Genomic DNA, 54,649 nt, shown 5'->3' with positions numbered 1-54,649 from the left:
GCGCCGTCCGCCGAAGCACCCGCCACCCGCTCCGAGGTGTCGCCGCATACTTGATCGTACCTCCACCATCGCGCCGAGCTCCTCGCCTTCGCAGCGCCGCCGGCCTGGGGAGAAATGGACCAAATCCGGAGCCGCGCGGTTCGGATATCTCTGCGGGCTCGGGATGCCGGAGCCGCAGATTGCGGAGATCATGGGCTTCACCAGCGCCGGCGCCGTAGCGAACGCCTGCAAACGGCTCGGCGTGCAGCTCGCCCACCGGCGTGACGGCGATTTCGCCGTTCCGGTTGTCATTGCGAAGGAAGCGCGCCCTGGCCTCGACGAGGAGGCGGCGATACGCCGGATCGACCGCAAGGAACTGGCCGCGCGGCTGCTCAACACGATCGGCGCGCTTGGCGCCGACCATGTCGATGATGTCCTCGACGATATGGACTGATCACCTTGTTGCCTCAAGCTGCCCTATATCCTCCCGCACGGCCCTTCTGAGCATCCGCCGGCGGCTCGGCCTTCAACCGCTTGATCTCGGCCGCCGTGACAGTCTCGCTCTTGGTGGCGTGTGCCTCGACCTCCTGCCGGACACGTTCCGGGGTCGAAGGGACGGCGAGTTCATAAAGGGCGGCGGCAGGCAAAAGCAGAAAGGTTCCTTTTTTGCCGTAGACGTCCGCTGCTCGCATGAAGTTTCGCGCGGTGTCGACGCTCATCCCGAACTCGGCCCTGATCCAGGGCAGGAACATGCCGTGCGGGAGGCGGTCCTCCCGGCGCTTCAGCGCAAGTCCGATCGATGACCACTGATGCTCGATGCCATTGTCCCTTTGGAAGCATCTACTTCTTGATGCGGCCGTCCTCGAACTCCACGATGCGGTCGAACAGATCAACGGAACGGGGATCATGGGTCACAACGGCGACGGCTGTTCCTCGCGTGGTGGCGATACGACGAAACAACTGCATCACCTGACGGCTGCGTGCACTGTCGAGTGCGGCCGTCGGCTCGTCTGCGAGGATCAGCGGCGGGCCGTTCGCTAGGGCGCGCGCCACTGCCACCCGCTGCTGCTCACCCCCGGAAAGCCGCGCGGGCAGGCTGTCGGCACGATGGGCGAGGTCGAGCGCCTCCAGAAGCCGACGAGCGTGATGTCTAGCGTCGGGTGGTGCCACGTCGGCGATTTCGAGGCTGAGGGCGACATTCTCGATCGCCGACAGGAAGGGAATGAGATTGGCGCGCTGGAATACGAAGCCGATCCGTCGGCGGCGCGTCGCGCGCAAGCCGTCGAGATGCACTCCGGCATGGGACACGCGCTGGCCGCCGAGCCATACTTCGCCAGCGCTCGGGCGCTCCAAAAGGCCGGCCAGCATCAGAAAGGTGCTCTTGCCCGAGCCGCTCGGCCCGAAAATGCCGACGAGCTCGCCGGCGGCAATGTCGAAAGACACGCCGTCGAGCGCCCGCACCACCCCGGCGCCGCTGGCATAGTGGCGCGTGAGACCGCGCGCCGAGAGCACCGGCGCGCCGCTCACGACAGCACCTCGCGCGCCTGCACTCGCGAGGCGCGGGCAATGCCGACAAAGGCCGCCACCGCGCATATGACCGCCAGCAGCAGCGCCAGCAGCGCGAGATCGGAGGGCAGCAGGACCACCCGCCGCGGAAACAGCGGGAAGATCAACCTGGACACCCCGATCGCGGCGAGGAAGCCGCCGAAGCCGATCAGCGCCGCCTGCTGGCCGATCATGCCGGCCACCACGCGCTCGCGGGCGCCGATAAGCTTGAGCAGGGCGATCTGGTGCAGCTTCTCGATCGTCATGGTGTAGACGATCAGCGAGACCACCAGCGCGGTGATCAGCAGGATCAGCAGCGTGAAGGCGAGGATCTGCAGGCGCAGCTTCCACAGCCGGGCGTTCAGCATGAGATCGCGCTGTTCGGCGGTGGACAGCACCGCCACGTCGCCCCAGCGCGCGATGGCGGCCCGCACCCGCGCGTGATCGGCCGCCGGATCGAGGCGCACCAGTACGGCGGCGATCTTGCTGTCCTGCGCCACCGAACTGGTGTCGGCAGAGGCCGCGCCGGAGCTCCCATGCGCCGCACGGGCGAGATGGATCTCCTCCGAGGTGCGCCGCTGGGCGATGACGGTTGCATCGTTGATGACGACGAACAGCAGCCCGTCACCGGCCGAATCCACCATGCCCCGGGTGAGCCCGACGATCTCGTAGACGTCTCGGGCGAGCGTCACCCGGTCGCCGATCCTCAACCCGGTGACGGCGTCGGCCACCGCCTCATAGCGTCCGGCGCCGAGCCAACGCCCGGCGATGAGCGTCAGCCAACGTCCATCGTCGGCCGGCACGTCGACGCCGGTGACGGTGGCGCGCCGCATCCGGCCCGCGAAGTCGAATTGCTGGCTGAACTGGCTGAAGCGCCGCACATCGGCGACGCCTGGCACGCCGGCCACCCGCCGGTCGACATCTGCGGCAACGGCGGAGGCCTCCGCGAAGGGACCGGCGCGCTCCCCCTGCACCACCCACAGATCGGCATCGATGCGCTCGATGATCAGCAAGGCGTCCTCGACCACGCCGCGATAGAGCCCGACCATGCCGATCACCGCCGTTAACAGGAAGGCGACGCCGAATGAGGTCAGGGCGAAGCGCGCCGGCGCATGGCAGGCATCCTTGAAGGCGAGATTCATGACGCGTCCCCGACCAGTCGCAGCCGCACCGGCATAAGGGAATAGATGCCGTCGGGCGCCAGCACGACATCGCCCGGCGCGAGCCCCTGGCGGATCTCCACCCGGCCGCCTCCCGTAGCGCCGAGGCCGACCTCGCGCCAGCGCGCCCGCCCGGCGACCGCCAGCCACACACCGGGCCGGCCGTCGTGCCGGGCGATGAAGGCGCTCGAAACCGCAAGCACCTGCCGGTGCGCATCGATCGCGACCGTCGCCATGCCGCGCTGACCGAGCGCCCAGTAATCCGGCAGGGCGTCGAGCGCGATGTCGAGGGTGAATTCCCGCGTCTCCTCGTCGACCTCGCGGCCGAGACGCAGCACGTGACCGGGAATCGGCCGGCTGGCCTGTGCGAAGACCACGGCGGCGGCCTGACCAGGCCGAACCGCCGGAATGGCGCTTTCGTCGAGCCGCGTCGACAGGATGAGGCTCGCCGGATCGACGATGCGCAGCAGTTCCGTCCCCGGCGTCAGCACCTCGCCGGGATGATGCGCGCGGGAGACGACGACGCCGTCGATCGGGGCCCGCAACATGCTGTCCTGCCATTGCGCTTCGGCAACGACGACACGGGCGCGGGCGGCATCGCGCTCAGCCTCGGCCTGCTCGATCGTGCGGTCGGCATGGACGACATCCGCCTCCGCCTGCCGACGCGCCGCCAGGGCATCTTCCAGACCGGCCACGCTCGCCACGCCCTTGGCGATGAGCGCGACCTGCCGCTGATGCGTCGCCCGCGTCTTATCGAGCTGGGCGACGGCGCGGCTGCGGTCGGCCTGCACCGCGCTCACCGCTCGCTCGGAGGCAGCGGCGCTGGCGCGTGCCGCGGCGAGCTCGCCGGACAGATCGTCGAAGGAGACCCGCGCCAGCAGGTCGCCCTTGGCGACATGGTCGTTGCGATCGACGCGGAGCTCTTCGATCCGCCCCTGGATGCGGCTGGCGATGCTCGCCTGCGACAGCGCGTCGAGGGTTCCCGGTCCGCGCAGTTCGATGACGAGGTCGGCGGTACGCACGGTCTCGCCTTGCACCAGGCGAGCGGGGCCGTAGCGCATCGCCGCAAGGGTGGCGACCAGCAGTGCCGCCGCCAGAAGCGCGAGCCGCAGCCGGGCGGGGGAGCGGCGACGCGGCGCCGGCGGCTCCAGCGAGAGGAACTGCTCGGCCTGCGGCTGCGTGTTCATGGCGGCGATGTGGTGGCTGGATCGATGAGCGGTTCGACTACTGCGCCCGCGCGGCCTGGATGCTCGCCAGCGCCTCCTTGCAGGGCTGCGACACCTTCTCCGGATTGGCCTGGATGCATTGCAGCAGCCGGCCGCCGCCGGGCTGCACACCGGGACAGACGGCGCGGATATCCGCCTCGCAGGCAGTGCGCAGAGCCTGCATCTGGCTGCGCGACAGGTTTTGCGCGCCGGCGGCGCTGGTCAGGCCGGCGAAGGCCAGCACGAGGAGGACGCGGGAGACGGGAACGGCGTTCATCATGTGGATCCATGGCTTGGAAGGGAATGGGCTTCGCGATGGAGCCCGCCCTGCTTGGAGGCGGGTGGGTCGGACAGGCCCCATCGCGTGACAGCGGCTGCTGCCGCACCTGAGAAGCCCGAAGCGCTCCCGGTGCACTGCACAACATGCCGGCTGCACTTTGCGCGGGTATCTCGGCGCCGGGGCAATTTGTTTCAGTTTGTTGCAACCGGGCGCCGGCGGCTTGCACGACGGGCGCGAGACTGTCATGCGGAAGAGATGACGACCGACCGATTGCTCCTGGTGGAGGACGACCGCGACATACGCGGCCTGCTGGTCGATTTCCTCGGTGCGGAAGGTTATGGCATCGAGGCGGTCGAGAGCGGGGCGAGCATGGACCGCGCGTTGACGCGCGGCATGCCCGACCTCATCGTCCTCGACATCATGCTGCCGGGCGAGGACGGGCTGTCGATCTGCCGTCGGCTACGCGCCCGCTCGCGGGTACCAATCCTGATGCTGACCGCCAAGCGCGACGACATCGACCGCATCATCGGGCTGGAGATCGGCGCCGACGACTATCTCGGCAAGCCCTTCAATCCGCGCGAATTGCTCGCCCGCATCCGCGCGCTGCTGCGCCGTTCCTCCGGCGCGCTTGCCACCAGCATCCCCGAACGCCGGCGCAAGCGCTTCGGCCGGCTGACCGCCGATCTCGACGCGCGGACCGTCGAGGACGATACCGGCCGGCGCCTTCCCGTTACCACCGCCGAATTCGATCTCCTGAGCTGCTTCCTTGAGCGGCCGGGCCGGGTGCTCTCGCGCGACCAGTTGCTCGACTGGACGCGCGGGCGGGCCGGCGACCCGTTCGACCGCACCATCGATGTCACCATCTCGCGGCTGCGCGGCAAGCTCGCGCAATGCCTGCCAGAGGGGGAACAACCCATCACCACCGTGCGGAATGTGGGTTATCTCTTCTCGGCCGACGTACGCGACGCCTGAGGAGCCGTCCCGCCATGCGCCTCGGCCTCATCGCGCGCATCGTCCTGATCGTCGCCGTGGCACTGTTCGCCATTCAACTCGCCGTGCTGGCCCTCTCCTTCGGCCTCGGCGGCGGGCGCGAGACGGTCGGCCCCGGCTCGCCCGGCCTGCCCTTGCGAATAGCTTCGCTGGTACGGCTGATCGACGGGGCGCCGGCCGGGCTGCGGCCGGCGATCATCGAGGCGTTCAGCGATAATGCCCAGGCCATTTCGATCCTGCCTGCGCTGCCGCCCGACACGGGACGTTCGGCCGATCTCGCGCGCATCGCCCAGGCCATCCGGGCCGCGCTGGCGCTCGGCGGCACGCCGGGCCGCGAGGTAGTCGCCCAGTTCGACGGCAGCGGTGACGGGGAGCCGGGCGACCGGCTCCGCCTCATTGTCCAGCTCGCCTCCGGCGACTATCTGTCGCTCAACGCCGAGGACCGGGTGACGGTGCGCCTGCTTGGCATCCCCATTGGCTTCTTCGCCGGGCTTTTCGGCCTGCTGGTGGCGATCGCCGCCCTCATCGCCGTGGCGCGCGAGATGCGCCCGCTCATCCGCCTCGCCCGCGACGTCGACCGCATCGGCGAGCAGTTCGAGCCGCTGGCGCTCAACGAACGCGGCGCGCCGGAGGTGCGCAGCCTGATCCGCGCCGTCAACGCCATGCAACAGCGCATCGCCAATCTGGTTAAGAATCGCAGCCTGACTCTCGGCGCCATCTCGCACGATTTGCGCACTTATCTCACCCGCTTGCGGCTGCGGGTCGAGATGATGCCGGAGGGGCGCCATCGCGCCGGCGCCATCGCCGATGTCGAGGCGATGCAGGCGTTCGTCGAGGACGCGCTGGACTTCGCCGAGGCGAGCTTCGCCGCCGTGCCGCCGGCCGATTGCGATCTTGCCGGGCTGCTGCGCCGCTACCGCACCGGCAATGGTGAGGCCGGGCGCATCGCGCTCGACCTGCCGGAGGGGCCGGTGACGGTCGCGGTCGACGGCAAGGCGCTGGAGCGCGTCTGCACCAATCTGGTGGAGAACGCCCTCCGCTATGGCGGCGCGGCCTTTCTGCACGTCGAACAGCGGGCGGCATGGGTGGTCCTGACCATCGACGACCCCGGCCCCGGCATTCCCGCCGAGGAGCGCACCCGCGTCTTCGAGCCGTTCTTCCGGCTGGAGGCGTCGCGCAGCCGCGAGAGCGGCGGCGCCGGGCTTGGTCTCACCATCGTCAAGCGGATCGTTGAGCGGCATGGCGGACGCATCGAACTCGGCGATTCCGTCCGCGGCGGCCTGTGCGTGCGGGTCGAGTTGCCCGCGGGCGGCCCAGCCGCCTGAAACAAATCGACACGCCGCCGAGCGATCCGAGAGACAAGCGCCACCTAGCCTCGATGTCTCCTCAACGGCAAGGTATGAATCCTATGAGACGACTTTTCCAGCTGCACGCCGGCCGGCGGATCGCCGCCGCGGTGATTGCCGGCGGCGCCCTGCTCCATCCGGCGACCGGCCGGGCCCAGCCGCTCGACGGCGGCATCGCGATCGAGCCCTATGTCTGCGGCCCGGCGCCGGAGATCGACATCGATGATGGCGCGCTGATGCCCGACCCGCTGGTCGCCCGGCTCATCGCCGGCGCCCTCTTGTCGGCGCAGGAAACCGCGCTCGGCATCCGCCCTGACCAGCTAACGGCCTGGCGCGACTACACCGGCGCGCTGATCGCCATGATCCCCTCCGGCGAGCGCGCCGCCCGCTGGAAGCAGCGCGCGACGCGCGAGGCGGCCGGGGCCTTCGACCTCGCCGGAGACGTGGCGGCCGCCGCCATCGAACGGGCCGAAGCCGCGAAGCGGCTGCAGGCGGCCATCGTGGCGCTCAAGACGGCGCTGACGCCGGAGCAACTGCGCGCCGCGCAGCAGATACAGGCGCGGCTCGTTGAGCGCCTGATCGGCTTCCTGGAATGGCGGCACGGGGCGGGCGCGGACGGCCACGCGCTCTAGCGTGACGGCGCGTTAAAAAAGAAGGGCCGGGAGCTGTCTCCCGGCCCTTCCGCTTGTGTGGAGCATGCTCAGAAAGGATCGTACGGCGTCAGCGGTGAAAGCTTCGGGTTGCCGAGCAGCCCTGCCCGGCCGTGCAGCTGCGCGTGCGGGTGGCGCCGGCGCCATAGGGCCCGGTCGTGTTGCGGGTGGCTGTACAGGAACCGTCAGCGCAGCTGCGGGTCTGCGTGGTCGAGCCGCCATACACGCCGGTGGCGCTGCGCGTGCCGGTACAACTGCCATCGGCACAGTTCACCGACCGGCTGTGCGAAGTGACGACCGGCGTCGCATAAGGCCGGTAGACCGGCGGCGGGTAGGCCGCCCAGCGGCCATACCAGGGATAGGCGGTGTAGTAGCGGTCCCAATAGGCTCGGTTGAAGGTGACGACGGTGACGCCCACGGCCGGAGCGATCGGTGGGGCAAGCACCACCGGGGCGCCGCGATAGACCACCTGGACATAGCTTGCCGCGACCCAGCCGCGATACGGCCCGAAGCCGATGTCGCACCATGTATAGCCAGCGAGACAGCCGAAGGCGGTGATGGCACCGCCGGCTGGCACCACGGTGATGGCGGGATAGGCCGTCGAGGGGCCGGCCCGCAAATTGACATTGGTCACCGCAACGGCCGCCGTGGCCGCGACGCTGACGGAGCTGCCGGCAAGGAGTAGCGCGCCGGCCAAAAGCATATTCTTCAACATGGCAAGTCCCCATGAACCGCGCGGGCTGCGCGGAACTATGCTCCGGGCGACGTTGGGGACCGCTCCTCGCACCAATATTGCCGAGATGTGTCGTTTTGTGTCGGGCCTCAATACGATCGTTGTGCCGACGGCGACGGCAATCAGTCCGTCCGCCTGTTCCTCAGTTGCTCCCTCCAGTCTCATAAAACGAGTATTTCGAGTGTTAGCTGTTTATCTGCCCGAATCCTCATGGCTGGAGAGAGCATCCGAAACGGTTGCCGGAGGCCACCACCATGAGCAACACCAAGCAGACGCCCAGATCTGAGCCAGTCGACGCGACGATGTCAGACGGCTGGATTCTCCACGACGGATCGGGCTGCCCGGTCGATGCCGATGCGTTCGTCGTCGTGCGGTTCCGCAGCGGCCGGGAAGACCTTGGCTTGGCGCGCGCCAGATCTTGGGCGGATCATGAACAGGACCGCTGGGTTGAAGACGAAAGCGACACGGTGATCGTCGCGTATCGGATCGTCCGGCCCGAGGGCCGCTGAGATGGCCCGCCCGCATGCGCCTCGTCCCAGAAGAGACGTCCGCCAACCGCTTCCACTTCCCTACCGGCGGCGACTGGCGCGATGTGCCGAAGCCGTCCTCCCGCGCCGAACAGGTGCTTCGCGCTGTGGTTGGGCTGGTCGCTGCCGGAAGCGGATTGCGCCTGGTGCGGGCGCACCCACTATCTCCTTCGCGATGAGCAGAAGTTCTGCAGCCAGCGATGCTGCGCGGCCGCCAAGAGCGCGCGGGCCACGAAGAAATTCAGGGCCGAGCTCGCCGCCACGCTTCGTTGCGTCGATTGCGGCGGCTCGATCCCGAATCTGACGATGCGGCGCTGCAACCGCTGTCCCGCCTGCAATCGAGTGCATTGGCGGCAATACCGCATGGCCTATAATCGAAACCACACGGTCCTGTGGAGGATGCTCCGTAGACTGCGCCGGGCCTATCCCCGGTGCAGCCCGCAATGACGCTTGATCGAGTTCACTAGCGCCAGAGACGTTGAGGCAAATTCTGTACTCCGTCGAGCAACAACGATGTTGTAATCGCGAACATGCTTTTCTGTTAACTGTACGATGATTTGTTGAAATTCACTACCTGCGAACGCCAATACAATATTTGGATGGATAGGTAGCCATGCCTCAACCATAGGATCATTGAGCTCTTTAGAGGCACCCGTTGGAATTATTTTCAGCACTGGATGACTGGCAACAATAAAGGCTTTATTGGGCGGCGTTAAGCCAAAATACAGGCCCTTGCCGAGTAGTGCCCCCACGACTTTCTTGCTTGCAGAAGACAGAGAACGAACGCGAGCGGACTGTCGAAATCGCCTTACCGCCTGAACGTTAAAAAAATGACCCCTCTCTTTTTGCGTCAATGGTCGGAAATCGGCCTCAAACTGTGAGATTTCTCCTTTGATTGCGGCAAAACTTTCCTCGATTCCCATGATCTGTTCGTGAAAATCTGGAACACGTCGCCATTGCTGATAGAGAAAAATGCAAGTGCCTCACGTTCCCGTTGGCGGAGATTGGGGTAATTTCGCGATAATATTGACGGCACAAGTAAATCAAGGAATGGAGAAATAATTCCTTCCATCTCCCCAAACGCCTTTTCAAGAGTAATATCCCGTTCATCGTCTGATTTCTGTAGGGCATACAGGTGGTTTTGGCAGAATACGTTCCCAATATGCATAGGAGCTACATCGACACGATGACGACTGAAATGATGGAATTTCTCATCACTGTCAGCAAAGCGCCTCAGCAACATTTGCGGTACAAAATGGTGCTTTTTCGGACCCCCGTCCGCCATGAATCAGTCTCACGAAACTTCACTGGAGGGTCGAAATTACCAAACAGATCTAAGCGAAGAAACTATGCGCCGCTCTGAGGGGTGTTGCGGGGATACTGGGGGAACACACTATTTGAACACTGCCGCAACCACGAGGCTGACGACGCTGATGATGATCGCGATCCATGATAGCCAGGGCTTCGCGAAGGTCTCCACCTCGACGGCGGTTTCCCTCCGGAGGTGCTTGTGTCCTTCGTCGGTGAGAACCCATTCGCCGTACCGAGAGCGTTCCCAGTAATGGTCTCCTTCGTGCCCATAGGGACGCGGGGGTATGGGAACGCCCCAGCGACGCGCTGTCCGAATGCGCTGTCGCGTCTCGATACCGAAAAGCTCTTCCAGATAGGGCTCGCTCTCTGCCTGGAGACCCGCCGCAAGCGATTCATAGGCATCGGAACCCGGCCGGCCTGCGGCCTTCAAATCGGGCTCATAGAGCGCATCGAGCCGATCCAGTTCGTCGAGCAGTTGCTCTCGCCTCGTCCGATCGTCCCGCCACTGATCGATTAATTTCCAGAGCCGTCCCATTCGTCAGGCTTCTTTGCGGAGCCGAACACCCGGCCCGCCCTGGACGACCTCCCCGTCGCCCTGGAACACAACACCCGCGGCCTCAAGGGCTGCGATCAGCTTATCGCGGGTCGCCGCGTACCCTCCGATCTCGCCGTCGCGTAGCTCCAGCCGGGCAATAGTGGGCTTTGACACTCCGGATTGCTCCGCAAGCTTGTCTTGCGACCAGCCCAGCAAGGCGCGAGCGGCACGAAGTTGGGATGCATCGAGCATGAGTTGATAACTTTGATATTGACTTAGCCGACGATTAAGTCGATATCATTGATATCATCTTAACGCTCTCGGAGCAAAGCACATGTCGCGCCGGCAAACGCCGGTGGCATGCCTATCCTCCCCCTTGAACAGCGGATCCATGCCGCGGTTGCCGAGATCAAGGCGGCTCCCGCGGAGCTCTACCCGGTCGATCGATTCCCATCGATCTCGATCACAAGCGATGTTCGCTTGAGACCGGAGACAGGCGGCGTCGCCGTCGGCGCTATCTTCGCGCCCACGCTTCGGGCGCGGCTGGTCTATGAGGATTGCCGATTTCCGAAGGAAGACACGGTGCTTCTGCCTTGAGCGCCAGACGATTCCCGTGTCGCGTCATGTTGCATTTCATGTCGCGTGGACTCGCCGCATGCCATCGGAAACCGTTGGAAATCAAGGAAAGCGATTTGCAACAAGACGCGACATGAAGGCACCAATTTGCGGCGCCTCGCCTCGATCAACTTATTGATTTTGCTTGATTAATCGGTTGGCTGGGGGACCTGGATTCGAACCAGGACTAACGGAGTCAGAGTCCGCAGTTCTACCGTTAAACTATCCCCCACCAAGCTCCTGAGGACAAACGCCTTTTCGGCACCGTCCCAAGATCGGCAGTCGGCTGTGCAAGCCGTCCGGCGAACGGAGGGGCATATAGCGCTTCCCGCCGCGCCGGTCTACCCCCTCTCGAACAAAGTCGCCAATTGTCCCGGAAACAGTGAGAGGCACCCTCCCGTTCCGGGCGGATGACAATCGAGCCTTGTGCTCGCCTTTCAATTCCGGCCCGCAATGGCCGCGCCTGACGCATGACAAATCCTCATGCGGCATACGCGAAAGATGCATGACTCCAAGATTAGACGGTTTTAAATTACCTTTTTATGGCTTCCGTCACCTATTCGGCGGCTTTCGACGTGGTTTGTAGCCCGTCCACATCACGCAGCGGCATGCGCCCTGCTCAGTGCTGTCATGCAGCATGCCGCCTTCTGCATCGCACCAAAGCCTCTATATTCCCTGGCATACAGAATGCCTTTAACAGGAGGCTCCCATGAGCACCGTGTCGCTTTCCCGTCATACCTCTCCGGACTTCTTCTCTCGCGTCGTCGAGTCGGTTGCTGCCTTCTTCGAGGCGGTTGGCGAAGGTCGTCGTATAGCGCAGCGTTATGAAGCCCTGTCGCGCCTGTCCGACGTCGCTCTCGCCCGCCGCGGCCTGACCCGTCAGGACATCGCCCGCGCCGCCGTTGCCGGTCGCTGAACTACTAGCGGCTCACACGCAGGCGAATGGATACGCTGTCGGATAAACCGGCAGCGTCCATAACCGTCAGCCGGACAAAGCCCTCGCGGGCCGGCTGCCACAGGAAGACCCCGGCGGCATCAGTTATGCCGGCAGGTACGCCGTCGATCAACACACTCAGCACCTCCCCGCCGCGCGCCTTCAGGGCGACCGGATCCGATGGCTCGATATCGAGCGTCGCTCCCGGTGGTGGGAAGGCGATACGTGGTCCGCTTGCCGTCCCGGTAGGGGCGTCACCGTCGCGGAAACGGCGCAATGGCGGCGGCAGCTCGTTGTTCTTAGCCATCAGCGCATCTCGCGGAGGCGGCAACAGCGGCGCAGGACGCGACGCCAGCCGGGCGAAAGCGTCGAACAGCAATGGCGCCGCCCTCTCCCGTCCGATCATGCCCGGCACCGGCTGGCCATCCGGCCGACCGATCCACACGGCTACCGTGCGGCGCCCGTCGAACCCGACCGACCAGGCATCGCGATAGCCGAAAGACGTACCGGTCTTGAAGGCGATCAGGCCACCGCGCACATTGCGGGGCGGCGGGGCGCCAGAGAGTGCCTGAGCCAGGTACCAGCTGGCAACCGGCGACAAAATCCTTCTTCTTTCAATACCTTGCTGCACCACCGCGTCGTCCAGTCGCCGGCTAGGGGGATGCGCGACGCCGCCATTGCCGATGGCGGCATAAAGGGCGGCGAGGCCTTCGAGAGTCACTCCGGCGCCCCCCAGACCGACCGCCAACCCCGGCACGTCTCCCGGCGGCAACCGCAATTCGGTGCCTGCGGCGTCCAGCCGGCTGGCAAGCCGCTGCGGCCCCACCGCCTGCAGCAGCGCCACTGCCGGCACGTTGAGCGACATTTGCAGCGCCCGCTTCACCGAGACCACGCCTTGATAGTCGAGATCGAAATTGCGCGGTCGATAGGCGCCGAAACGCATCGGCCGATCCTCGATCAGCGTCTCGGGATGAACAAGACCGTCCTCGAAAGCCATTCCATAAATCAAGGGCTTAAGCGTCGATCCAGGCGAGCGCAGGGCGCGCGTCAGATCAACGGCGCCGGCGCGCGCGCGGTTTTGCCGATCGCTGCCGCTGACCCGCGCCAGGACCTCGCCGGAGGCATTGTCGATGACGACCATGGCCAGCGACACGCCGGGCTCCAGTGTCGCGGCACGTTCGGCGGCAAGCGCCTCCAGCCGCTCCTGCACGGCCGCCTCGATGGCGAGCCGGTGGACAGGGGCGGCAGGACGTTCGCGGCGTGCCGCCTCCGCGGCGTGAAAGGCCAGGCTCGGCAGTTCGCGGCGCCTCTCGGGGAGATCGGCGGCAAGGGCGAAACGCGCTTCCGGGCCACCGAATAGGCCAGCCTTTTCAAGGCGCTCGATGACACGGCGCCGGCCGGAGCCGGCAGCCGAAGCCTGCCTATCGGGACGGCGGGCCTCCGGCGCCTGCGGTAGCGCGACCAACAGGGCGGCCTCGGCGAGCGACAAGCGGCGCGGCTCCTTGCCGAAATAGGCGAGACTGGCGGCCCGCACGCCTTCGAGATTGCCGCCAAACGGCGCCAAAGTCATGTAAAGCTTCAGGATTTCGGCCTTGCTGAACCGCGCTTCCAGCTCAATGGCACGGCGCATTTCCGCGAGTTTCGCCTTTAGAGTCCGGTCCGGTCGCGGCTCCAGCAGGCGGGCGACCTGCATGGTCAGGGTCGAGCCGCCCGAGACGATGCGGCCATGGCTGACGAATTGCCAGGCGGCGCGCAGGAGCGCCAGCGGATCGACCCCGCTATGATCGTAAAAGCGCTTGTCTTCATAAGCGATTAGCATGTCGATATAACGCCGGTCCACAAGGGATGGATCGGCGGCGAGGCGCCAGCGGCCGTCCGGCAAAGCGAAGGGGCGCAGCAGCCTGCCGTCGCGGTCCAGCACTTCGACCGAGGTAGCGATGGCCGGCAGCGGCGGCGCCGCCGCACGGACGCCGGCCAGCCAAGCATATGATCCGGCAGCGAAAATCACGCCCGCGAGCACGCCGCCGGCCATGCAGCGCTGCCACAGCGGGCGTGGATTTTCGCTCACCGTCCACGCTCCGTCACCACCGAAGTACCGGCCCCGGTGCGGGCAAAGCGGCCGGGGCGGTACATATCCTCCACCGTCGCCGGCGGGTGGGCGTATGTGCCCGGCGAGACGGCGCGGACAATATAGGCAACGCGCAAAAGCTTTGATTCTTCAGAGGCTTGGGTGCGATCGAACGCCGCCATGAAATGGGTGTCGCGGAACTCGGCATGGGCGGCTTCGGTGGTTTCGCCCAGCCAGGACAAGGCGCCGGCATCCGAACCCACCGCCAGAGCGGGATTGTCGATCTCGAAACCGGCGGGGAGCCAGTCGACGAGCAGCACCTGCGAGGGGGCGTATTCGTCCTCCTGCGCCTCCAAAACCACAACAAGACTTTGATTTTGTTGAACCTTCGATGGGTCGGCCGGGTTGCCGGCGAGGTCGAAATAGGAGCGTTTGAGCGCGAAGCCGCTGGCGGCGGCGGGCTCGGGACTGGATGGCGGGCCGTCGATGGAGACGGCAACATCGACCGGCGCCGAACCGCGATTGGTCAGTATGGTGCGGTGTGCAGTGAGTGCAGATGGCTCGAAAATCCGTTCGAACAGGCCGGAATGCGCCGAACCGTCGATGTCGAGGCTGACGCCCCTGCCCTCGCGGGCGGCGCGGGCGGCCAGCAGCAGCCAGGCATCCTCCTGCGTCGAGGTCGGTCCCGATTCATTTCCGAGGGTCACCGCGCGGGCGCGGGCGGTGCGCGCCGTGCCGGGGAAGCCGCCCTCGGCGGCGAGCGTCGCCACGCCGGCGGCGTCGCGCAGCTGCGAGCCGAAATCGGCGCGGCCGAGCAGGTCGGCCTCCGGTTGCGCCGGCAGCAGCTCCAGCGCGGCGGCGAAAGCCTTCTCCGCCCGCCCCTTGTCGCCGAGCAGGCCGAGGGCGGCGGCAATGTTGCCGCGGGCGAAGGGCGAGGACACGTCTGCCATCTTGGCATCGGCGACGTAGCGCAGGTCGCCGAGCGGGGCGCGGCCGTTGCGGGCCAGCACATAGATCGCATAGGCGGTGCCGTCATCGGTGGCGCCGTCGCCGGCATAGGACAGCGCGTTGCGCAGCCGGTCGAGCGCCAGGCGGAACGGCACCTCGGGCACCGCGAAGCCGCGCTCGCGGGCGCGGGTCAGGAAATCGCTGACATAGGCATCGAGAAACAGGTCGTTGCCGCCGGCCTGCCACAGGCCGAAGGAGCCGTCCGACCCCTGCCGGGCAACCAGCCGGGCGATGGCGTCGCGAATGGTCTTGTCGGGATCGTTCTTCAGATCGAGACCCTTGGCCAGCTCGGCGGCATAGAGCAGCGGCATGGCGCGGCTGGTGAGCTGCTCGGAACAGGCGAAGGGATAGCGGTCGAGCGCCACCATCAGCGCCGGCACGTCGAAGGCGGGATCGCCGCCGGCCGAGACCGTCACCCGGCCGGTGCCGGGCACCAGATCGGCGACGAGATCGCCGCTCAGCGTCAGCGAGGCACCGGGAGCCAGCGCGGTCACGCTGCGGCGGCTGATCGACGGGTAGGCGGGGCGAACCTCCAGCGCATAGTCGCGCACCACGCCGAGGCCGTCCGGACCGCCGAGGCGGACGGAGACCTTGGCCGGGCCGATACCGGTGCCTTCCAGCGGCACTTGCAGGCTCTGGCGGGCGCCCTGGGCGAGCGTGACGCGCGCTGGGGCGGCGCCGAACTTCACCGGCCCCTCGGTCACCAGCGACAGGGTGTAGTCGCCGGCCGGGCCATCGACATTGTCGAGGGCGAGGTTCAGCGTCGAGCGGTCGCCGGCGCCGAGGAAGCGCGGCAGGGTGGTGGTGGCGACCACGGGATCGCGGATGACGACATCCCTGTCGCCATGGCCGACCGCCTCACCGGACCACGCCACCGCCATCAGCTTGCCGGTGCCGTCGAAGGCGGGGACGGCGAAATCGATGGTCGCCCTGCCCTGCCCGTCCAGCTTCACCGGGCCGGAGAACAAGGCCAGCGGCGGTTGGGTGGGCGGGTCGGCCTGCAAGCCGCCATCCATGGCGTCGCCGCCGGAGCGCAGCCGGCCGCGCGCGCCCTGCATGCCGTCGATCAGCTGGCCGTAGAAATCGCGCACCTGCGTCCCGAGCTGGCGCTGGCCGAGATAGAAGCCGTCCGGATCCGGCGTCTTGAAACCGGTGAGATTGAGGATGCCGACATCGACGAGGGCGAGGGTGACATAAGCCTCGCCGGCGCCCGCCCCCTTCACTTCGACCGGCACCGACAGCGTGGTTTCCGGGCGGATGCGCTCGGGGGCGGCCAGTGCCACTTCCAGCACCCGCTTCGCGCGGTCGACGCCGAACCAGGCGAGGCCGATGGCGCGGCCGGGATTGCGGCCGGCGGCGACGTCGAGCGGGCGGTGCAGGAAGGCGAGCGCATAGGCGCCGGGCGCCCAGTTCGCCGCAACATCGAAGGTGACGGTCGAATCGCCGGCCGGCACGTCGAGCGTCCTCATTGCCAGCACGCCGTCGCCGACGATCAGTACCGTCGCCGAGCCGGCCGTGCGGCTGGCCATGTGGACGTTGAGCTTGTCGCCCGCGGCATAGAGCGGCTTGTCGAGGGTGAGATCGAGCCGATCCGGCGCGTCGGCGGTGGCGCCGCCGCCCCAGCCGGCCTCGAAGCCGACGGCGGTGGAGAGGCGGGTGGCCCCGGCACCGGAGGTGACCTCCAGCCGGTAGCGGCCCCATTCGACCGGCACTTCCAGCCGGCGCGGCTGGTCGGCGGCGAGGTCCAGCGTGCCGTCGGCGACCTTGCGGGTCGCCTGCACCGGCTCGAAGTCCCAGCTATTGCCGACCCGGTACCATTGATAGCGATTCTCGATGCGGTAGAGCGTCCAGGCGACGCCAGCCGCCGGCTGCTGCTTGCCACCGGCGTCGATGAAGGCGACCTCGACGGCGGCGCTGGTGCCCTCGGCGGGGCCGGAACCGCTCCACAGCGGCTTGACGCCGAGACCGGAGCCGGCGGGCGCCACCGGCAAGGTGAGCGAGCGCCGGATGGCGCGGCCGCCGCCCTCGTCCAGCTCGACGAAGATCTCGGCCTCCAGCGGTTGGCCGGTGGCCGGCGCGGAAGGCAGGACGGCCGCGAGGCTCGCCTTGCCGGCGGCATCGGTGACGCGGGCCTCCGGCAGCGGCTCGCGCTGGGCGGTGAAGCCGTCATCGGCGCGGCCGAAGCGCCAGCCGGGCCAGCCGGCGCGCTCCTTGGCGACCTTCAGCTCGATCTCGCCGGAAACGTCGAGCCCGGTGGCCGGCGGGCCGAACAGCCAGCGCCCCAGCACATCGACGGTGATCGGCGTGCCGGGGGCGATCTGCTTCGCCGTAGTCGAGAGCTCGAGGGCGAGCCGCTCGGGGACGTAATCCTCCACCAGGAAGGTGGTCGAGCCGACCGGAGCGCCGCGCGGGTCGACATAGGCGTCGACCCGCCAGGTGCCGGTCATGGCGCCGGCCATCAGCTCGAAGGCCGTCGCCCGGCCGCCGGCGCCCTGATCGTCGACAAGGGCGCGGCGGTCCTCGACGCCATCCGGGCGCTTCAGCACCAGCGTCAGCGGCACGCCGGCCACCGCCGCCACCTGCGGATTGCGCAGCAGCGCGGTGAGGTGGACGGTCTCGCCGGAGCGGTAGACGCCGCGCTCGGCGGTAAGGAAGGCATCCATGCGGCCGGGCGCGGCGCGGCCGCCGACGCCGCGATCGGTCAGGTCGAAGGCCTGGTCCTCCAGCGACAGGAAGGCGTAGTCGTCCGCCTCCCCCCGCGCGACGACGACGGCCGGGGCGAAGCCCTCGGTGCCGCGGGTGATGGCGGCATCGAACAGCGCGGCGCCGTTGGCGTCGGTGCGGGCGGTGGCGAGCAGCTCATTGGACTTGGCCAGCAGGCGGATCTCGGCATTGGCCACCGGCCTGGCGGAGCCGAGCGCGCGCACCAGCACGTGCAGGCCGTCCGAGCCGGACAGCGCGGTCATGCCGAGATCGGAGACGACGAACCACTGCGCCGAGCGGGTGGCGTAGTCGTCATCCGGATTGGCGGCGTCGCCGCCCGGCCGGGCGGCAAGCACATAGACGCCGGGCTTGAGCGTGCCCACCGCCTCGTCGACCGGGAAGGCGGTGGTGGTGTCCTCGTTGAGCGGCGAGGCGGTTTCCAGCTCGCCGGAGAACACCAGCTCGGCCTGCCCGTCCTTCAGCTGCGACAAATCGTAGGAGCCGAGGTCGCGGCGGAAATCGCCGTCGAGCGCGGTGGGAATCAGCGAGCGGTCACTGACGCGCAGCACCTCCACCGCGACGCGGGAGGTGTTCACCGTCACCACCGGGATGGAGCGCGGGCCGGTGCGCGGCAGCACATAGGCCCGGCCGGTGAAGCGCACGCCGGGCTTGCGGTCGCGTACGTAAATGGTGAGGTCGGCGGCCTTCTGCAGCTTTTCCGCCGCGATCACCGAGGGCAGGCCGGCGCGGATGGTGAGACCATAGGCCTCGCCATGGCGCAGCCCCTCGACGCAGAGCTGCTGGCCATCCACCGACACCGCCGGCTTGTCGACGGCGCCGCCGGGACCGGACAAGGCGACGAAGGAGGCGAAATCGACCGGCCCCTTGGCCAGCTCCTCGGAGAACTGCACGCAGGCACGCGGATTCGCCGCCTCCGAATCGACGGTGTAGTCGAGCATGCGGAAGCCCTGCTCGGCGCGCAGGCTATCGTAATAGCTGCGCTCGGCCGGCACGTCGCGCACAACGAGGGCGAGGTTCAGCGTGTCGAGGGCGGCCCGCCAGAGCGAGCGCTCGGCATAGAGATGGCCGATGGCGTAGAGGGCGTCGGCCTGCTGGTTGCGGGTGGTCGCCCGGCGATAGGCGAGGAAGGCGGCAGCCGTCGCGCGATCGAGGAAGGTGTCGGCGCTCTCGTCATTGTTCGGCTTGATCTTCGCCAGCGCCCGCGAGAGCCGCATCCACAGGCCGGAATCGTCCGGCGCAAGGCGGACCAGCCGGGCATAGAGATCGGCGGCGCTGCGGGCATCGCCGGCCTGCAGGGCGGCATCGGCGTCGCGGCGCAGCTGGGCGGCCGGCTTTTCCAGCGGCGCCCGGTTGCGATCGACCAGCGCCTGGAGGCGGCGGGCGGATTCGACGAGATCGGGGCGGCTATAGGTTTTCGGCAGCGCCGGCTCGGCGGCGGGCTGGGCAGCGGCCGGCTGGCTGACGGCGGGTTTGGCCGGCGCGGTCACCGGGGCGGTTGCCGGTGCGGTCACTGGAGACTTGGGAAGCGGCGCCGGGGGCTTGGGCGGGGCACCCTGAGCGAGGGCGGCGCCGGCAAGAAAGGCGAGGACGAGCGGCGCGGCGAAGGCCCGCACCAGGGTTGCGGGACGAACGGCAGCGGACATCTCAACTCTCCCCGGGGGACGCTTCCTACCGATGGTCACCGTCTCGCCGCGTTCGGCGGCCGGCAAGCCGTATGCCGGCCACTCTCCGCGGTCGTGGCGACGGTCGCGTGAAGTGACCGCAGGATAGGCTGGAATCGGTCTTCCCGCCATGACGATAGGGTGTCGATGCGGTGGCGCGGGGCGGCGGCGCGCATGACACAGATGCGACACCGCGCTGTGGGCACAAGAGATTGCTGTGCCGGCGCCATTGAATAGCCGGGCGCGCTTAGGTATACGGGCCGTCACCCACGCGGGAGGCCTGACGGGACGAGCGCCCGGCGGGCGTACTCCGATTCACATCGTGGCCGGACGCGGCCACAGAGACCAGAGGCATTCCATGTCGTCCACGTTCGAGACCGTCGCCAACATCATCGCCGAAACGTGCGACATCCCGCGCGAGAACATCACGCCGGAAAGCCACGCCATCGACGATCTCGGCATCGACAGCCTGGACTTCCTCGACATCGCCTTCGCCATCGACAAGGCGTTCGGCATCAAGTTGCCGCTGGAAAGCTGGACGCAGGAAGTCAACGAGGGCAAGGCGACCACCGAGCAGTATTTCGTGCTCAAGAACCTCTGCGCCCGCATCGACGAGCTGATCGCCGCCAAGTCCGCCTGAGCGGACTGGCACGGCATACGAGCAGGCGCAGGCAGGATATGCGGCTCGAATATTTCCAGATGGTCGACAAGGTGCTGGCTCTCGATCTCGAGGCCCGCACCCTTCGCACCGCCAATATCGTGCCGGACAAGAGCCCGATCTTCGAAGGGCACTTTCCGGGTCACCCGCTGCTGCCCGGCGTGCTGCTGTTCGAGATCATGGCGCAGAGCTGCGGCATGCTGCTGCTGCGGCTGCACAATTACGACCGCATGGCGTTCCTCGCCTCGGTCGACAAGGGCAAGCTCCGCACCTTCGTCACCCCCGGCCAGGTCATCGAGGTTTTCGCCGAGATGGTGCATGACGGCTCGGGCTTCGCGCGGCTGAAGGCCGAGGGCCGGGTCGAGGGCAAGCTCGTGTGCAATGCCGAGGTGACGCTCAAGACCATGCCGTTCCCGGCGCCCGAGCTGCGCGGCTATCTCCTCGAAACCGCCGAGCGCATCGGCATGCCGATGGGCACCCCGGCCGAACTCGGCTCGTCCGCCCCGGCGAGCGCAGGAAACCTTACGCATGTCTAAGCGTCGTGACGTCTGGATCACCGGCATCGGGCTCGTCTCGTCGCTCGGTGAAGGGCTGGAGGCCCACTGGGCGGCGCTGAACGACGGCAAGCCGGTGGTCGACGAGACGGGCTTCGCGCCCTACATCGTCCACCCGCTTCCCAAGATCAATTTCGATACGCAGATCGCCAAGAAGGGCGACCAGCGGCAGATGGAACCCTGGCAGCGCATCGGCACCTATGCCGCCGGGCTGGCGCTGGATTCGGCCGGCATCAAGGGCAACAAGGACATTCTCGGCAACACCGACATGGTGGTGGCGGCCGGCGGCGGCGAGCGCGACCAGTCGGTCGACGGCGCCATCCTGACCGAGATCGAGAAGCAGCCGAAGCCTGACGTTTTCCTGAACGAGCAGTTGCAGTCCAACCTGCGCCCGACACTGTTCCTCGCCCAGCTCTCCAACCTGCTGGCCGGCAATATCTCCATCGTGCACGGCGTCACCGGTTCCTCCCGCACCTTCATGGGCGAGGAAAGCTCGGGCACCGATGCGGTGCGCATCGGCTTCTCGCGCATCGCCGCCGGCACCAGCGAGATCGCCCTGGTCGGCGGCGCCTATAATGCCGAGCGGCGCGACATGCTGCTGCTGTTCGCGCTGAAGCAGCTCGCCAAGAACGCGCCCTGGTCGCCGGTGCTCGCGAACGCCGACGGCGTGCCGACCGGCTCGGCCGGCGCCTTCCTGGTGCTGGAGAGCCCCGAGCACGCCACGGCGCGCGGCGCCAAACCGATCGCCAAGCTCTCGGGCATCTGGTCCGAGCGGGCGCGGCGCGGCGAGGACGGCGCCGTCGAGGCGACGCTGGCGACGATGATCGCCACCGCCCGCGGCGACACCGCCGAGGGCACAGCCATTCTTTCCGCCGCCTCGGGCGCGCCGGAGCCGACCAAGGCCGAAGCCCTGGTGCTGGGGCGCGCCGGCCTGCCGGTGCGCTCGGTGACCGACCGGGTCGGCCACGGGCTGGAGGCGCAGATGCCGGTGGCGCTGGCGATCGCGGCGCTGACGGTCTCGCAGGGCCGGCTGTTCCCGCCGCTCGCCGGCGAGACGCTGGAAAAGCCTTTCGATGCACCGCTGAAGCGTGTCATCGTCACCGGAGTGGGGCATTGGCGCGGGGAAGGCGTGGCGCTCGTGGAGCAAGTCGACTAGAGCCTGTTCCGCAGAGGGAGAGGAACCTCTGCGACCGGAACGGGCTTTCGCCGGCCGACTCTAAAGCGTTTTCTTATCGACCAGACGCAACCATCTGATCGATAAGAGCTAAAACCGCACGGGGAGCGCAAGCTCCCGAGGAGCACATCATGGCGTCCTATACCGACAAGGCCGGTCGGCCGATTGTCGTCGTCACCGGCATGGGGCTGGTGACTTCGCTCGGCCAGGGCAAAGAGGACAACTGGGCCAAGCTGACTGCCGGCAAGTCCGGCATCCACCGCATCACGCGCTTCCCGCTCGATTCGATGCGCACCACCATCGCCGGCACGGTGGATTTCCTTTCCGAAAGCGGACGCACCGCGCCGGACCTTTCCGAGCAGCTGGCGCAGCTGGCGGCGGACGAGGCCATCGCCCAGTCCGGCATCGGCTCCAGGGGCAACTTCCCCGGCCCGCTGTTCTGCGCGGTGCCGCCGATCGAGATCGAATGGCCGCAGCGCCGCATCCTGGCCCAGGAAGCCTCGGCCAACGGCCCGGTGACCTATGACGACCTGCTGCGCGCCGCCGAGACCCATGATCATGGCAACTGGCACGAGCGCTTCCTCTACGGCTCGATCGCCGACCACCTCGCCGACCGCTTCGGCACCCGCGGCCAGCCGATCTCGCTGTCCACCGCCTGCGCCTCGGGCAACACCTCGATCCAGCTCGGCGTCGAGGCGATCCGCCGCGGCGATTGCGACGCGGCGCTGTCCATCGCCACCGACGGCTCGGTGACGGCGGAAGCGCTGATCCGCTTCTCGCTGCTCTCGGCGCTGTCGACCAATAACGAGGTGCCGGAAGCCGCCTCCCGCCCGTTCTCCAAGAACCGCGACGGCTTCATCATCGCCGAAGGCGCCGGCGCGCTGGTGCTGGAAAGCATGGAGCACGCGGTGGCGCGCGGGGCGACCATCCTCGGCGTGGTCGAGGGCGTCGGCGAGATGGCCGACAGCTTCCACCGCACCCGTTCCTCGCCGGACGCCAAGCCGGTGATCGGCTGCATGCGCGCAGCGCTGGCCGACGCCGTGGTGAGCCCGGACGAGATCGACTACATCAACGCCCACGGCACCTCGACGCCGGAGAACGACCGCATGGAGTTCACCGGCATGAGCGCGGTGTTCGGCGAGCGGATCGGCAGCATTCCGCTGTCCTCCAACAAGTCGATGATCGGCCATACGCTGACCGCCGCCGGCGCCATCGAGGCGGTGGTATCGCTGCTGACCATCCAGAACGGCCGGATCCCGCCGACCATCAATTACGAGACGCCGGATCCGGCGATCCCGCTCGACGTGGTGCCCAACGTCGCCCGCGACGCCCAGGTGACGCGGGTGATGTCGAACTCGTTCGGCTTCGGCGGGCAGAATGTCTGCCTGATCCTCACGGGCGAGCCGGCGTGAAGGCTTTTGTCTTGGCGCCAGCGATGATCTCGCCGCTTTCTTCTCCCTCTCCCCGTGGGGGAGAAGGCTGGGGTGAGGGGTCTTGCGCGCGCACGGAACTCCCAGGCGCCCTTCCCCCTCACCCGGCGCTGCGCGCCGACCTCTCCCCCTCGGGGAGAGGTGAAGGAAGGGGGCGCGCATGACGACTTCCCGCATTCTCGTCACCGGCGGCGGGCGCGGTGTCGGTGCCGCCATCGTGCGGGCGCTGGCGCTCGGCGGCTTCGAGGTGGTCTTCACCGTCCGCACCGCCGTCACCGAGGCCGAGGCGCTGATCGCCGCGATCAAGGCCGAGAAGCCGGACGCGGTGCTGGAGGCGCGGTCGCTCGACCTCGCCGACAAAAGCGCGGTCGATGCCTTCGCGGCGCAGATCGCCGAGGAGCGGTTCTTCGGCCTCGTCCACAATGCCGGCATGAGCTACGACACGCTCGCCGCCATGGTCGACCAGGACAAGGCCGAGCGGCTGATGCAGGTCAATTACTGGTCCTTCGTCAAGCTGGCCGGCACGCTGATTCGCCCGATGACGCGGGCGCGGGCCGGGCGCATCGTCGCCATCGGCTCGATCGCCGCCGACGTCGCCAATGCCGGCAACGCCATCTATGCCGGCTCCAAGGCGGCGCTGGGCGGCTATTGCCGCACGCTCGCCATCGAGGGCGCGCGGCGCGGGGTGACGGTGAACGTGGTCGCCCCCGGCTTCGTCGATACCGAGATGCTGGCGCCCTATGCCGCCTACCGCGCCAATGTCGAAAAGCAGATCCCGGCCGGGCGTTTCGCCAGGCCGGAGGACGTGGCCGGGGTGGTAGCCTTTCTTCTTTCGCCCGGCGCGGGCTATGTCACCGGCGCGACGCTGCCGGTTGACGGCGGCCTCACCGCTGCTCTAGCCATCCAGCGCTGATTTTTCGTTCCGCTCTTGAAGGAAGTGAGCCACGCCATGCGCGCGCTTCAACTCGTCTCCGACCGCCAGCTCGATCTCGTCGACCTCCCCGCCCCCGACGCCCCGGCGCCGGGCGAGGTGCAGGTCTCCGTCAAGGCGCTGGCGCTCAACCATATCGACGTGTGGGGCTGGCGCGGCATGGCCTTCGCCAAGCGCAAGATGCCGCTGATCGTCGGTGCCGAGGCGGTGGGCGAAGTCACCGCCATCGGCGAGGGCGTCACCCGCTTCAAGCCGGGCTCGCGCGTCGCCATGTATGGCGCGCTGACCTGCGGCCAGTGCCGCATGTGCAAATCCGGCCGCGACAATCTCTGCGAGGAAGTGGCCGGGGTGATGGGCTTCCATGTCGACGGCTTCGCCCGCGACGCGCTCAACATCAAGGAGCGGCTCTGCGTGCCGATTCCCGACGGGATCGACTGGGTGGATGCTGCCACCGCGCCGGTCACCTTCTCCACCGTCGAGCACATGCTGTTCGACAATGCCAAGCTGGAGCCGGGCGAGACCATCCTCGTCCATGCCGCCGGCTCGGGCATCGGCACGGTGGCGATCCGCATGGCCAAGGAGATCGGCTGCACGGTGATCACCACCGCCGGCGACGACGAGAAATGCGCCAAGGCGGTCGCGCTGGGCGCCGACCACGTCATCAACTACAAGACCGACCGCTTCGAGCACGAGGTGCGCAAGATCACCAAGAAGAAGGGCGTCGATGTGGTGTTCGAGCATGTGGGCGCCGAGACCTGGAACGGCTCGCTGCTCTCCATGCGCCCCGGCGCGCGGCTGGTCACCTGCGGCTCGACCTCCGGCGTGTCGGTGAACATGAACCTGATGCAGCTGTTCCAGCGGCAGTACCGCATCATCGGCTCGTTCGGCGCGCCGATCCGCGCCATCGCCGACGGGCTGACCCGCATGGCGCGCGGCGTGAAGCCGGTGATCGATTCGCAGTTCCCCCTGGAGGATTTCACCAAGGGGCTGGAGCGGCTGGAGACCCGTCGGGTATTCGGCAAGGTCGTCATCACCTTCTGATCGTTTCCGAGACGCGGGTGGCAACCGGCCTGTGAGCATTTCCCTGCCCTGGTACAAGCGGCTGCGCGACACCGTGCTCTCCGGCACGGTGTGGGCGCTGATCCGCATGCTGCGCGCGGTCAGCGCCGAGCGGGCGGCCGAGGCCGGCGCCTTCTGGGCCAAGCTGATCGGCCCGCGCACCTCCGTGCACCAGCGCGCGCTGCGCAACCTCAGGCGCGCCTTCCCGGAGAAGAGCGAGGCCGAGCGCGAGGCCATCGCCCGCGGCATGTGGGACAATATGGGCCGCGTCGCCGGCGAGTTCGTGCATCTCGACCACATCTGGCAGTTCAACATGTGGGAGCCGGCCAAGAGCCGGATCGAGGTATCGGGCGCGACGCAGTTCATCGCCATGCGCACCGATGGCAAGCCGGCGCTGATCTTCACCGCGCATCTCGCCAATTGGGAGCTGCCGGCCATCGCCGCCGCGGCGCAGGGGCTGGACAGCGCGGTGCTGTTCCGGCCGCCGGACAACGACTTCCTCGCCGGGCTGCTGCTGAACCAGCGCGCCAAGGTGATGGGCAATCTGGTGGCCGCCTCGCATGTGGCGGTGTTCGAGCTCGCCACCGTGCTCGACCAGGGCAAGCATCTCGGCATCCTCGTCGACCAGGACCGGCGCGGCGGGCCGACGGTGGAGTTCTTCGGCCATCCCTGCACCGCCAACCCGACCATCGCCCGGCTGGCACGGCTCTATGAATGCCCGGTGCACGGGGTGCGGGTGATCCGCCTGCCCGGCGGACGCTTCCGCATCGCCTGCACGCCGCCGCTCGACCTGCCGCGCGACGCCAGCGGCAAGATCGACGTCGATGCCTCGATGCAGGCGATCACCTCGGTGGTGGAAGGCTGGGTGCGCGAGCACCCCGCGCAGTGGACCTGGTTCTATCGCCGCTGGCGGGAAGCCTGAGCGCCGGGCCTGGCTTCGCCCCGCGCCCTACCCTTCCGGCGCGTGGCAGCAGACGCATAGCTTGTTGCCGTCCAGATCGCGGACATAAGCGCCGTAATAATGCGGGTGATAGTGCGGGCGCAGGCCGGGCGCGCCGGCATCGGTGCCGCCGCCGGCCAGCGCCAGCGCGTGCCAGCGGTCGACCAGCGCCCGGTTCGGGGCGAGGAAGGCGATCATCTGGCCGTTGCCGGCCTCGTGCGCGCCGTCGAACGGCCGGCCGATGAGGAAAAGCGGCCGGTCGGCGTCCGGCGGCTTCCAGCCGGCCCAGTGGTTCTCCGGCTCGGCGAATTTGAGATCGAGCCCGAGCAGCGCCATCAGCGGCGCATAGAAGGCCAAGGCGCGCTCATAATCGCTCACGCCGACACGCATATGCGAGAACATCGCCCCCTCCCCCACACGGCTTCCGGCCGGGCCGCGGCACCTAGCCTAGACGGCTTGTAGCGGAGCGCCCGCGGCCTCGCCATGGCGAAGAGTGACGATCTCCGCCATCAGCACCCCGTCGGAGGCCCGGCGCAGCGCCGAGGCGATGCGCGCCTCGCCTGTCGCCGTGGGAAGCAGGCAGGTGGCGACATCTATGCGGTCGCCGGCATCGAGATTGGCGTGGAAGCGTACCGTCCGCTCGCGCACCGGCGTGTCCGCCGCCGCCTTCCACCGCGTCGCGTGCAGCGCGCGCTCGGCGATGGCGACATAGGCCGGGAAATACAGGAAGCCGGCGCCGTTGAAATCCTCCGGCGGGCAGGGCGTGAAGCTGAACGCCTCCGCCGGCCCCGGCGCCTCGGCGAGCGGCGGCACCTCCGGCTGGAGCTGTCCCCAAAAAGGCAGCTCGGTGAGGCCGGGCACCTCGACCCGGCAGACGCGGCGGTTCGAGCCGCCCTCGCGACGGATGAAGGCCGAGACCAGCGTCACCAACCCGGCGGCCTCACCGCCGATCTCCAGCGCGTGCTGGCTGATCAGCTGGGTGCGCGTCAGCCGCCACAGACAGGAGCGGATGACCAGCCCATCATCCTCGCGCGCCAGATCGAGGCGCGCCGCCTCCAGGCGGAGCTGGCGGAAGGCGGCGTAGACGCGGTTGCCCTCCCAATCCTCCACCGCCGAAGCGGGGCGTCCGATGCGGGCGGCGAGCAACTGCCAGTGCACGTCGCCGAGCTGCTTCAGCAGCCAGCTCTCCGACAGGCCCTGCGGCACCAGATGCGGCATGCCGAGCCGCACCACCGTCTCCCAGGCCGGTTCCATGACGAGGCGATGCGAGGGGGCGACGAGGCTCATGGCGCTACCCCGCCTGCGCCATGAGTTGCCGCGGCGCGGCGACGGCGGCGGTTAAATGCTCCACCACATGCTCGGCATCGGCGGCGACGCCGAGGAAGCGGCCGGACCCCCAGGTCCACAGCCAGGGCAGGCCGAGCACATAGAGCCCCGGCACGGCAGTGACGCCGCGCCGCTGCACCGGATAGCCGGTGCCGTCGAAGATCGGCAGGCCGACGAAGGACCAGTCCGGCCGGAAGCCGGTGGCCCAGATCACGCTGGTGATGCCGGCCGCCGCGAGATCGAGCTCGGCCGGCTCCTCGGCCGGCTCCCAGAGCGGGACATAGACGGAAGGCGGCGGCGCCTCGATGCCCTTCTCCGCAATGTGACGGTCGATCAGCGCGTTGATGCCGTTATAGACGCGGTCGGCGGCATCGAGATTGCTCGTCAGGTCCGCCTCGAACAGCATGCGGCCACCGGAGACACCCTTCACCCGGCCATAGAGCGCCATGCCGTCCTGCGCGAAGCGGCGCAGGTCGATGTCGCGGCCACCGTCGCGGCCGGTGAGATAATGGTTGGTGTCGTGGCGCTTCTTGCCCATGCCGTCATCGGCGATGGTGATGTTGTACTGGCCGATGTCCCACAGCCAGTCCACCACTTCGCGGCCGCGATAGAAGCGGGCGCAGCGCGGCGCATTGCCGGTGGCGAGGTGCACCTTGCGGCCGGCGAGGTGCAGATCTTCGGCGATCTGCGCCCCGGACTGGCCGGAGCCGACCACCATCACCGCGCCCGGCGGCAGTGCCTCGGCACTGCGGTAGTCGACGGTGTGCAGCTGGAGGATGTCGTCCGGCAGCCGCTCGGCGGCGCGGGGGGTGGAGGGCGTGCCATAGAGGCTGGTGGCGAGGATCACCGCATCGGCGGTGAAGCTGCCGGCCGAGGTCTCGACGCGAAAGCCGGCGGCGTGCCGCTCCACCGCGGTGACGGCGGTGTGCTCCAGGATCGGCGGCTTCACCTTGGCCTTGAAGCGGTCGAGATAGCCGAGGATCTCGTGCTTCACCATGAAGCCGTTGGGGTCGTCGCCATCATAGGGATGGCCGGGAAGCTGGCACTGCCAGTTGGGGGTGACGAGGCAGAAGGCGTCCCAGCGCTCGTCGCGCCATTTGTGCATGGCGGTCTTCTTCTCGACGACGAGATGATCGATGCCGGCGCGGGAGAGATGGAAGCTGGCGGACAGGCCGGCCTGTCCGCCGCCAACGACGATGGCGCCGTAATGGCCGCCGTTCTGCGCGGTGCGGGAAGTCATCGGGCGGATCCTTCGGCAAATCCTTGGGGAAGCAGGAATTGGAGGCAGGCGACTTTCGCCTGCGGCTGATCGGCGAATGTCGTGGCGCGGCTCTCCAGCCGCGCCAGCTGGCCGAGCGCCAGCGAACAGGGATGGCCGTAACGGGCGGCCACGCGTTCCGAGGCGACGGTGAGCGCGATGCGGGCGCGGGCCATGAACTCGGCCAGCGGATAGACCTCGCCCTCCTCGAAATGATCGCGGATGACCAGCGAGGGCGAGTAGCACTCCTCCGTCGCGCCGTCGGGCCAGGCAATGCGGAACCTCATCTCAGGCATGGAGCGATCTCCGGGCGATTTCCGCGAGGCGGGTGTAGAGGGGCAGATGCGCGCGGGCGACGCGCGTCCAGTCGTGGCGGGCGGCGACTTTGAGGCCGCGCGGGGCGAACACCTCGCGGACGCCCGGCCGCAGCGCGAGCGCCATGGCGTCGGCGATGGAGGCCGGGCGGTGGGGGTCGCACCAGATCGCCTCGTCCTCGGCGAGATATTCGGTGAAGGGCGCGATATGCGAGACGATGACCGGCACGCCGCAGGCCATCGCCTCCAGCACGCACAGGCCGAAGCCCTCCTTCACCGAGGCGAACACCAGCGCGTCGGCGAGCCGGTAAAGCCGGGCCATGTCGGCATCGGCGAGCGGCCCGGTGATGTGGACGCCATGACCGCCGTGGATGCCGCCGCCATGGATGCCGGTACCATGGGCCAGCCGGGCGGCGAACTCCTCCCGATAGGCGCTGTGGTCGAGCAGCGAGGCGCCGCCGGCGACGATGAGCTCGGCATCCGGGCGCAGGGCGCGCAATTGCAGGAAGGCGTCGAGGATGCGCAGGGTGTTCTTGCGGGCCTCGATGCCGCCCACCGCGAGGAAGGCCGGGCCGGCGCCGAGGCCGAGACTTTCCCGCAACGCGCCCTCCCCGCCATCCGGCTGCGGGCGGAAGCGGGCGCCGTCGACGCCGTTGCCGGAAAGCTCGGCCTTGAGGCCATAGGCCTCGGCGAGATGCACCTGCCACTTGCGGCTCACCGTGAGCCAGCCATCCGCCGCGCGGATGGCGCGCTCCTGCAAGGCGGCGAGGCGCGGATCGGCGAATGCATCGATGTGGTGCACGGTGCGGATGAAGCCGGGGATGCGGCCGTGCGCCTTCAGCGTCGCCAGCGCATTGCCGGAGATGCCGTCATGGGCGTGGAACAGATCGAAGCCGTCGGTTCCCGCCGCCTCGAAATGGGCGACATAATCGGCGATGCGCTGCTCGACCATCTCGGTCATGCCGGCCGGTGCCGGGCCGACCTTGAAGGCCACCGCCTCGCAGCGCGGCGGGCGGAAGAAGCCGGCGCCCGTGAAGTCGGGGGCGTGCAGCACCGGCCGGTGGCCGAGATCGGCCAGCGCCTCGCACAGCTGCATCGCATGCACGACGCCGCCGCGCGGATTGGTCGAGTGGGAGAGCACGGCGATGCGCAGGGAGGAAGCCATCACGCCATCTCCTCCTGCTTCGCGCCGAGCCCCATCAACCGTTCGGCGGCGTAGTCGCGGATGAGCGCGCGATGCGGGCCGCTCGCCACGCTCACCGCATGGCCGGCCGAGACGGTGCCGATGGCGGCGGCGGCGATGTCGCGGGCGGCGAACAGCGCGAGGACGGCGTCCGCCTCTTCCGGCGCCGCCGTCAGCAGGAAGCCGAAGCTGGGGAAGCTCCTGAGCCAGCGCGCCAGCTCGACGCCTTGCGGCAGCGGGATGGCGTCGAGGTCGATATCGATGGCGACATCCGAGCATTCCGCCAGCATCACCGCCGTGCCGACGAGGCCGGCCTGGCTGATGTCCTTGGCGGCGCGGGACAGGCCGCGCTCGGCGATTTCCGGCAGCAGCGCGAGGTCGGCGCGCAGGCGCTCCGGCGGGACGGCCAATGCCGCCTGCCAGTTGTCGAACGGCTCGCGCCAGCCGCCGCGCTGGTCGATGGCGGCGATCAGCACCTCGCCCGGGCGGGCGTCGAAGCTGGTGAGCAGGCACTTGCCGGCGCGGCCGAGCACCGCCACGGCCAATTGCTCCTGTGTGGTGTGCAGATTGGAATGGCCGCCGACGATCGGCACGCCGTAAGCCTCCGACGCCGCCCGCATGCCGTCGAGCACCGCCGCCGCGTTGTCCGCGTCCTTGGCCCACACCGCATCCACCACCGCCAGCGGGCGCCCGCCCATGGCGGCGATGTCGGAGAGGTTGACCATCACCCCGCACCAGCCGGCGAACCACGGGTCCGCCGCCACGAAGCCGTTGATGAAGCCCTCGATGGCGAACAGCAGATGCCCGTCGCCATCCGGGATGGCCGCGCAGTCGTCGCCGACCGGCACGCGAGCGCCCGAAAGCCCGAGACGGGCGGCGACGTCGCCGATCTCGGCCTTGGCGGCGAGGCCGGCATTGGCGCGGAGTTCGTCGACGAGGGTGGCGAAGGCGCTCGCATCCATCTCAGGCCGCCTTTCGTGGCAGGGCGGTGAAGCCCCATTCCGGCGAGAAGCAGGGCGGGTAATGCGCGAGGTCGGCCTGCATGCGGAAATGCTTGCGGCCGTGCAGCTCGACCTCCTCGACGATGCGCCAGTGCAACCGGCGGAACAGCAACGCGTTCTGCTCCTGCACATGGGCGAGGAAGGTGGTGCACCCCATGGCGTGGGCCGAGGAGACGGCGAGCCTGATCAGCGTCGCGCCCAAGGCACCGACGCTGCGATACTCGGCATCCACCGCCAGCCGCGAGCCCCACCACAGGCCCGGCGCCTCCTCATGGATGCGCACCGTGCCGACCACCCGGTCGGCCGCCACGCCGAGCATGGCCAGCGCCACGATGGGAATGGCGTAGTCATCCACCCGGTCGCGGTCATCGCCTTTGAACAAGGCCTGCTCATCGCAGAACACCGCGCGGCGCAGCGCATGGGCCCCTTCGCGCTCCCAGCGCGAGGCGGCGAATTTCACCTGATAGGCGCTGGCGAGGAAGGGCTGCGGGAACGGAACGCCGCCGTCGATGATCATGGCGCCAGCCTCCGCTCATAGGTGGCGAGCGCCGAGCAGGCGCCGCAGCGGCCGCAGCCGGCCTTGATGTCGGTGGACTTCAGCCCGCCCTCGACCAGCATCTTCGACAACGGCGCCAGGATGGAGCCCATGAAGGTGGAGGACGGCGTCGGGTGGCTCTCCAAAGGCGTGCCGGAGATCGGCACGAACGGCACCACGAACGGATAGACGCCGAGCGCGATCAGCTTCTCGCTGATCGACAGGATCGCCTCCGGCGTGTCGCCGAGCCCGGCGAGGATATAGGTGGAGACCTGCCCGCGGCCGAACACCGGCACCGAGGCGGCAAACGCCTGCATGTATGTCTCGACCGACACCTGCGCCTTGCCCGGCATGATGCGCTGGCGCACCTCCGGGGTGACGGCTTCCAGATGCATGCCGAGCGCGTCGGCGCCAGCATCCTTCAGCCGCTGGAACCAGCCGAAATCTTCCGGCGGCTCGCTCTGCACCTGCACCGGCAGGTCGACCGCCGCCTTCACCGCCCGCACGCTCTCGGTGAGGATGGCGCAGCCGCGATCATCGCCTTTCGGCGTGCCGGTGGTCATCACCATGTGCTTCACGCCGTCGAGTTCGACGGCGGCCTTCGCCACCTCGGCGAGCTGCTCAGGCGTCTTGTGGGCGATGGTGCGCCCGGCCGCCAGCGACTGGCCGATGGAGCAGAACTGGCAGGTCTTGGTGCGGCTCTGGTAGCGGATGCAGGTCTGCAGCACCGTCGTCGCCAGCACGTCGCGCCCGTGCAGCACGGCGATCTTGTTGTAGGGAATGCCGTCGGCGGTAGTGAGGTCGTAGAAGCGCGGCCGCGCCGGGAAGCTCACCTCGCCGACCTTGCGGCCGTCGCGGATGATCTGGCTGCGGCCGGCGGCGTCCGGCTTCTCGACGACATAGGGACTGTCGAAGGCCGGGGCGGTGTGGACGGGGACCATCACCGTCATGCCGTCCAGCGTCAGCGCCTTGTGGTCGGAGGGGCCCGCCCCGCCGCGCCGGCTCTCCACCCCCGCCTTGGGGTCAGACAGCCGCGCGCCGAAGGATTGCAGTTCGCTGATCAACAATTCCGTCGGCAAATCCTGCGGCAGGTTCGTTGCGTTCTCCATCGAAGAGGCTCCCGGCTTCGGTTGGACGGCTGAGGGGGGCGTTGAGGTGCAGCGGCTGGGCGGGGCGGGCATCGAGCACGAGGTGCATGAGCTCCGGCCGCGCGTAATGGCCGACCGAATCCATCATCCGCTTGCGCTTGGTGATGAGGCCGAGGTCGAGATCGGCGACGAGAATGCCCTCGCCTTCGGTCAGCGGCGGCACCACGTGCCGTCCCTCGGGCCCGATGATGGCGGTCATGCAGCCGCCGCGCAGGGCGTTCTGGAGGCCCGTATCCGGCGTCACCGAGGCGATCTGCTCCTCGGTGAGCCAGCCGGTGGCATTGACCACGAAGCAGCCGCTCTCCAGCGCGTGGTGGCGGATCGTCACCTCGATCTGCTCGGCGAAGATCGGCCCCACCAGCGAGCCGGGGAACTGCGCGACGTGGATTTCCTCGTGCTGCGCCATCAGCGCGTAGCGGGCGAGCGGGTTGTAGTGCTCCCAGCAGGCCAACGCGCCGACCCGGCCGGCGGCGGTGTCCACCACCTTCAACCCGGCGCCATCGCCCTGCCCCCAGATCATCCGCTCGTGGAAGGTCGGGGTGAGCTTGCGGCGCTTGAGCTTGAGCGTGCCGTCGGCGTCGAAGATCAGCTGGGCGTTGTAGAGCGAGCCGTGATCGCGCTCGTTGATGCCGAGCACGATCACCATGCCATGGCGGCGGGCGGCGGCGGCCATCGCCTCGGTCTCGGCGCCGGGCACGGTGACGGCCTGATCGTAGAGCCGCAGATGCTCGCGGCCGGAAAGCACCGGCGGCAGCACGAAGGAGAAATACGGGTACCAGGGGACGAAGGTCTCCGGGAACACCAGGAGCTGCACCCCCTTGCCCGCCGCCTCCGCGACGGCGTTCAGCACCTTCTCCATGGTGCCGGCGCGGGAGGTCAGGTCCGGCGCGATCTGCACCGCCGCGGCGCGGATGGTCTGGCTGTCGGTCATCGTCGCTCCTCGTGGAAGGGGCCGGCGGGCAAGCCCGCCTGCGCCCGGTGGCTAACCCGGCTCAGAGCGTCCAGGTGTCGAGGATGACGGCGTTGGCGCGCTTGTGGAGCAGCACCACGTCGAGCACGTCGAGCGGGCTGATCGGCGTGATCCCTTCGATCAGCGAGGGCTCGCCATGGCCATACAGCGCCTGCAAGGCGAAGCGGCAGGCATAGACCTTGCCACCCTCGGCGATGAACTTCTTGATCTGGTTGTTGAAGTTCTGGTGGCCGGGAAAGGCTTCGTCGCCGATCTTCGGGAAGCCGCGCTGCACGCCGAGCAGCACGCCGGGGCCGTAGAGCAGCACCGAGGTCTCGTAGCCCTTGCGCTGGAGACGGGTGGCCTGAAGCAGGTTGACGAGGCCGATCGAGCCCTCGAAGGCCACGGTGTGGAAGGTGACGAGCGCCTTTTCGCCGGGTTCGGCTTTGACGTCCTCGAACAGCTTCTCCTCATAATCGACGAAGAAGTCACCGGCCTTGTGGGCGGGATGGGTCACGGCGGGCATGGGTCGCTCCTTGTTGCGGTTCGCCCGGAGGGGCATGCAACAGGAGAGCAACGGACGTGCCAACAATGAAGCAATCAACTTTGCAATCAATATTGGTATTATTGTACTTTAAAACTAGTCAATTCACTTGAACCTCCCGTCAATGCCCGCCATTCTCGGTGATGCGGGTCGCATCAGCCTGCCGAAGTTTCCCGCAGCGGGGCCTGCAACAATGTGCGGTCAATCCGCCGCGACGGCGCCACAGGCAGGTGACAGGGGTGGCGGAAGGCGATAGGCAGCCGGCTGAGGGTTAGGCCGGAGGCGGCAGCTGGCGCGTGCACCTCCTTGCTCCCTCTCCCCGACGGGGAGAGGGGTGGGGTGAGGGGTCTTCTTGGCTTCCCGATGTCCCCTCACCGACCCGCTGCGCGGGCCACCTCTCCCCAATGGGGAGAGGAAGAGAAAGAGAAAACGGCGATGAAGGACTGGGTGCCGCAGATCGAGGGTCGCGAGGGGCCACGCTATCTCGCCATCGCCGAGGCCATCGCCGCCGACATCGCCGCCGGCATCCTGGTGCCCGGCGACCAGTTGCCGCCGCAACGCCGCCTCGCCGCGACGCTCGGCGTCGACTTCACCACGGTGGCGCGCGGCTATGTCGAGGCCGGCAAGCGCGGGCTGATCGAATCCACCGTCGGGCGCGGCAGCTTCGTGCGCAAGGCGGTCGTCGAGACGAGGCCCCCCGCCCCGCAGCGGCTGCGCGCTGCCGACTTCACCATGAACATGCCGCCGGAGCCGGACGATCCCGAGCTGATCGCCCGCATGCAGGACGGCTATGCCGCGGTGGCGCGCGACCTGATGCCGCTGCTGCGCTACCAGGGCTTCGGCGGCTCGCCGCTGGACAAGGACGCAGCTTCCGCCTGGCTCGGCCGCCGGGCACTGGTGCCGGCGCAGGAGCGCATCTTCATCACGCCGGGCGCGCATCCGGCGCTGGTCGGCATCTTCTCGCTGCTGGCCAAGGCCGGCGACACCGTGCTGTCGGAGGCGATCACCTATCCCGGGATCCGGGCGATCACCGCGCAGCTGGAGCTCAACCTCGCCGGCGTCGAGATGGACGCCGACGGCATCGTACCCGAGGCGCTGGAGCAGGCGATCCTGCGCCACCGGCCCAAGGCGCTCTACCTCAACCCGACGCTGCAGAACCCGCTGACCATCACCACGCCGGAACGCCGGCGCACGGCGATCTGCGCCATCGCCCGCCGCCATGGGCTGCCGATCGTCGAGGACGACGCCTATGGCTTCATCGCCGCCTATGGCCCGCCGCCGCTGGCGGCAATCGCGCCCGACATATGCTGGCACATCGCCGGCCTCGCCAAATGCATCGGCGCCGGGCTGCGGCTCGCCTATGTGGTGGTGCCGGACACCCGCTCGGGCTGGTCGTTCAACGCCGCGATGCGGGCGGTGGCGGTGATGGCCTCGCCGCTGATGGCGGCGGTGGCGACACGCTGGATCGACGACGGCACCGCCGACACCATATTGCGGTTCATCCGCTCGGAGACGGCGGCACGGCAGAAGATCGCCGCCCGCTTCTTCGAGCCGGGCACCTATCTGTCGGATCCGCTCAGCTTCAACATCTGGCTGCCGCTGCGCAATGGCTGGAGCTGCCCGGCCTTCGCCGCCCATGTGCGCAGCACCGGCATCGGCGTGGTGGCGAGCGACGCCTTCACCGTCGGCGGCACGCCGCCGGAGGCGGTGCGCGTCGGCCTCGGCGGGCCGGTGAGCCGCGCCCAGCTGGAGCGCGGGCTGGAATTCATGGGGCACACGCTCGAGGTGTCGCCGGAGATGGCGGCGAGCTACTACTGAGGCCCGCGCAAACAAAAAGGCCGGGCACAGGCCCGGCCTTTCCGTGTCGTGGGACGAAAGCCCGGCTCAGCGGCCGCGCTTGAAGTCGTTCCAGGTCTTGGTGACGACGCGCTGCACCTTCTGCGGGTAGGTGGTGACGGTGAACAGCTTCGCCTGCGTCTCCTTGTCCGGGTAGATCGCCGGGTTTTCCAGAATGTCCTTGCTCATGAACTTCTGGGCGCTCTCGCTGCCGCTGGCATAGGAGATGTAGTCGGCATTCTTGGCCGCCACTTCCGGCTTCATCATGAAGTTGATGAAGGCCAGCGCCTCTTCCGGATGCGGGGCATCCTTCGGGATGGCGAAGTTGTCGAACCACATCAGCGCGCCTTCCTTGGGGATGACGTACTCGATGTTCACCGGCTTCTTGCCGGTCTTCTCGGCGGCTTCCTCGGCGCGGGTCTTGGCCTGGAAAACGTCGCCCGACCAGCCGGTGGCGAGGCAGATGTCGCCGCCGGCGAGCGCGTTGATGTAGCCCGAACTATCGAACTTCTTGATGAAGGGGCGGATCTTACCGAGCAGCTTGCCGGCTTCCTCGATGTCCTTCGGATCCTTGGAGTTCGGATCCTTGCCGAGATAGCGCAGCGCGGTGGGGATGATCTCCTCCGGCCCGTCCAGCATGTAGACGCCGCAGTCCTTCAGCTTGGAGAGGATCTCCGGCTTGAAGACAATGTCCCACGAGTTCAGCGGGATATCGCCGAGGCGCTGCTTCACCTTGTCGACGTTCATGCCGATGCCGGTGGTGCCCCACATGTAGTTGACCGCGTACTGATTGCCGGGGTCGTAGACCGCCAGGCGCTCGGCGATCATCGGCCACTGGTCCTTGATGTTCGGCAGCTTGGCCTTGTCCAGCGGCAGGAACACGCCGGCCTGGATCTGCCGCTGCAGGAAGGAACCGGTGGGCACGACGACATCGTAGCCGGTCTTGCCGCCGAGGAGCTTGGTCTCCAGCACCTCGTTGCTGTCGAACACGTCGTAGCGGACCTTGATGCCCGTCTCCTTGGTGAACTCCTCCAGCACCGACTCGTCGATGTAGTCGGACCAGTTGTAGACGTTGACGACCTTTTCCTGCGCGCTGGCGGGGCTGATCGCCAGGGCGGCCAGGAAACCTGCCGCGACGGTCGCGAGTAGGCGGGCCATTTTGGTGTTCTCCTTCGGGAAGGTAAGCGTTGAACAAGGCGCTTTGGAACGACGAACCGGGGACGGTTCGTTTGCGATCAGGCCAAGGCTAGTGGCTCGCCTCGACCTGCTCAAGTCGTCATCGTGCCCATAACGTAAGCGTCAGAAAGCGGGCGGTCGATCATCATGATCGGCCGCAGCGCTCCATGCCGCTTCCGGCACCCCCGAGAATGGCACGATTCCGTCTCGATCGAGTGACTCGACCCGATCGGAAACATGGCGCCATACCCGGTCGCGTTGCTCAAAGGTAGGTCTCGTATTCCAGCGGGTTGATGCTGCGCTGGAAGGCCGACAGCTCGGCCTCCTTCATGATCGCGAATACCCGCCGATATTCGGCGCCGTAGGCGCGGGCGACGAAGTCCGACGCGGCGAAGCGGCGGATCGCCTCGCCCATCTCCGGGCTGAGCAACGGCGTCTCGGTGCTGTAGGCATCGCCGACCAACGGCGCCGGCGGCTCCAGCTTGCGCTCGATGCCTTCCAGCATGCCGCCGAGAATGCCGGCGAGCACGAGGTGGGGATGCGCATCGGCGCCGGCGATGCGGTGCTCCAGCCGCCGCGCCTTGGGCGGGCCGTTCGGCACCCGCACCGCTACCGAGCGGTTGTCATAGCCCCACGAAATGCCGGTCGGTGCGTAGCTGCCGGGCACCAGCCGGCGATAGCCGTTGAAGCTCGGCACGTAGAACAGCGCGGTGTCGGCCATGGTGGACAGCAGGCCGGCGGCGGCGTGGCGCAGCAGCGCCTCGCCCTCCTCGCCCTTGCCGAAGGCGTTGGTGCCGGTGCGGTCCATCAGGCTGACATGCACGTGCATGCCCGAGCCGGCGAAATCGAGCAGCGGCTTGGCCATGAAGCTCGCCCGCAGCCCGTGCTTGCGGGCGACGCCATCGATGAGGCGGCGCAGCAGGATGGCATCATCCGCCGCCGCCATGGCATCGGTGCGGTGATAGAGGTTCACCTCATACTGGCCGGGGGCGGCCTCGGAGATCACCGTATCGGCCGGCAGGCCCTGGATGCGGGCCGCCTGGCGCACCTCGTGCAGCAGCGCCGCATAGGCGTCGAGATCCGACATGGCATACATGTTCTGCCGCGCCAGCCCGCGCGCTGGGAACACCGGCTCCGGCGCGCCGTCCGGGCCGGGCTGCTGCTTCATCAGGTAGAATTCGAGCTCGAAGGCGACGCAGGGCGACAACCCCAGCGTCGCCAGCCGCTCGACCTGGCGCGCCAGCTTGTGGCGCGGGTCGAGCTCCCATGGCCGCTCACCGCCGCGCCCGTCCGCCGGGTGAAGCGGCTCGTGCATGGTGATCATCACCTGCGCCGCCGGACGCGGCGACCACGGCACCGGCGTCAGCGTGCCCGGCACCGGCCGGCAAATGCCGTCGCGGTCGCCGGTCTCCATGTGCAGGCCGGTCTCCATGACCTCCCGACCCCAGATGTCCAGCCCGAAGATGGAGAGCGGGATGGCGACGCCGTCGGTCCAGATCTTGCCCCCGGCGGTGCCGGGGATCCATTTGCCGCGCAGCACGCCATGGGTATCGGGCAGCAGCACTTCGACGATGTCGGGCACGCCCTCGCGGGCGACATAGGCGCCGAACTCGTCGGCACCGGGCGAGGCGGCAATCGTCGGGAGGGTTTCAAGATCGGCGACCGCGACCGGCGCGGCTTCAGTGGACGGCATGATGGCTTCCGGGTGATGCCCTGTCTGATTGTGGTCATGCGGCCGGCAGGTTGGTCAAGACGCGCGAGGCGTCGCGCCGTTCCCGCCGGCCGCGATGAAGCCGTTGTGCCATGCCGGCGGGCTTGACGCACGTAAAATGTGATCACATTGTGCAGGCAACTCTGGAGCACGCCGACCATGACCTTGCCGAAGACCACCGCCGAGCTGCGCGCCCTCGACGCCGCGCACCACCTGCACCCCTTCAGCGACACCAAGGCGCTCAACGCCGAGGGCTCGCGCGTCATCGTCAAGGCGGACGGCGTGTGGCTGACCGATTCCGACGGCAACCGCTATCTCGACGGCATGTCCGGCCTGTGGTGCGTCAATGTCGGCTATGGCCGCGAGGAGATCGCCGACGCGGTGTCGAAGCAGCTGCGCGAGCTGCCCTATTACAACACCTTCTTCAAGACCACCCACACGCCAGCCATCGAGCTCGCCGCCAAGCTCGCCGAGCTGACGCCGCCGCAGTTCAACCGGGTGTTCTTCACCGGCTCGGGCTCGGAATCCAACGACACGGTGATCCGCCTCGTTCGGCGCTACTGGGACATCAAGGAGAAGCCGGAGAAGAAGGTCATCATCTCCCGGCGCAACGCCTATCACGGCTCGACGGTCGGCGCGGCCAATCTCGGCGGCATGGCGCCGATGCATGCGCAGAACGTCGCGATCCCCGGCGTCGTCCACATCGCCCAGCCCTATTGGTGGGGCGAGGCGCGCCAGGGCGAGACGCCCGACGAGTTCGGGCTGCGCACCGCGCAGGCGCTGGAAGCCACCATCGACGCGCTCGGCGAGGACCGCATCGCCGCCTTCATCGCCGAGCCGATCCAGGGGGCCGGCGGCGTCATCGTACCACCCGCCACCTACTGGCCGGAGATCGCCCGCATCTGCCGCGAGCGCGACATCCTGTTCGTCTCCGACGAGGTGATCTGCGGCTTCGGCCGCACCGGCAAATGGTTCGGCTGCGAGACCTTCGGCACCCATCCGGACCTGCTGGTGATGGCCAAGGGTATCACCTCCGGCTACATGCCGCTCGGCGGCGTGATGGTGGCCGACCGGGTGGTCGACGTGCTGCTGGAAGGCGGCGACTTCAACCACGGCTACACCTATTCCGGCCATCCGGCCGCCTGCGCCGCCGCGCTCGCCAACCTCGCCATCATGCAGCGCGAGAAGCTGGTGGAGCGGGTGGCCGACGATATCGGCCCCTATCTCAAGGCGCGGTGGAGCACGCTGGCCGAGCACCCGCTGGTCGGCGAGGCGCCGATGCTCGGCATGGTCGGGGCGCTGGAGCTGACCCCGGACAAGGCGGGGCGCCGCAAGTTCCCCGAGGTCGGCAAGGTCGGCACGCTGGCGCGCGACTTCTCGTTCAAGAACGGCCTGGTGATGCGCGCGGTGCGCGACCGGCTGATCATCGCGCCGCCGCTGGTGCTCTCGCATGGCGAGGCCGACGAACTGGTCGCCCGCGCCAGGAAGACGCTCGACGACAGCTGGACAGAGCTGAAGCGCTGGGGCTGGGTGGGCTGATCGGCCCAGCCGTGCTTCAATGCCGACGGACCTCAGGGAGGGTATGCCGATGAACGCGCCTTTCGTTGCTTCCGAGCAGGGCGGCATCGATCCGGCGCGCGTCACCGCCCTGCGCGCCGAAGCCGAGGCGCTCTATCTCGGCACCCGCCCGAAGACGCGAGCGGCGGCCGGCGCGGCGGCGCACCTGTTCGAAGGCGTGCCGATGCACTGGATGAGCGACTGGTCGACGCCGGTGCCGCTGGTGGTGGCGGAGGCGACCGGCGCGCGCCTCGTCGATATCGACGGCAACACCTATGACGATTTCTGCCTCGGCGACACCGCGGCGCTGTTCGGCCACGGGCCGGCGCCGGTGCGCCGGGCGCTGATCGAGCAGGCCGCGCGCGGGCTCGCCACCATGCTGCCGAGCCCGGACGCGGCGATCGTCGGTGACCTGCTGGCGGCGCGGTTCGGCCTCGCCAAGTGGCAGATCGCCACCACCGCCAGCGACGCCAACCGCTTCGCCATCCGCGCCGCCCGCGCGGCGACCGGACGGCCGCGCATCCTCGTTTTCGACGGCGCCTATCACGGCGCGGTGGACGAGACCTTCGTCGAACTCGACCGCGCCGGCCGGCCCGCCAACAAGGCCGGGCTGGTCGGCGAGCCGCGCGACCTCAGCGAACTGACGCGGGTGGCGCCGTTCAACGACCTCGCCGCGGTGGAGGCGGCGCTGGCGGATGGCAGCGTCGCCTGCGTCATCACCGAGCCGGTGATGACCAACTGCGCCATGGTGCTGCCACAAGCGGGCTTCCATGAGGGCCTGCGCGAGCTCACCCGCCGCCACGGCACGCTGCTGCTGATCGACGAGACCCACACGCTCTCCACCGGGCCGGGCGGCTATACGCGCGCTCATTGGCTGGAGCCGGACCTGTTCGTGGTCGGCAAGGCGATTGCCGGCGGCGTGCCGGCGGCGGTGTGGGGGATGAGCGACGAGGTGGTGGCACGGTTGAACGCGGCGCGGGCCAGCGTGCCGCCGGGCCATTCCGGCATCGGCACCACGCTGTCGGGCAGCCCGCTGCAGCTCGCCGCCCTGCGCGCGACGCTGGAGGAGGTCGCGACGCAAGCCGCCTACGCCCGGATGAACGCCACCGCCGACGCCATGCAGGCGGGGCTCGACGCCGTGATCGCCAAGGCGGCCCTGCCCTGGCATGTCGCCCGCTGCGGCGCCCGGGTCGAGGTGGTGCGGGCACCGCGTCCGCTGCGCAACGGCGCCGAGGCGAAGGCGGCACATTTCGGCGCGCTGGAGGCGACGATCCATCTCGCCATGCTGGTGCGCGGCACGCTGATCTCGCCTTTCCATGACATGATGCTGGCCAGCCCGCCGACGACGATGGATCAGGTCGAGCGCATGGGCCGGGCGATGGACGAAGTGCTGGGGCGGCTGGCCGGGTAGGCGGCAGCCCGCCAGGACATGGCTGCTTCCGGCGCGACTTGGCAGAGAAAGCGCCACAATATCAGCGTCTTGAAACGCTTTCCTGAAGTGAAATCGGAGGAATCGCGGCGCGCTCCTCGCGCAACTCAGCCCTGCTCGGTGGGGAAGCCGGCTTCCTTCCAGGCGAGGATGCCGCCCGCCATATGGCGGTGCAGGTCATGGCCGGCCGCCTGCGCGGCGGCAGCGGCTTTTTGCGAGCGCTGGCCGGAGCGGCAGGAAAATACCAGCGTCTTGTCGCCGGGATCGGGCAGCGCCGCGGCGTCGAAGGTGGAGAGCGGGAACTCGACGGCGCCGGGAATGCGCTCGGCGGCAAGCTCGTTCGGCTCGCGCACATCGACGAGAAGGATGGTGCCGTTCTCGAGACCGGCCTTCACCTCGTCGACCGACAAATGTTCGATCACGCCACCGAACGGATTGGGCTGCATCGTGCGCTCTCCTTGGAACCGCCTTGGACCTAATGCCGCCGGGGCGGCGATGCAAGGCCTGCGTCCCGACAACAGCGGCGCTTAGCGTCAGGCGCTGCGCGGACGCGCCGCCACCACGCCGGCCACCAGCAGCCCGCCGCCGACCAGCACCAGCATCGGCGGGAATTCGCGGAACAGCAGCGCCGCCAGCGCGGTGCCGACCAGAATCTGCAGCAGCATCACCATGGAGATCACCCCCGCCGGCAGCCGGCCGAGCGCGAAGGTGGTGAGCCCCTGCCCGCCGGCATGCACGATGGCACCCAGCGCCGCCACCGCGAGCAGCCCGTCCATGCCCGCCGGCATGATGCGCTCGCCGGCCGCCAGCGCCCAGGCGAGGCACATCACCATGCCGACCGCGCTGGAGAGCAGCGCCGTCATGCCGCCGCCAAGCGCCGGCCGGCCGGGGCTCGCACAGCGCAGGACACGCACGAACAGCATGTAGAAGGCATAGGCGAGCGCGCCACCGACACAGAGCAGGTCGCCGATGAAGCTGCCCGGCCGGCCGCTGCCGCCAAGGCTCGATCCGACGATGAGCGCGGCGCCCGCCATGGCGAAGCCGAGCGCCACCAGGAGGCCGCGCGTCGGCCGCTCGCCGAGGCACATCCAGCCGAGCGCGAAGACGAAGATGACGTAGAGATTGCCGATCAGCACGCCATTGGCGGTGCTGGTGCGGGCAAGGCCGGCATGGAACAGGATGAGGTCGGCGCCAAAGGCGAGGCCGGCCGCCGCCACCAGCAGAAACTGCCGCCAGGTGAGGCGCGGCGCGGTCTGCGCCCGTATCCTTGCATGCAGCTTGGCTTCGCGCCGCTCGGCCAGCGCCCACAGCGCGGTTGGCCCCAGCGAGAAGAACAAGCGCCAGAAGCCGATCGCCGCCGGCCCGACATCGGACAGGCGCACCAGGATCGGCGAGAAACCGATGATCGCCGCCGCCAGCAGCACCGCCCCGAACGCCTGCCGGCGCAGTCGCGCCTCGTCCGCCTCGACGAGAACGGGGGACAGCAACGCGGTATCGTCCACACCTGTCGGCGACAGGGCGGCGGAGACGGGAGGGGGCGGAGACATGAGCCGGGCTCGGAAGGTTTCAGGTGGAAAGCGGATCGGCCGGTGCCCCGCCTGCGAGCAATCTGCTCGGCATATGGGCATCCGTTGATCTGATTTTGCCCTAGCACGATGCATCAGGATCGTGAAAACGAATTTAATTTGTGAATGGATGAGCAAATTTGATAGTATCGCCAGACCTGAACGGTCGGATCTCACCATGCGTCATCTCGATACCGAATCGCTCGGCATGCTCATCGCTGTGGTCGACAATGGCGGCTTCACGGCGGCGGCGGAGCGGGTCGGGCGCACCCAGTCGGCGGTCTCGGCCCGCATCGCGCAGCTGGAAGAAAATCTCGGCGTGCGGCTGCTGGAACGCTCGCGCCGCGGCATCGCCCTGACCGAGACCGGCGAGCGGCTGGTGGCGCATGCGCGCCGCATGCTGGCTTTCGAGAGCGAGGCGCTCGCCGACCTCAAGGGCGGCACGCCGGAGGGCAGCGTGCGGCTGGGCATGCCGGATGATTATGTCGATGCCTATTTCACCCCGGTGATCTCCCGCTTCGCCGCCGCCTATCCGCGGGTGGAGATCTCCATTCGCTGCGACCTCTCGAAGACGCTGGAGCCGGAGGTGGAGCGCGGGCAGATCGACGTCGCCCTTTTCACCCGCGACCTCAGCCGGCCGACCGGCGAATTGCTGAAGCGCGAGAAGCTGCTCTGGCTGGCCGCCCGCGGCCACCGCCCGGAGCGGCAGGACCCGCTGCCGCTGGCGCTGTTTCCCACCGGCTGCCGCGCCCGCCCGCATATCGCCGCCGCGCTCGACGATGCCGGGCTGCGCTGGCGGGTCGCCTGCACCTCGTCGTCGCAGGGCGGCATCTATTCGGCGGTGGAGACCGGGCTGTGCCTCACCGCCATGGCCGAGTGCGCGGCGCCGCCGGAATGGCGGCGGCTCGGCGCCAGCGAAGGCCTGCCGCCGCTGCCGGACCTCGAGATCGGCATGCTGCTGTCGCCGAACGCCTCGACGGCGGCGCGCCGGCTCGCCGACACGCTGCGCACCGCGCTGGCGGCGCCGAGCGCGGTGGCGGCGGCGTGAGGCGAGGCCGCGCCTGAACTCAGCGCGCGACCTTGAAGCCGGCGAAGCTCTGCGCCACCGGGAATACCTGCAGGCTGTTGATGTTCACGTGCCGCGGCACCGTGCAGCAGAAGAAGATCTGCTCGGCGATGTCTTCGCCGGTCAGCGCCTCGACGCCGTTATAGACGGAATCGGACTTGCCGGCATCGCCGTGGAAGCGGACCAGCGAGAACTCGGTCTCCACCATGCCCGGCTCGATATTGGTGACGCGCACCGGGGTGCCGAGCAGATCGGCCTGCAGGTTCAGCGCGAACTGCTTCACGAAGGCCTTGGTGCCGCCATAGGCATTGCCGCCCGGATAGGCGTAGTCGCCGGCCACCGAGCCGGTGAACACCACATGGCCGGCACCGCGCTCCACCATGCCCGGCAGCACCGCGCGGACGGTATAGAGCAGGCCCTTGATGTTGGTGTCGACCATGTCCTCCCAGTCCTTCAGGCTGGCCTTGTGGGCGGGATCGAGGCCGAGGGCGAGGCCGGCATTGGCGAAGACGATGTTGATGCCGGCAAAGGCTGGCGGCAGGCCGGCAATGGCGGCGACGAACGCCTCATTGTCGCGCACGTCCACTTCCAGCGGCAGAAGATTGGGACCGAGTTCGTCGCGCAGGGCGATGAGGCGGTCGGCGCGCCGGCCGGTGGCGATCACCTTGGCGCCGGCGAGGACGAAGCGCCGCGCGGTGGCCGCACCGATGCCGGAGGTGGCGCCGGTGATCAGAACAACGAGGGTCGAAGGATCGAGCATCTGGTAGCCGGACATGGGCGCCTCCTCTTGCTGCACCGCACATAGCGCGGTGCCGGCGCCGCGTCCACCGCCCGGCGGCCTGACGCGCCCGCCGCGTTAAGCCTCCGTTCTTCATTCCGGCCAAGTCCCTTCTCCGGCTACGGGTTGCCGCAGCGGGGCCACGCTGACGCCACGATCCTCGGCGACAAGAAAATACTTGCACGAGCGGACACATGGCCGAAAAAGGGTAATGTGTTCCGGAGCATGGCCGGCGCGGGCGTACCAGGAGTCTGAAGTCCATGAAGTTCACCGCCGTCGCCGCCGTCTCAGCCACCGCGATCCTGCTTGCAGGGTGCAGCACCGCGCTGGACGGATTCGGCGAGCACAAGACCGCGGCGGTCGACGCCAACACGATCACTCCCGCCCCGACCGGGGCCGTGGAGAGCGCGCCGGTTCCCTCGCCAGTCCCGACCGGCGCCAGTGCCGCCACCGCCGGCGATGCGGTGACCCCGCGCGACACCACCAGCGCCGCGACATCGGTGCCGCTCACCCAGCCCGCCGCCGCCGCTCCCGGCGGCGTCGCCTATGCCGAGCCCGGAGCGACGCGCACCCAGCTTGCCGGCAACTGGAGCTTCAGCTGGGACAACGGCGCCAAGAGCTGCAAGCTGACGCTCTCCACCGAGCGCGGCATGTCCGGCTTCGCCGCCAATGCCGATGTCGGCTGCCCGAACGATATCTTCATGACCAAGGGCTGGGACGTCTGGGGCAGCGAGATCGTGCTGCAAAATCATCTCGGCAAGGTCACCGCTCGCCTGCAGCCCGCCGGCAACGGCCATTATGACGGCGTCGCCACCGGCGACGGCGCCAAGGTGTCGCTCAGCCGCACCTGATGGCCGGCACGGCTTCGCTCTTTCGGGCGTTTGTGAAACAAATACGACAGTATTCGAAATAAATCCCCTGCCATTCACGTCAGTCTTCGTGCACTGTCGAGGTGTTCGCACGAACACGTCGTATGTTCACGAAGCTGGGAACCAGCAATTAGTTCGTGCGTTATCGGCGACGCTGGCTCATGGTGTGCATGAGAAAAGCTGATTGATTCGCGGTTCCGATCGGAGGCGGTCATGCTGGGGAATGAGGGAACGGTGCCGACAGGTGCAACACGGGACGACGAGCCCGCGCGGGCGATGTCGGTCGAGGAGCGGGTGGCGGCTCTCGCCTTTCCGCGTCGAATGCCCGAAACCCATTCCGTCACCGCGCTGATGCGCAGCCATCTCGACATTGCGCGCCCGCGCAGCGATGCCGAGGCGCTGCGGATCCTGCGCCAGGCATTTCCGGCGGCGCCGCTCGCCGTCCGCGTCGCCGCCATGGCCGACCGCGCACGCTGACCGCTCTTTCCTGCCAGCTATCCGCCAGCCGGGCGTCCCGAGAAGATCGGGGCGCCGTTTTCAGTTCAGCTGGTCCGGCCGTCCCTCGGCCGGCTCGCCGACGTGCGCCGGCGGAAAACCGGCGGCCTTGGCGGCCTTGAGCCGGGCCTCGTGCTCGCGGGACAGGCGGGCAAAGCGCAGCGCCGAGAACGGCAGCGCCGCCAGATAGGCGACCGACAGCACCGACAGCACCGTCCACGGCCAGGTGACCAGCACCGCCACGAACAGCACGATGCAGACGAAGAGCGGCAGCACCGCATCGCGCGGAATGCGGCTGCCGAGCTTCTTGCCGGAATAGGCCGGCAGCTTCGACACCATCAGCAGCGCAATGGCGAGCGTGTAGAACGCCGCCACCGCCGGCGAGGCGACGAGGCGCGGCAGGCCTATCAGCTCGACATAAACCGGCAGCAGCACGCAGATCGCCCCGAGCGGCGCCGGCACGCCGGTGAAGAAATCGGCGGCGAAGGCCGGGCGGTTGGGATCCTCCAGCATCACGTTGAAGCGGGCGAGCCGCAGCGCCGCGCAGATGGCGAAGGCGAGCGCGGCGATCCAGCCGACAGAGCCCAGCGTCTCCAGCCCCCACATATACAGCACCAGCCCCGGCGCCACGCCGAAGCAGACGAAGTCGGACAGGCTGTCGAGCTCGGCGCCGAAGCGCGAAGTGCCCTTCAGCATGCGGGCAAGCCGGCCGTCCATGCCGTCGAGCACGGCGGCAAGCACGATGGCGCCCAGCGCCAGCTCCATGCGGCCCTCGATCGCCATGCGGATGCCGGTGAGGCCGGCGCACAGCGCCAGCAGCGTCACCAGGTTCGGAATGAGGATGCGCGCCGGCACCGCCTGGAAACGCCGGCGCGGCGGCTCGGGGGAATCGGAATCGGGCTCGAAGGGCACGAAGAAGTTCGACATCGCTCCGTCTCGCTCACATCATCTCGCAGGCGCCGGAACGGCCCTGGCTTGTCTTGCGCTCAATCCACCCGGAAGGTCAGGCCGCCGGCGAGGGCCGCGGCATCGGCCAGCACGGTCTCGCCGGCCACGGCACGCTGCCCCTCGGCGACCAGCGGCGCGATGCCGGCCGGCAGATAGACGTCCACCCGCGACCCGAAGCGGATCAGCCCGAAGCGCTGGCCGGGCGCCAGCAGGTCGCCTTCCTGCTTGAAGCCGACGATGCGCCGCGCCACCAGACCGGCGATCTGCACCACGCCGATGCGACCGAGCGCGGTATCGAGCACCAGGCCGCTGCGCTCATTGTCCTCGCTCGCCTTGTCGAGATCGGCGGAAAGGAACTTGCCGGGCTTGTAGGCAATGCGCTCGATGCGGCCGGCCACGGGCGACCGGTTCACATGCACGTCGAACACGTTCATGAAAATGCAGATGCGCGACATGGGTTCCACCCCGAGGCCGAGCTCCGGCGGCGGCACCGCCGGCCCGACCAGGCAGACCCGCCCGTCGGCAGGGGAGACCACGAGGCCCTCGCGCAGCGGGGTGACCCGCTCGGGATCGCGGAAGAAATAGCAGATCCACACGGTGATCAGCACCGCGATCCAGCCAAGCGGCGGCAGCAGCCACAGCAGCAGCAGCGAGACGGCGATCCCGATCAGGATGAAGGGATAGCCCTCGCGGTGGATCGGCACGAGGCCGCCGCGGATGGAATCGATGACCGACATGACGTCTCCCGCACAAAGCTGAGGCACAGGTAGTGCCGCGCGGGGGGCGCGTCAAATGGCGGCCGGCAACCGGCGCGCCGATCCGCCCGACGCGGAAGGAGCAATGACGGGGATGGCGACGGCCGGCAAAGCTGCCCACCCCGTGAAAACCTACCCCGGCGTCAGGCAGCGGCGTCGGCGTCGGCCGGGCTGTCGAGGTCGTCCTCGCCACGCGAGAGCGTCGCCTTGGCCTCGTCGACCTCGCGCTGGCGCTGCCACATCGAATGGTACAGGCCGCGCCGGGTCATCAGTTCGGCATGGGTGCCGCGCTCGGCGATGCGGCCCTGCTCCAGCACGATGATCTCGTCGGCAGACACCACGGTGGAAAGCCGATGCGCCACCACCAGCGTGGTGCGCCCGCGCGAGACGCGCTCCAGCGCGTCCTGGATCTCGCGCTCGGTGTGGCTGTCCAGCGCCGAGGTCGCCTCGTCGAGCAGCAGGATCGCCGGATCCTTGAGGATGGTGCGGGCGATGGCGACGCGCTGCTTCTCGCCGCCGGAGAGCTTCAGCCCGCGCTCGCCGACCTCGGTGGTGTAGCCCTTCGGCGTGCGCTTCACGAAGCCGTCGATCTGCGCGAGCTCGGCGGCGCGCTCGACCTCGGCGTCGGAGGCGCCGGGGCGGCCATAGCGGATGTTGTAGGCCAGCGTGTCGTTGAACAGCACCGTGTCCTGCGGCACCATGCCGATGGCGGCGCGCAGGCTCTCCTGCCGCACGTTGCGGATGTCCTGCCCGTCAATGGTGATGCGCCCGGACGCGACGTCATAAAAGCGGTACAGCAGCCGCGAGATGGTCGACTTGCCGGCACCGGACGGGCCGACAATGGCCACGGTCTGGCCCGCCGGCACCTCGAAGGAGATGCCCTTGAGGATCTCGCGCTCGGGGTCGTAGGAGAAGCGCACATCCTCGAAGCGGATGGCGGCGCCCTTGAGCTGCAGCGGCTTGGCCACCGGGCTGTCCTGCACTTCCGGGTTGCGGGCGAGGATGGCGAACATCGCCTCGATGTCGATCAGCGACTGCTTGATCTCGCGATAGATCATGCCGAGGAAGTTCAGCGGCTGGTACAGCTGGATCATCATGGCATTGACCATGACGAAGGAGCCGACCGACTGGTGGCCGGCGCGGATATCGAACACGCACAGCACCATCACCGCGGTCAGCCCGAGGGTGAAGATCACCGCCTGCCCGGCATTCAGCCAGGCCAGCGAGGTGTGGGTGTGGATGGAGGCGCGCTCATAGCGGGCCATCGAGTGATCGTAACGCTCGGCTTCCCACTTCTCGGCGCCGAAATACTTCACCGTCTCGTAGTTGAGCAGGCTGTCCACCGCCTTGGCGTTGGCGTCGGTGTCGCTCTCGTTCATCGAGCGGCGGATGCCCATCCGCCATTCGGTCATCAGGAAGGTGAAGAAGGTGTAGGCGCCGATCATCGCCACCGCGGCGGCGGCGTAGCGCCAGTCGAACTGCCAGAACAGGATCACCACCACCATCGCGAATTCGAGGATGGTCGGCGCCAGATGCAGCACCAGCATGCGCACGATGGTCTCGATGCCTTCGCGCGAACGCTCGAGCACACGGGTCAATCCGCCGGTCTTGCGCTCCAGATGGAAGCGCAGCGACAGCGCATGCATGTGCTCGAAGGTTTCCAGCGCCAGCCGCCGCACCGCGTGCATCGCCACCTTGGCGAACAGGCCGTCGCGCCACTGGGTGAGCCCGGCCATGGCGATGCGCGACAGGCCGTAGCCGAGCGTCAGCGCCACCGGGGCGGCGATGATCAGGCTGATGGCATCGGTACCGATACGGGCGCCCTCGCCTTCCGCCACCGCATCCGTCGCCCATTTGAACAGGAACGGCGTCGCCATGGTGGTGATCTTGGCGGCGACCAGCAGCAGCAGCCCCCACAGCACGCGGGCGCGCAGATCGAGCCGATCGGCCGGCCACAGATAGGGCGTGAGCCCCCTAAGCGCGACCAGCAAGCTGCCGCGCGGCGGGGCGTCAGACTTGTTCGAGCGGCGCGACGGCGCGGTGCCGGCCTCAGGTGCGGACATGGGAGGCTTTCCGGATGATCAGGTGCCGGCCGGCATTTCGCCGGCGGACGCTGTGGAAATAGGGTGTTCGGACGCAGATTCCAAGCATCCGGCGGTGGGCGACCCGGCCGTGCGGGGCATGGGAGGGTTGCAGCTTTCGAGGGTGTCCGCAGCGTCAACTGCCATCGGCACGGCGGCCGCAGCCGCCACTTGCGCCAGCAGCGTGGAGAACTCGGCGGCAAAGGCAGTGAGATTGCCGCGGTCGAGACCATAGCAAGAGCGCGGCCCTTCGACCGTGCCGGCGATGAACCCGGCCTGCTTCAGCACCTTGAGATGCTGGGAGACGGTGGACTGCGCCAGCGGCAGCCCCCGCACGATCTCGCCGCACAGGCAGGTGTCGCGCTCCGCCAGCGCGCGCAAGATCGCCAGCCGCGCCGGATGGCCGAGCGCGCGCAGGCGCGCCGCCAGAAGTTCGTCAGGGCTGGGAACATTCTTCGTCATCGTTCATCGTCGATAGACGATGATTGCGGCGTTGGGAAGACACTCGGGGAAGACACTCGGAAAGACGCTTGAGGGACACGCTCGGAGAGGGCCGCGAGCGCCGGCCGTCACCTTGGCACCGCGCGCCCGAGCTTTTCATAGCGCTTGACCACCCGCTCGCGCTTCAGCCGCGACAGCCGCTGCAGCCAGAAGATGCCGTCGAGCTGATCGATCTCATGCTGATGGCAGACGGCGCGCAGGCCCTGGGCCTCCTCTTCGTGGACGGTGCCGTCGAGATCCTGAAAGCGCAGCCGCAGCTTCGCCGGGCGCTCGATCTCTTCGGTGGCGCCGGGCATCGAGACGCTGCCCTCGGCGTGACGCTGGGTTTCCTCGGAGACCCAAACAACTTCCGGATTGATGTAGAGGCTGGGCTCCGGGTCATCCGGCAACTCCAGCACCACCACCCGCAGCGGCACGCCGACATGGCCGGCCGTGATGCCGATGCCCGGCGCCGCCCGCAACGTGTCGACCAGATCGAGCGCAAGCCGCCGCAACTCGTCGTCGAACGCCGTCACCGGAACGGCGACCGCGCTCAGGCGACGATCGGGAAACATTACCAGAGGTCGAGCCGTCATCACGCCACCTGAAATTCGCTGCTTTGCGCACCATGCCATCGATGCCGTGATTCCGCACCGGCCCACCCCGCCCAACCGGGACATCGCATTAAGCAACGCAATATTGATGTGCGCGATTACCAAATTGATCTTCAGATCAAGCGTATAGGCGGCACCGCGGCGGCCTCCTCGCCTCAGCCTGCCTCCTCGCCCTGATCGCCGGCACGGGACATCCCGCGCGCGCCGGATGCCGGCTACGAGATCGACAGCGAGAGCATCTTCGGCTTCACCGAGGGTTCGGACACCAATGACCGGGGCGAGCAGCAACTGCCGATCTCGGCGGTCGGCCGGTTCAACCAGGCGGCCGAGGACAGCGATGAATCATCTGCCTCGGCAGCGAACTGCGCTATCTGGCCGGCTCCTCGGCCGATTGGGGCGGCAATCTCGACCGTCAGCCACGAACGCCACCAGATGCTGCTGAAGCTCGGCGTCGAATTTCGACGGCGACGGGCGGCGCGGCTATGGGCGGCCGGCCGCCGACGGGACGGGACAATTGCCCGCATGGCCGCCGGCCGGAGGCCGTGCCGGCGGCGCTTGACGGCCCCGCATTGCGCTGCATCATGGGGACATGACCAAGATCAAGAGTTTATGCGTTTATTGCGGGGCGGCCAGCGGGGACGACTCCATCTATCTCGAATCCGCCATGGAGCTGGGACGGCTGCTGGCGCAGGAAAACATCCGCCTCATCTATGGCGGCGGCGGCGTCGGGCTGATGGGCGCCACCGCCCGCGCCTGCGCCGAGGCGGGCGGGCATGTCACCGGCATCATCCCGGATTTCCTGATCGGCAAGGAGCAGGCCTTCGAATACGCCCACGAGCTGATCGTCACCCACGACATGCACGAACGCAAGCGGCTGATGTTCGAGCGCGCCGACGCCTTCCTCGCCTTGCCCGGCGGCATCGGCACGCTGGAGGAGTTGGTCGAGCAGCTCACCTGGGTGCAGCTGAACCGCCACCGCAAGCCGGTGATGGTGCTCAATATCGCCGGCTTCTGGGACCCGCTGCTGCGGCTGTTCGAGCACATGCAGGGCACCGGCTTCGTCAACGTCGCCCGGCCGATCCGTATGCTCGTCGCCCACAATGTGCGCGCGGTGATGCCGAAGCTCGCCACCGCGCTCGCCAATGTGTCGGAGACCGAGCTGCACGGCGAGGCGGTCGAGCAGGTGCTCGACCGGATGTGAGACGCCGGAAGGTGAGACGCCGGGGGGAAGTCCGCCGGGGGAAGGTCCGCCGGCCGTTCAGCCGCCGACGCCCTCTCCCGTCAGCTTCTTCTCGACCGTGGTATCGCCGAGCCAGACTGCGCCGCGCAGCACCGAATTGCGCTGGCGGGCCACGTAGCCGCGCTTCTGGAAAAAGCCAAGCGCGGTGTCGCTGGCGTCGGACGTCAGGCTCGTCGCCCCGCGGGCCAGCGCCAGCCGTTCGATCGCGTCGCAGAGCAGCGCCGCGACGCCCTCCCCCGCGACGTCCGGATGCACATAGAGCAGGTCGATATGCTTGTTGTCGGCGAGGGCGATGAAGCCCACCAGCTCGCCGTCGCGCTCGGCCACCAGGGTCAGGGCCCCGGCGAGCCTTTTGCCCAGCGTCTCCTCGTCGGCGACCACGGCGGCCCAGCCCTCCTGCTGGTCGGGATCGTAATCCTCGCTGGTCAACTCGAAGATCGCCGCCGAGAGGATGGCCGCGAGCGCCGGCGTATCGGAGGGCAGAAACGGGCGGAGACCGGCGGGCGGGCGCGTGTTGCTGTCGCTCAACGCTTCGCCTCCCAGGTGGTGGTGCCGTCCTTGTTGTCCTTCAGCGCCACGCCCTGCGCGAGCAGCTCGTCGCGGATGCGGTCGGAGGCGGCGAAATCGCGGTTGCGGCGGGCGGCGATGCGCTCGGCGATCCGCGCCTCGATCTCGGGGCCGGAGATCGCCAGCACTGGCGCGTGCGCGACGCTCCACGCCTCGACACGCGCCGCCTCGAAGCCGAGGAAGGCCAGCGTGCCGGCCAGCGCCTTCTTGCCGGCATGGTCCTTCAGCGCGTGCATCTCGGCGATGGCCTTCGGGGTATTGAGGTCGTCGCACAGCGCCTCCAGCACCGCCGGTGCCGGGCGCGGATAGGCTTCGATGGCGGCGGCGTCGAACCACTGTTCCAAGGTCTTGGCGCTCTCCTCCAGCCCCTTCACCGTCCAGTCGATCGGCTGGCGGTAATGGGTCTTGAGCATGTTGAGGCGCAGCACGTCCCCCGGCCAATCCGCCAAAAGGTCGCGGATGGTGACGAAGTTGCCGAGCGACTTCGACATCTTCTCGCCTTCCACCTGCAGGAAGCCGTTATGCATCCACGTCTTGGCCATGATGCCGGTGTGGAAGGCGCAGCGCGACTGCGCCACTTCGTTCTCATGGTGCGGGAAGACGAGGTCGATGCCGCCGCCATGGATGTCGAAGGTTTCGCCGAGATGCTTCCAGCTCATCGCCGAGCACTCGATGTGCCAGCCCGGGCGGCCAGGCACGGCGATGCCGGCGGGGGACGACCAGCCCGGCTCGCCGGGCTTGGAGGGCTTCCACAGCACGAAGTCCATGGCATCGCGCTTGTAGGGCGCGACGTCGACGCGGGCGCCGGCGATCATGTCCTCAAGCGGCCGGTGCGAGAGCTGGCCGTAATCCGGCATGCCCGGCACCGAGAACAGCACGTGGTCCTCGGCGACATAGGCATGGCCGGAGGCGACGAGGCGCTCGATGAGCTCGCGCATCTCGGCGATGTGCTCGGTGGCGCGCGGCTCGACATCGGGGTGGAGCACCCCCAGCGCCTCGAGATCGTCGTGGAACTGCGCCTCGGTGGCGAAGGTCACCTTGGCGATCGCCTCGTTGAGGTCGAGACCGGGATGATCCTGCGCGGCGCGCGCATTGATCTTGTCGTCGACGTCGGTGATGTTGCGCACGTATTTGACGTGCGCCGGCCCGTAGAGATGGCGCAGCAGCCGGTAGACCAGATCGAACACGATCACCGGGCGCGCATTGC

56 protein-coding genes and 1 tRNA gene (2 of these 57 only partly in view) are annotated in these 54,649 nt (G+C 68.4%); 22 read left to right on the top strand and 35 right to left on the bottom strand.

Annotation, left to right across the window (positions count from 1 at the left end):
- Both KHC24_RS05260 and KHC24_RS05255 read left to right on the top strand, forming a co-directional pair.
- Positions 1–54, top strand: the 3' portion of a protein-coding gene (locus KHC24_RS05260) for a hypothetical protein (protein ID WP_213360059.1). Its footprint begins 270 nt before the window's first position; only the last 54 of its 324 coding nucleotides appear in the window; its start codon lies beyond the left edge, outside the window; it ends in the stop codon at positions 52–54.
- A 136-nt stretch (positions 55–190) separates the two neighbouring features.
- On the top strand, positions 191–433 hold the full coding sequence (locus KHC24_RS05255; protein ID WP_213360057.1) for a hypothetical protein: 243 nt from the start codon (positions 191–193) through the stop codon (positions 431–433).
- 13 nt (positions 434–446) lie between these two features.
- On the opposite strand, the gene KHC24_RS05250 is transcribed toward KHC24_RS05255, so the two are convergent.
- From KHC24_RS05250 to KHC24_RS05230, 5 genes are all read right to left on the bottom strand, one after another.
- Positions 447–698, bottom strand: coding sequence for a hypothetical protein (locus tag KHC24_RS05250; protein WP_213360055.1), 252 nt, complete (start codon positions 696–698; stop codon positions 447–449).
- A 121-nt stretch (positions 699–819) separates the two neighbouring features.
- Complete coding sequence (locus tag KHC24_RS05245) at positions 820–1,506, bottom strand: ABC transporter ATP-binding protein (protein WP_213360053.1); 687 nt, start codon at positions 1,504–1,506, stop codon at positions 820–822.
- Positions 1,503–2,666 carry an ABC transporter permease gene (locus KHC24_RS05240; protein ID WP_213360050.1) on the bottom strand — a complete coding sequence of 388 codons (1,164 nt, stop codon included), beginning with the start codon at positions 2,664–2,666 and terminating at the stop codon, positions 1,503–1,505. Before KHC24_RS05240 ends, KHC24_RS05245 begins: the two co-directional genes overlap by 4 nt.
- On the bottom strand, positions 2,663–3,871 hold the full coding sequence (locus tag KHC24_RS05235) for an efflux RND transporter periplasmic adaptor subunit (protein WP_213360047.1): 1,209 nt from the start codon (positions 3,869–3,871) through the stop codon (positions 2,663–2,665). The genes KHC24_RS05240 and KHC24_RS05235 overlap by 4 nt, the downstream gene beginning before the upstream one ends.
- A gap of 37 nt (positions 3,872–3,908) precedes the next feature.
- The gene (locus tag KHC24_RS05230; RefSeq protein WP_213360044.1) at positions 3,909–4,166 is read right to left on the bottom strand and encodes a cysteine rich repeat-containing protein; all 258 of its coding nucleotides are present in this window, start codon (positions 4,164–4,166) and stop codon (positions 3,909–3,911) included.
- 258 nt (positions 4,167–4,424) lie between these two features.
- On the opposite strand from KHC24_RS05230, the gene KHC24_RS05225 reads away from it, so the two are divergent.
- The 3 genes from KHC24_RS05225 (at position 4,425) to KHC24_RS05215 (ending at position 7,137) form a co-directional block, all read left to right on the top strand.
- On the top strand, positions 4,425–5,141 hold the full coding sequence (locus KHC24_RS05225) for a response regulator (RefSeq protein WP_213360041.1): 717 nt from the start codon (positions 4,425–4,427) through the stop codon (positions 5,139–5,141).
- A 14-nt stretch (positions 5,142–5,155) separates the two neighbouring features.
- Positions 5,156–6,484 (top strand): ATP-binding protein, encoded by a 1,329-nt coding sequence (locus tag KHC24_RS05220; protein WP_213360030.1) that lies wholly within the window; start codon positions 5,156–5,158, stop codon positions 6,482–6,484.
- Positions 6,485–6,567: 83 nt separating this feature from the next.
- Positions 6,568–7,137 carry a hypothetical protein gene (locus tag KHC24_RS05215; RefSeq protein ID WP_213360028.1) on the top strand — a complete coding sequence of 190 codons (570 nt, stop codon included), beginning with the start codon at positions 6,568–6,570 and terminating at the stop codon, positions 7,135–7,137.
- Positions 7,138–7,225: 88 nt separating this feature from the next.
- Here the strand turns inward: KHC24_RS05215 and KHC24_RS05210 are convergent, their stop codons facing one another.
- Entirely contained in the window at positions 7,226–7,870 is a 645-nt protein-coding gene (locus KHC24_RS05210) for an SH3 domain-containing protein (protein ID WP_213360025.1), read from the bottom strand.
- A 272-nt stretch (positions 7,871–8,142) separates the two neighbouring features.
- On the opposite strand from KHC24_RS05210, the gene KHC24_RS05205 reads away from it, so the two are divergent.
- The gene (locus KHC24_RS05205) at positions 8,143–8,397 is read left to right on the top strand and encodes a hypothetical protein (RefSeq protein ID WP_213360023.1); all 255 of its coding nucleotides are present in this window, start codon (positions 8,143–8,145) and stop codon (positions 8,395–8,397) included.
- A 440-nt stretch (positions 8,398–8,837) separates the two neighbouring features.
- Here the strand turns inward: KHC24_RS05205 and KHC24_RS05200 are convergent, their stop codons facing one another.
- From KHC24_RS05200 to KHC24_RS05185, 4 genes are all read right to left on the bottom strand, one after another.
- Positions 8,838–9,338, bottom strand: a complete 501-nt coding sequence (locus tag KHC24_RS05200; RefSeq protein ID WP_213360021.1) for a hypothetical protein — start codon at positions 9,336–9,338, stop codon at positions 8,838–8,840.
- Positions 9,266–9,700: a DUF4238 domain-containing protein gene (locus KHC24_RS25610; protein ID WP_213360013.1), complete on the bottom strand. Its 435-nt coding sequence runs from the start codon at positions 9,698–9,700 to the stop codon at positions 9,266–9,268. The genes KHC24_RS05200 and KHC24_RS25610 overlap by 73 nt, the downstream gene beginning before the upstream one ends.
- A 108-nt stretch (positions 9,701–9,808) precedes the next feature.
- Positions 9,809–10,261: a hypothetical protein gene (locus KHC24_RS05190; RefSeq protein ID WP_213360012.1), complete on the bottom strand. Its 453-nt coding sequence runs from the start codon at positions 10,259–10,261 to the stop codon at positions 9,809–9,811.
- A gap of 3 nt (positions 10,262–10,264) precedes the next feature.
- Positions 10,265–10,513, bottom strand: coding sequence for a helix-turn-helix domain-containing protein (locus tag KHC24_RS05185; protein WP_213360010.1), 249 nt, complete (start codon positions 10,511–10,513; stop codon positions 10,265–10,267).
- A 108-nt stretch (positions 10,514–10,621) separates the two neighbouring features.
- Here KHC24_RS05185 and KHC24_RS05180 point away from each other — a divergent pair, with 108 nt between their 5' ends.
- Complete coding sequence (locus KHC24_RS05180) at positions 10,622–10,858, top strand: hypothetical protein (protein WP_213360008.1); 237 nt, start codon at positions 10,622–10,624, stop codon at positions 10,856–10,858.
- A gap of 176 nt (positions 10,859–11,034) precedes the next feature.
- Here the strand turns inward: KHC24_RS05180 and KHC24_RS05175 are convergent.
- Positions 11,035–11,108, bottom strand: a tRNA-Gln gene (locus tag KHC24_RS05175).
- Positions 11,109–11,585: 477 nt separating this feature from the next.
- Between KHC24_RS05175 and KHC24_RS05170 the strand changes: the two genes are divergently transcribed.
- Entirely contained in the window at positions 11,586–11,792 is a 207-nt protein-coding gene (locus tag KHC24_RS05170; protein ID WP_213360007.1) for a DUF1127 domain-containing protein, read from the top strand.
- A 4-nt stretch (positions 11,793–11,796) separates the two neighbouring features.
- Here KHC24_RS05170 and pbpC read toward each other — a convergent pair whose 3' ends face one another.
- Together pbpC and KHC24_RS05160 are read right to left on the bottom strand one after the other, a co-directional pair.
- Positions 11,797–13,842, bottom strand: a complete 2,046-nt coding sequence (gene pbpC, locus KHC24_RS05165; RefSeq protein WP_246546151.1) for a penicillin-binding protein 1C — start codon at positions 13,840–13,842, stop codon at positions 11,797–11,799.
- A gap of 32 nt (positions 13,843–13,874) precedes the next feature.
- Entirely contained in the window at positions 13,875–19,253 is a 5,379-nt protein-coding gene (locus KHC24_RS05160; RefSeq protein WP_213360004.1) for an alpha-2-macroglobulin family protein, read from the bottom strand.
- A 376-nt stretch (positions 19,254–19,629) separates the two neighbouring features.
- Here KHC24_RS05160 and KHC24_RS05155 point away from each other — a divergent pair, with 376 nt between their 5' ends.
- From KHC24_RS05155 to KHC24_RS05125, 7 genes are all read left to right on the top strand, one after another.
- The gene (locus KHC24_RS05155; protein ID WP_213360002.1) at positions 19,630–19,911 is read left to right on the top strand and encodes an acyl carrier protein; all 282 of its coding nucleotides are present in this window, start codon (positions 19,630–19,632) and stop codon (positions 19,909–19,911) included.
- Between the two features lie 38 nt (positions 19,912–19,949).
- On the top strand, positions 19,950–20,465 hold the full coding sequence (locus tag KHC24_RS05150; protein WP_213360000.1) for a 3-hydroxyacyl-ACP dehydratase FabZ family protein: 516 nt from the start codon (positions 19,950–19,952) through the stop codon (positions 20,463–20,465).
- Complete coding sequence (locus tag KHC24_RS05145; RefSeq protein WP_213359998.1) at positions 20,458–21,639, top strand: beta-ketoacyl-ACP synthase; 1,182 nt, start codon at positions 20,458–20,460, stop codon at positions 21,637–21,639. Before KHC24_RS05150 ends, KHC24_RS05145 begins: the two co-directional genes overlap by 8 nt.
- Before the next feature lie 149 nt (positions 21,640–21,788).
- Positions 21,789–23,069, top strand: a complete 1,281-nt coding sequence (locus tag KHC24_RS05140; RefSeq protein ID WP_213359995.1) for a beta-ketoacyl-ACP synthase — start codon at positions 21,789–21,791, stop codon at positions 23,067–23,069.
- Between the two features lie 178 nt (positions 23,070–23,247).
- Entirely contained in the window at positions 23,248–24,000 is a 753-nt protein-coding gene (locus KHC24_RS05135) for an SDR family NAD(P)-dependent oxidoreductase (RefSeq protein ID WP_213359992.1), read from the top strand.
- Positions 24,001–24,036: 36 nt separating this feature from the next.
- A complete protein-coding gene (locus KHC24_RS05130; protein WP_213359989.1) occupies positions 24,037–25,059 on the top strand; it encodes a zinc-binding dehydrogenase in 1,023 nt (340 codons plus the stop codon).
- Between the two features lie 31 nt (positions 25,060–25,090).
- Positions 25,091–25,999, top strand: coding sequence for a lipid A biosynthesis lauroyl acyltransferase (locus tag KHC24_RS05125; RefSeq protein ID WP_213359986.1), 909 nt, complete (start codon positions 25,091–25,093; stop codon positions 25,997–25,999).
- A 27-nt stretch (positions 26,000–26,026) separates the two neighbouring features.
- Here KHC24_RS05125 and KHC24_RS05120 read toward each other — a convergent pair whose 3' ends face one another.
- From KHC24_RS05120 to KHC24_RS05075, 10 genes are all read right to left on the bottom strand, one after another.
- Entirely contained in the window at positions 26,027–26,419 is a 393-nt protein-coding gene (locus KHC24_RS05120) for a VOC family protein (RefSeq protein WP_213359984.1), read from the bottom strand.
- Between the two features lie 45 nt (positions 26,420–26,464).
- On the bottom strand, positions 26,465–27,304 hold the full coding sequence (locus tag KHC24_RS05115; RefSeq protein WP_213359979.1) for a Pnap_2097 family protein: 840 nt from the start codon (positions 27,302–27,304) through the stop codon (positions 26,465–26,467).
- Positions 27,305–27,308: 4 nt separating this feature from the next.
- Positions 27,309–28,583 carry an MSMEG_0569 family flavin-dependent oxidoreductase gene (locus KHC24_RS05110; RefSeq protein ID WP_213359976.1) on the bottom strand — a complete coding sequence of 425 codons (1,275 nt, stop codon included), beginning with the start codon at positions 28,581–28,583 and terminating at the stop codon, positions 27,309–27,311.
- Positions 28,580–28,897, bottom strand: coding sequence for an MSMEG_0570 family nitrogen starvation response protein (locus KHC24_RS05105; protein ID WP_213359974.1), 318 nt, complete (start codon positions 28,895–28,897; stop codon positions 28,580–28,582). Before KHC24_RS05105 ends, KHC24_RS05110 begins: the two co-directional genes overlap by 4 nt.
- Entirely contained in the window at positions 28,890–30,080 is a 1,191-nt protein-coding gene (locus KHC24_RS05100) for an MSMEG_0565 family glycosyltransferase (protein ID WP_213359972.1), read from the bottom strand. The genes KHC24_RS05105 and KHC24_RS05100 overlap by 8 nt, the downstream gene beginning before the upstream one ends.
- Positions 30,080–31,060, bottom strand: coding sequence for a sll0787 family AIR synthase-like protein (locus KHC24_RS05095; protein ID WP_213359970.1), 981 nt, complete (start codon positions 31,058–31,060; stop codon positions 30,080–30,082). Before KHC24_RS05095 ends, KHC24_RS05100 begins: the two co-directional genes overlap by 1 nt.
- A 1-nt stretch (position 31,061) precedes the next feature.
- A complete protein-coding gene (locus KHC24_RS05090) occupies positions 31,062–31,616 on the bottom strand; it encodes an MSMEG_0567/Sll0786 family nitrogen starvation N-acetyltransferase (protein WP_213359969.1) in 555 nt (184 codons plus the stop codon).
- Positions 31,613–32,743 carry an MSMEG_0568 family radical SAM protein gene (locus tag KHC24_RS05085; protein ID WP_213359967.1) on the bottom strand — a complete coding sequence of 377 codons (1,131 nt, stop codon included), beginning with the start codon at positions 32,741–32,743 and terminating at the stop codon, positions 31,613–31,615. The genes KHC24_RS05090 and KHC24_RS05085 overlap by 4 nt, the downstream gene beginning before the upstream one ends.
- Positions 32,658–33,713 (bottom strand): Nit6803 family nitrilase, encoded by a 1,056-nt coding sequence (locus KHC24_RS05080; protein WP_213359965.1) that lies wholly within the window; start codon positions 33,711–33,713, stop codon positions 32,658–32,660. Before KHC24_RS05080 ends, KHC24_RS05085 begins: the two co-directional genes overlap by 86 nt.
- Before the next feature lie 61 nt (positions 33,714–33,774).
- The gene (locus KHC24_RS05075) at positions 33,775–34,257 is read right to left on the bottom strand and encodes an MSMEG_0572/Sll0783 family nitrogen starvation response protein (RefSeq protein ID WP_213359964.1); all 483 of its coding nucleotides are present in this window, start codon (positions 34,255–34,257) and stop codon (positions 33,775–33,777) included.
- A gap of 453 nt (positions 34,258–34,710) precedes the next feature.
- On the opposite strand from KHC24_RS05075, the gene KHC24_RS05070 reads away from it, so the two are divergent.
- Entirely contained in the window at positions 34,711–36,093 is a 1,383-nt protein-coding gene (locus tag KHC24_RS05070) for an aminotransferase-like domain-containing protein (protein ID WP_213359956.1), read from the top strand.
- A gap of 66 nt (positions 36,094–36,159) precedes the next feature.
- Here KHC24_RS05070 and KHC24_RS05065 read toward each other — a convergent pair whose 3' ends face one another.
- Both KHC24_RS05065 and KHC24_RS05060 read right to left on the bottom strand, forming a co-directional pair.
- On the bottom strand, positions 36,160–37,269 hold the full coding sequence (locus tag KHC24_RS05065) for a polyamine ABC transporter substrate-binding protein (RefSeq protein ID WP_213359955.1): 1,110 nt from the start codon (positions 37,267–37,269) through the stop codon (positions 36,160–36,162).
- Between the two features lie 280 nt (positions 37,270–37,549).
- Complete coding sequence (locus tag KHC24_RS05060) at positions 37,550–38,980, bottom strand: glutamine synthetase family protein (protein ID WP_213359954.1); 1,431 nt, start codon at positions 38,978–38,980, stop codon at positions 37,550–37,552.
- A 177-nt stretch (positions 38,981–39,157) separates the two neighbouring features.
- Between KHC24_RS05060 and KHC24_RS05055 the strand changes: the two genes are divergently transcribed.
- Both KHC24_RS05055 and KHC24_RS05050 read left to right on the top strand, forming a co-directional pair.
- Positions 39,158–40,537 carry an aspartate aminotransferase family protein gene (locus KHC24_RS05055; RefSeq protein WP_213359953.1) on the top strand — a complete coding sequence of 460 codons (1,380 nt, stop codon included), beginning with the start codon at positions 39,158–39,160 and terminating at the stop codon, positions 40,535–40,537.
- A 49-nt stretch (positions 40,538–40,586) separates the two neighbouring features.
- Positions 40,587–41,966: a transaminase gene (locus tag KHC24_RS05050; protein WP_213359951.1), complete on the top strand. Its 1,380-nt coding sequence runs from the start codon at positions 40,587–40,589 to the stop codon at positions 41,964–41,966.
- 125 nt (positions 41,967–42,091) lie between these two features.
- Here KHC24_RS05050 and KHC24_RS05045 read toward each other — a convergent pair whose 3' ends face one another.
- Positions 42,092–42,430 carry a rhodanese-like domain-containing protein gene (locus KHC24_RS05045; RefSeq protein ID WP_213359948.1) on the bottom strand — a complete coding sequence of 113 codons (339 nt, stop codon included), beginning with the start codon at positions 42,428–42,430 and terminating at the stop codon, positions 42,092–42,094.
- A gap of 87 nt (positions 42,431–42,517) precedes the next feature.
- Positions 42,518–43,531, bottom strand: a complete 1,014-nt coding sequence (locus tag KHC24_RS05040; protein ID WP_213359945.1) for a DMT family transporter — start codon at positions 43,529–43,531, stop codon at positions 42,518–42,520.
- A 196-nt stretch (positions 43,532–43,727) separates the two neighbouring features.
- Between KHC24_RS05040 and KHC24_RS05035 the strand changes: the two genes are divergently transcribed.
- Entirely contained in the window at positions 43,728–44,597 is an 870-nt protein-coding gene (locus KHC24_RS05035) for a LysR substrate-binding domain-containing protein (protein ID WP_213359943.1), read from the top strand.
- 19 nt (positions 44,598–44,616) lie between these two features.
- Here the strand turns inward: KHC24_RS05035 and KHC24_RS05030 are convergent, their stop codons facing one another.
- On the bottom strand, positions 44,617–45,390 hold the full coding sequence (locus KHC24_RS05030) for an SDR family NAD(P)-dependent oxidoreductase (protein ID WP_213359935.1): 774 nt from the start codon (positions 45,388–45,390) through the stop codon (positions 44,617–44,619).
- Positions 45,391–45,653: 263 nt separating this feature from the next.
- On the opposite strand from KHC24_RS05030, the gene KHC24_RS05025 reads away from it, so the two are divergent.
- Both KHC24_RS05025 and KHC24_RS05020 read left to right on the top strand, forming a co-directional pair.
- On the top strand, positions 45,654–46,244 hold the full coding sequence (locus KHC24_RS05025) for a protease inhibitor Inh/omp19 family protein (RefSeq protein ID WP_213359933.1): 591 nt from the start codon (positions 45,654–45,656) through the stop codon (positions 46,242–46,244).
- 231 nt (positions 46,245–46,475) lie between these two features.
- Entirely contained in the window at positions 46,476–46,739 is a 264-nt protein-coding gene (locus KHC24_RS05020) for a transferase (RefSeq protein WP_246546148.1), read from the top strand.
- A gap of 60 nt (positions 46,740–46,799) precedes the next feature.
- On the opposite strand, the gene pssA is transcribed toward KHC24_RS05020, so the two are convergent.
- The 5 genes from pssA to KHC24_RS04995 all read right to left on the bottom strand — a co-directional run bounded on the left by pssA (position 46,800) and on the right by KHC24_RS04995 (position 51,617).
- On the bottom strand, positions 46,800–47,684 hold the full coding sequence (gene pssA, locus KHC24_RS05015; RefSeq protein ID WP_213359931.1) for a CDP-diacylglycerol--serine O-phosphatidyltransferase: 885 nt from the start codon (positions 47,682–47,684) through the stop codon (positions 46,800–46,802).
- Between the two features lie 59 nt (positions 47,685–47,743).
- Positions 47,744–48,442 (bottom strand): phosphatidylserine decarboxylase, encoded by a 699-nt coding sequence (locus tag KHC24_RS05010; RefSeq protein WP_213359930.1) that lies wholly within the window; start codon positions 48,440–48,442, stop codon positions 47,744–47,746.
- 161 nt (positions 48,443–48,603) lie between these two features.
- On the bottom strand, positions 48,604–50,523 hold the full coding sequence (locus tag KHC24_RS05005) for an ABCB family ABC transporter ATP-binding protein/permease (RefSeq protein ID WP_213359929.1): 1,920 nt from the start codon (positions 50,521–50,523) through the stop codon (positions 48,604–48,606).
- A gap of 18 nt (positions 50,524–50,541) precedes the next feature.
- A complete protein-coding gene (locus tag KHC24_RS05000; RefSeq protein WP_213359926.1) occupies positions 50,542–51,003 on the bottom strand; it encodes an ArsR/SmtB family transcription factor in 462 nt (153 codons plus the stop codon).
- A 107-nt stretch (positions 51,004–51,110) separates the two neighbouring features.
- Positions 51,111–51,617 carry a peptide deformylase gene (locus KHC24_RS04995; RefSeq protein ID WP_213361176.1) on the bottom strand — a complete coding sequence of 169 codons (507 nt, stop codon included), beginning with the start codon at positions 51,615–51,617 and terminating at the stop codon, positions 51,111–51,113.
- Between the two features lie 607 nt (positions 51,618–52,224).
- On the opposite strand from KHC24_RS04995, the gene KHC24_RS04990 reads away from it, so the two are divergent.
- Positions 52,225–52,836, top strand: a complete 612-nt coding sequence (locus KHC24_RS04990; RefSeq protein ID WP_213359925.1) for an LOG family protein — start codon at positions 52,225–52,227, stop codon at positions 52,834–52,836.
- Between the two features lie 57 nt (positions 52,837–52,893).
- On the opposite strand, the gene KHC24_RS04985 is transcribed toward KHC24_RS04990, so the two are convergent.
- Together KHC24_RS04985 and cysS are read right to left on the bottom strand one after the other, a co-directional pair.
- A complete protein-coding gene (locus KHC24_RS04985) occupies positions 52,894–53,403 on the bottom strand; it encodes a GNAT family N-acetyltransferase (RefSeq protein ID WP_246546146.1) in 510 nt (169 codons plus the stop codon).
- On the bottom strand, positions 53,400–54,649 hold the 3' portion of the coding sequence (gene cysS / locus KHC24_RS04980; RefSeq protein WP_213359923.1) for a cysteine--tRNA ligase. Its footprint extends 160 nt past the window's final position; the window shows 1,250 of its 1,410 coding nt (coding positions 161–1,410); its start codon lies beyond the right edge, outside the window; it ends in the stop codon at positions 53,400–53,402. Before cysS ends, KHC24_RS04985 begins: the two co-directional genes overlap by 4 nt.

Source organism: Ancylobacter defluvii, from assembly GCF_018390605.1.
GTDB lineage: Bacteria > Pseudomonadota > Alphaproteobacteria > Rhizobiales > Xanthobacteraceae > Ancylobacter > Ancylobacter defluvii.
Note: the sequence above shows the minus strand (reverse complement) of the source record. Positions and strands in the feature narration are given on the sequence as shown.

Coding starts and splice junctions, on each gene's coding strand:
- KHC24_RS05220 (WP_213360030.1), top strand. CDS start 5,156: ATGCGCCTCGGCCTCATCGCGCGCATCGTCCTGATCGTCGCCGTGGCA.
- KHC24_RS05065 (WP_213359955.1), bottom strand. CDS start 37,269: ATGGCCCGCCTACTCGCGACCGTCGCGGCAGGTTTCCTGGCCGCCCTG.
- KHC24_RS05155 (WP_213360002.1), top strand. CDS start 19,630: ATGTCGTCCACGTTCGAGACCGTCGCCAACATCATCGCCGAAACGTGC.
- KHC24_RS05085 (WP_213359967.1), bottom strand. CDS start 32,743: ATGGAGAACGCAACGAACCTGCCGCAGGATTTGCCGACGGAATTGTTG.
- KHC24_RS05170 (WP_213360007.1), top strand. CDS start 11,586: ATGAGCACCGTGTCGCTTTCCCGTCATACCTCTCCGGACTTCTTCTCT.
- KHC24_RS05190 (WP_213360012.1), bottom strand. CDS start 10,261: ATGGGACGGCTCTGGAAATTAATCGATCAGTGGCGGGACGATCGGACG.
- KHC24_RS05210 (WP_213360025.1), bottom strand. CDS start 7,870: ATGTTGAAGAATATGCTTTTGGCCGGCGCGCTACTCCTTGCCGGCAGC.
- KHC24_RS05090 (WP_213359969.1), bottom strand. CDS start 31,616: ATGATCATCGACGGCGGCGTTCCGTTCCCGCAGCCCTTCCTCGCCAGC.
- KHC24_RS04995 (WP_213361176.1), bottom strand. CDS start 51,617: ATGACGGCTCGACCTCTGGTAATGTTTCCCGATCGTCGCCTGAGCGCG.
- pbpC (WP_246546151.1), bottom strand. CDS start 13,842: ATGGCCGGCGGCGTGCTCGCGGGCGTGATTTTCGCTGCCGGATCATAT.
- KHC24_RS05115 (WP_213359979.1), bottom strand. CDS start 27,304: ATGAGCCTCGTCGCCCCCTCGCATCGCCTCGTCATGGAACCGGCCTGG.
- KHC24_RS05025 (WP_213359933.1), top strand. CDS start 45,654: ATGAAGTTCACCGCCGTCGCCGCCGTCTCAGCCACCGCGATCCTGCTT.
- KHC24_RS05110 (WP_213359976.1), bottom strand. CDS start 28,583: ATGACTTCCCGCACCGCGCAGAACGGCGGCCATTACGGCGCCATCGTC.
- KHC24_RS05060 (WP_213359954.1), bottom strand. CDS start 38,980: ATGCCGTCCACTGAAGCCGCGCCGGTCGCGGTCGCCGATCTTGAAACC.
- KHC24_RS05070 (WP_213359956.1), top strand. CDS start 34,711: ATGAAGGACTGGGTGCCGCAGATCGAGGGTCGCGAGGGGCCACGCTAT.
- KHC24_RS05050 (WP_213359951.1), top strand. CDS start 40,587: ATGAACGCGCCTTTCGTTGCTTCCGAGCAGGGCGGCATCGATCCGGCG.
- KHC24_RS04990 (WP_213359925.1), top strand. CDS start 52,225: ATGACCAAGATCAAGAGTTTATGCGTTTATTGCGGGGCGGCCAGCGGG.
- KHC24_RS05095 (WP_213359970.1), bottom strand. CDS start 31,060: ATGGATGCGAGCGCCTTCGCCACCCTCGTCGACGAACTCCGCGCCAAT.
- KHC24_RS05035 (WP_213359943.1), top strand. CDS start 43,728: ATGCGTCATCTCGATACCGAATCGCTCGGCATGCTCATCGCTGTGGTC.
- KHC24_RS05250 (WP_213360055.1), bottom strand. CDS start 698: ATGAGCGTCGACACCGCGCGAAACTTCATGCGAGCAGCGGACGTCTAC.
- KHC24_RS05120 (WP_213359984.1), bottom strand. CDS start 26,419: ATGTTCTCGCATATGCGTGTCGGCGTGAGCGATTATGAGCGCGCCTTG.
- KHC24_RS05205 (WP_213360023.1), top strand. CDS start 8,143: ATGAGCAACACCAAGCAGACGCCCAGATCTGAGCCAGTCGACGCGACG.
- KHC24_RS05040 (WP_213359945.1), bottom strand. CDS start 43,531: ATGTCTCCGCCCCCTCCCGTCTCCGCCGCCCTGTCGCCGACAGGTGTG.
- KHC24_RS05075 (WP_213359964.1), bottom strand. CDS start 34,257: ATGCCCGCCGTGACCCATCCCGCCCACAAGGCCGGTGACTTCTTCGTC.
- KHC24_RS05010 (WP_213359930.1), bottom strand. CDS start 48,442: ATGTCGGTCATCGATTCCATCCGCGGCGGCCTCGTGCCGATCCACCGC.
- KHC24_RS25610 (WP_213360013.1), bottom strand. CDS start 9,700: ATGGCGGACGGGGGTCCGAAAAAGCACCATTTTGTACCGCAAATGTTG.
- KHC24_RS05030 (WP_213359935.1), bottom strand. CDS start 45,390: ATGTCCGGCTACCAGATGCTCGATCCTTCGACCCTCGTTGTTCTGATC.
- KHC24_RS05105 (WP_213359974.1), bottom strand. CDS start 28,897: ATGCCTGAGATGAGGTTCCGCATTGCCTGGCCCGACGGCGCGACGGAG.
- KHC24_RS05235 (WP_213360047.1), bottom strand. CDS start 3,871: ATGAACACGCAGCCGCAGGCCGAGCAGTTCCTCTCGCTGGAGCCGCCG.
- KHC24_RS05140 (WP_213359995.1), top strand. CDS start 21,789: ATGGCGTCCTATACCGACAAGGCCGGTCGGCCGATTGTCGTCGTCACC.
- KHC24_RS05000 (WP_213359926.1), bottom strand. CDS start 51,003: ATGACGAAGAATGTTCCCAGCCCTGACGAACTTCTGGCGGCGCGCCTG.
- KHC24_RS05240 (WP_213360050.1), bottom strand. CDS start 2,666: ATGAATCTCGCCTTCAAGGATGCCTGCCATGCGCCGGCGCGCTTCGCC.
- KHC24_RS05020 (WP_246546148.1), top strand. CDS start 46,476: ATGCTGGGGAATGAGGGAACGGTGCCGACAGGTGCAACACGGGACGAC.
- KHC24_RS05135 (WP_213359992.1), top strand. CDS start 23,248: ATGACGACTTCCCGCATTCTCGTCACCGGCGGCGGGCGCGGTGTCGGT.
- KHC24_RS05255 (WP_213360057.1), top strand. CDS start 191: ATGGGCTTCACCAGCGCCGGCGCCGTAGCGAACGCCTGCAAACGGCTC.
- KHC24_RS05045 (WP_213359948.1), bottom strand. CDS start 42,430: ATGCAGCCCAATCCGTTCGGTGGCGTGATCGAACATTTGTCGGTCGAC.
- KHC24_RS05185 (WP_213360010.1), bottom strand. CDS start 10,513: ATGCTCGATGCATCCCAACTTCGTGCCGCTCGCGCCTTGCTGGGCTGG.
- KHC24_RS05215 (WP_213360028.1), top strand. CDS start 6,568: ATGAGACGACTTTTCCAGCTGCACGCCGGCCGGCGGATCGCCGCCGCG.
- KHC24_RS05055 (WP_213359953.1), top strand. CDS start 39,158: ATGACCTTGCCGAAGACCACCGCCGAGCTGCGCGCCCTCGACGCCGCG.
- KHC24_RS05005 (WP_213359929.1), bottom strand. CDS start 50,523: ATGTCCGCACCTGAGGCCGGCACCGCGCCGTCGCGCCGCTCGAACAAG.
- KHC24_RS05080 (WP_213359965.1), bottom strand. CDS start 33,713: ATGACCGACAGCCAGACCATCCGCGCCGCGGCGGTGCAGATCGCGCCG.
- pssA (WP_213359931.1), bottom strand. CDS start 47,684: ATGTCGAACTTCTTCGTGCCCTTCGAGCCCGATTCCGATTCCCCCGAG.
- KHC24_RS05100 (WP_213359972.1), bottom strand. CDS start 30,080: ATGGCTTCCTCCCTGCGCATCGCCGTGCTCTCCCACTCGACCAATCCG.
- KHC24_RS05150 (WP_213360000.1), top strand. CDS start 19,950: ATGCGGCTCGAATATTTCCAGATGGTCGACAAGGTGCTGGCTCTCGAT.
- KHC24_RS05225 (WP_213360041.1), top strand. CDS start 4,425: ATGACGACCGACCGATTGCTCCTGGTGGAGGACGACCGCGACATACGC.
- KHC24_RS05180 (WP_213360008.1), top strand. CDS start 10,622: ATGCCTATCCTCCCCCTTGAACAGCGGATCCATGCCGCGGTTGCCGAG.
- KHC24_RS05130 (WP_213359989.1), top strand. CDS start 24,037: ATGCGCGCGCTTCAACTCGTCTCCGACCGCCAGCTCGATCTCGTCGAC.
- KHC24_RS05230 (WP_213360044.1), bottom strand. CDS start 4,166: ATGAACGCCGTTCCCGTCTCCCGCGTCCTCCTCGTGCTGGCCTTCGCC.
- KHC24_RS05145 (WP_213359998.1), top strand. CDS start 20,458: ATGTCTAAGCGTCGTGACGTCTGGATCACCGGCATCGGGCTCGTCTCG.
- KHC24_RS05160 (WP_213360004.1), bottom strand. CDS start 19,253: ATGTCCGCTGCCGTTCGTCCCGCAACCCTGGTGCGGGCCTTCGCCGCG.
- KHC24_RS05200 (WP_213360021.1), bottom strand. CDS start 9,338: ATGGGAATCGAGGAAAGTTTTGCCGCAATCAAAGGAGAAATCTCACAG.